This is a genomic window from Pseudomonas bharatica CSV86, from assembly GCF_000319305.2.
Classification (GTDB): domain Bacteria; phylum Pseudomonadota; class Gammaproteobacteria; order Pseudomonadales; family Pseudomonadaceae; genus Aquipseudomonas; species Aquipseudomonas bharatica.
Window position 1 is genome coordinate 1,750,001 of record NZ_AMWJ02000002.1, and the last position, 54,913, is coordinate 1,804,913.

A 54,913-nucleotide genomic window follows, 5' to 3' on the forward strand; every position below is an offset into this window, starting at 1 on the left:
GCCACCACGCCCAGCGGCTGGAAATCGGACCAGGCATCGATGTTGGGACCGACGTTGCGGCTGTACTCGCCTTTCAGCACTTCAGGCGCGGCACAGGCGAACTCGACGTTCTCGATGCCACGCTTGAGCTCACCGGCAGCGTCTTCCAGGGTCTTGCCGTGTTCTTCGCTGATCAGTTGGGAAATGCGCGCCTCGTTCTGCTCCAGCAGTTGCTTGAAACGGAACATCACCTGCGCACGCTTGGCCGGCGGGGTGTTGCGCCAGGCCGGGAACGCGGCCTTGGCTGCATCGATGGCCTGCTGCACGGTAGCGCGACTGGCCAGTGCCACCTTGTGGATCGCCTGGCCGGTAGACGGGTTGAAGACATCGGCGCTGCGCTCGCTCGGGGAAACCAGTTCGCCATTGATCAGGTGTGCAACGGTGCTCATGCAATAACTCCAATAATCAGGTTCGGGCGAGCCAGACGGCCCGCCCCGGAAAGAGAAAGAGATCAGTCGATGGCATTCAGCGCTTCGCCCACCGCGTCGAACAGGCGGTCCAGTTCCTGCGCCCTGGTGTTGAAGGTCGGGCCGAACTGCAGGGTGTCGCCGCCGTAGCGGACATAGAAACCGGCTTGCCACAGCTTCATCGCCGCTTCGTATGGACGGACGATCGCATCACCATCACGCGCGGCAATCTGGATCGCGCCAGCAAGTCCATAGTTGCGGATATCGATGACGTTCCTGGTGCCCTTGATGCCGTGCAGCGCGCTCTCGAAATGCGGCGCCAGTTCCGCGGCGGACTGCACCAGGTTTTCCTTTTGCAACAGATCGAGTGCAGCGATGCCCGCCGCGCAAGCCACCGGGTGCGCCGAGTAGGTGTAGCCGTGGGGAATTCCACCGCGTACTCCGGAGTCGGCTGATTCATGAAGGTCTGGTAGATCTCGCTGCTGGCGATCACCGCGCCCATCGGGATGGCACCGTTGGTGACCTGCTTGGCGATGCACATCAGGTCAGGCGTCACGCCGAAAGCGTCGGCACCGAACATCGCGCCCATGCGGCCGAAACCGGTGATGACCTCGTCGAAGATCAGCAGGATATTGTGCTGGTCGCAGATTTCCCGCAGGCGTTTCAGATAGCCCTTGGGCGGCGGCAGTACGCCGGCGGAACCGGCCAGCGGCTCGACGATCAACGCTGCGATGTTCGAAGCATCGTGCAGTTCGATCAGCTTGAGCATTTCATCGGCCAGGGCGATCCCGCCCTCTTCCGGCATGCCCCTGGTGAACGCATTGCCTGGCAATACGGTATGCGGGATGTGGTCCACGTCCAGCAACTGGCCAAACAGTTTGCGGTTGCCGTTCACGCCGCCCAGGCTGGTACCGGCGATGTTCACCCCATGGTAGCCACGAGCGCGACCGATCAGCTTGGTCTTGGTGGCCTGGCCTTTCAGCCGCCAGTAGGCACGCACCATCTTCACCGCAGTGTCACAGCACTCGGAACCGGAGTTGGTATAGAAGACGTGGTTCAGATTACCCGGGGTCAGTTCGGTGATCTTCTCAGCCAGCTGGAAAGACAGCGGATGACCGAACTGGAACGCCGGCGAATAATCCAGCACGCCCAACTGGCGAGCGACGGCTTCCTGGATTTCCTTGCGGGTATGGCCTGCACCGCAGGTCCACAGGCCGGACAAAGCGTCGAAAACCTTGCGGCCCTTGTCGTCGACCAGGTGATTGCCTTCGGCGGCGACGATCAGGCGCGGATCACGCTGGAAGTTGCGGTTGGCGGTGTAGGGCATCCAGTGCGCATCCAGCTTCAGCTGGCTGGCCAGACCGACAGGAGCGTTTTCAGGCAGATTCATCGACAGGACCTCGCGAGGCAGGTTGAACAGCGTTCGGTGTATTGCCGATAACTTGTCACGCCTATAAAGTCTGGAAAACTCTACTTTTCCAATCTTTGGATTACCGGTCACTAAACTATGAGCCGTCGTCCCGAACCGCTTTCCCAGGTCAGCGATTTCGATATCCGCCTGCTGAAGATTTTCCGCAGCGTGGTCGAGTGTGGCGGCTTCTCGGCAGCGGAAAACGTCCTGGGCATCGGCCGCTCGGCAATCAGCCAGCAGATGGGCGACCTCGAACAACGCCTCGGCCTGCGCCTGTGCCAGCGGGGGCGCGCCGGTTTCTCCCTGACCGAAGAAGGCCGCGAGGTCTACCAGTCGGCCCTGCAGTTGCTCAGCGCGCTGGAAAGCTTCCGCACCGAGGTCAACGGCCTGCACCAGCATCTGCGTGGCGAGCTGAACATCGGCCTGACCGACAACCTGGTGACCATGCCTCACATGCGCATCACTCACGCCCTGGCCCAGCTCAAGGACCGCGGCCCCGATGTGCGCATTCGTATCCGCATGATTCCGCCCAGCCAGGTGGAACAGGGCGTGCTCGACGGTAGCCTGCATGTTGGCGTGGTCCCACAGGCCAGTCCGCTGTCGGGCCTGGAGTACCAACCGCTGTACAGCGAACGCTCGCTGCTCTATTGCGCCGTCGGCCATCCACTGTTCTACGTGGACGACCGGCAACTGGAAGACCAGCGCCTCAATGCCCAGGATGCGATCGCCCCGACCTATCGCCTGCCGGCCGACATCCAGGCCCTGCACCAGGCGCTCAACTGCACGGCCAGTGCCTCGGACCGCGAGGGCATCGCCTTCCTCATCCTCACTGGACGCTACATCGGCTACTTGCCGGATCACTACGCCACCTTCTGGGTCCAGCAGGGACGGTTGCGCGCGCTCAAGCCTGGCGAGCGCTTCTACGACCTGTCGCTGGCCTGGGTCACACGCAAGGGGCGACGTCCCCACCTGGTCCTGGAAAGCTTCCTCGAGAGCCTGGCTGCGACACGTTAGGAGCCAATTGCGATATTCTCGCGTCTTCGCGCTTGCCCACCCGCCGTGCCTGGGGTATCAACGCATGTGCCTTAATTTCCTTGCTTGCCGGAATTGCCCATGACCCTTGAAGTGCCCGCCCACCGCACCCTCGCCGCCAAGCCCGCCGGGCGTATCCGCCAGAAGAACGAGCAGGCCATCATCCAGGCCGCCGAAGATGAATTCGCCCGCCATGGCTTCAAGGGCACCAGCATGAACACCATCGCCCTCAAGGCCGGGCTGCCCAAGGCCAACCTGCATTACTACTTCACCAACAAACTCGGGCTGTATATCGCTGTCCTGAGCAACATCATCGAGTTGTGGGACAGCACCTTCAACGCCCTCAGTGTCGAGGACGACCCAGCCGAGGCGCTCGCCCGCTACATCCGCGCGAAAATGGAATTCTCCCGACGCAACCCGCAGGCTTCGCGGATCTTCGCCATGGAAATCATCAGTGGCGGCAACTGCCTGACCGACTACTTCAGCCAGGACTACCGTGAATGGTTCAAAGGCCGGGCAGCGGTATTGCAGGCCTGGATCGACGCCGGCAAGATGGACAAGGTCGATCCCGTGCACCTGATCTTCCTGTTGTGGAGCAGCACCCAGCACTACGCCGACTTCGCTACGCAGATCTGCCAGGTCACCGGCCGTAGCCGCCTGACCAAGCAGGACATTGAAGAAGCCGGCGACAATCTTATCCACATCATTCTCAAAGGCTGTGGCCTGACCCCGCCGAACTGAATACCCGCTTATGCCTTCTACGCTGCTGGAAACCTGCGAATACCGCGAAGAAATTCGCAAGAGCCGTTTCATTACCCTCGCGGCCCCCATCGACACGCCCGCCGACGCCCAGGCCTTTCTCGAACGACACAGCGACCTGGCCGCAACCCATAACTGCTGGGCCTGGAAAATAGGTGCCCAGTACCGCAGCAGCGACGATGGCGAACCCGGCGGCACGGCCGGCCGGCCGATCCTGGCGGCAATCGAGGCGCAGGATTGCGATCAGGTGGTGGTCCTGGTGATCCGCTGGTACGGCGGCATCCAGTTGGGCACCGGCGGCCTCGCCCGAGCCTACGGCGGGGGGCCAACAAGTGCCTGCAACAGGCGCCGAAACGCCTGTTGATAAGTCGAACCGAACTGAAATGCAGTTGCTCGTTCAGCGAACTGGCTCTGCTCAAGCTACGGATCGCCGAAGCCGACGGCGTGATCCTCGATGAAGCCTTCACCGCGAATGGCGTCGATGTGCAGCTGGCCCTTGGTGCCGAACACATCGACAACGTGCAGCGCCAACTGGCCGATCTCAGCCGGGGACGCATCCTGCTCGAACGCTGCTGAACACTTGCTCACACCTACTGTGGGCCCGCCTGTGGATAACCTCTGGGCAGGCCGCTGCAAGCCTTCTGCCACAAGGCTTGCAGCGCAACGATCATATTTTGATCAACATTTGATGACAGGCGCTTATTCGTTGAACAATCAGCCGCTTAACCTGGCTTATCGCGTTTCGAAGAGCATGAATCTGCACTTATACCCAGCCAAGCGGCTTGCCCACAGATACTGTGGAGCAAGCTGTGGATAAACCGTGCACGCCTGCGCCAGGCGCTTGCCTGGCCGTCATGCGAGAGAATTGATCATTTTTTGTTCGGCCTTGTTCACTGGCAACAGCTGCAGGATGCCCCAGATCACTTCCAGTACCAGGAAGCCCCAAAGCAGTTGCGTGGCCCCGTGCATCAACGCGTACCCCTGCCAGGTGGCGAACAGCAAGCGCCCAACCGCGTCGTAGCGGCCGAATTGCTGTTGTGGATCGCGGATACGCAGGACCGACCAGACGCAAACGATCGACCCCATCAGGTTGCCCATCAGCATGTGCAAGGGCGAGAAATCGGGCAGGTCGCCAGCCAGCCCCAGGAAGGCACTGACCTCGCCCAGCAGCCCGTGCAACAACATGAAGCTCCAGGGGGTGACGAACGCTGCTGCAACCAGCAAGTCATACCAGCCACTGGCCCTGACCAAACCACGATAACCGCTCTGGCTCCACATATACCGCTCCTTGTTGGAAAGTGAGAGCGGCAGGCTAAAGCCTGGAGTATGCTCCAAGGTCAACCCCTCTCCACAGGAATTGATCGTGCGTATCGGAGAACTGGCGCAAACCTGCAGCGTTAGCCGCGACACCCTGCGGTTCTATGAAGAACGCGGCCTCATCCGCTCCAACCGCAGCGCCAACGGCTATCGTGATTACCCGGTGGAAACCGTGCAGTTGGTGCTGCTGATCAAGACCGCGCAAAAACTCGGTTTCAGCCTCGGCGAAATCAGCCACAACGTCGCCGAGCTGTGGCAGGCGCCGGACCCCGAAGCGCTGATAACGCGCTTTATCCACAACAAGCTGGAACTGGTCGAGGCGCGTATCGATGCCCTCGTCGAACTGCGCCAGGCGCTCAGGCAGCGCCTGGAAGAACGCTGCCCCCTCACATTGAAAGGAGCCCTCGCATGACTGTGAAAACCGCCCTGATCATCGGTGCCTCCCGCGGCCTTGGCCTCGGCCTGGTGGAACGCCTGAGCGAAGACGGCTGGCAGGTGATCGCCACCGTGCGCGATATCGCCAACGCCACTGCGCTAAAGACGCTAGCGAACGTCCAGGTGCGTACCCTGGAAATGAACAGCTCCGAGCAACTGGATGCCCTGGCGCAACAGCTTGCAGGCCAGACCTTCGACCTGTTGTTCATCAATGCCGGAGTGAAGGGCCCGGACAACCAGAATGCCGAGGCCGTACAACTGGCCGAAATCGGCGAGCTGTTCATGACCAACAGCGTGGCGCCGATCCGTGTCGCCCAGCGCTTCGCCGGACAGTTGCGCCAGGACGGCGGTGTCATTGCCTTCATGAGTTCGGTGCTGGGCAGCATCGCCATTCCCGATGCTCCGGAACTGGCGCTGTACAAGGCCAGCAAGGCAGCCCTCAATTCCATGATCAACAGTTTCGTGGTCCGCCTCGGCGATACCCGCCTGAGCGTCCTGGCGATGCACCCGGGCTGGGTCAAGACCGACATGGGCGGCGACGGCGCGGATATCGACATTGCCACCAGCACCCGCGGCATGCTCGAGCAGGTCAAGGCGCATAGTGGCAAGCCCGGCGTGCATTACGTCAACTACCGGGGCGAAGCCCTGACCTGGTGATGTTCCCTGCTTGAACGACCGGTGCCGGGGCTGCATGGCGCCTGCATAGTCAACTTGTCGGTCAGGTTTCACCGCACCGGTCTGACAACCTCTGTAGAATGCGCCGATTGCACCTGATGAGACTTTCCCATGTACGACTGGCTTAACGCGCTGCCCAAGGCAGAACTGCACCTTCATCTGGAAGGTTCGCTGGAGCCCGAGCTGCTGTTCGCCCTGGCTGAACGCAACAGGATCGCCCTGCCCTGGAATGATGTCGAAACCCTGCGCGCGGCCTATGCCTTCAATAACCTGCAGGAGTTCCTCGACCTGTATTACCAGGGTGCGGACGTCCTGCGCACCGAGCAGGATTTCTACGACCTGACCTGGGCCTACCTGCAACGCTGCAAGGCGCAGAACGTCGTGCACACTGAACCCTTCTTCGATCCACAGACCCACACCGACCGTGGCATTCCCTTCGAAGTGGTACTCGACGGCATTACCCGCGCCCTGAAGGATGGCCGTGAACAGTTGGGTATCGAAAGCGGCCTGATCCTCAGCTTCCTGCGCCACCTCAGCGAAGAAGAAGCGCACAAGACCCTCGACCAGGCCCTGCCCTTCCGTGACGCCTTCGTCGCAGTCGGCCTCGACAGCTCGGAAATGGGACACCCGCCGAGCAAGTTCCAGCGTGTCTTCGACCGCGCCCGCAGCGAAGGCTTCCTGACCGTCGCCCACGCTGGCGAGGAAGGCCCGCCCGAGTACATCTGGGAAGCCCTCGACCTGCTGAAGATCCAGCGCATCGACCACGGCGTGCGTGCCATCGAGGACGAACGCCTGATGCAGCGCATCATCGACGAGCAGATCCCGCTGACGGTGTGCCCGCTGTCCAACACCAAGCTGTGCGTGTTCGACCACATGAGCCAGCACAACATCCTCGACATGCTCGAGCGCGGCGTGAAGGTCACGGTGAACTCGGACGACCCGGCCTATTTCGGCGGTTATGTCACCGAGAACTTCCACGCCCTGCACACCCACCTGGGCATGACCGAAGACCAGGCCCGCCGTTTGGCACAGAACAGCCTGGACGCCCGTCTGGTCAGGGCCTGAGGCACCTTCACCCCATCCGTAGGGGGAGCGGCATCCGGGCGATCTGCTGGATGCCGCGCAAGCCCGCCGCGGTCACCTGGGCGGCCCGGGTTTCGTCGGTGATTCGCACCCACCCGGATTGCACGAACAGCTTGAGCACACTGCTGCCCAAGGCGCCCCCCAGGTGCGGACGGCGCTCGTCGACTTCGCTGCAGCAACTGCACAAGCTGCACAGGCGGCCATCGCGCTGCGCCAGGGCATCGATGAAAATGCCATGGCTGGCGAACTCCTCGCGTCCGGTCAGGGTGATATCCAGTTGCTGCTCGGTCTGCTGCAGCCATTGCGCGTCCAGCAGGCGCTGGAGCAGGTCGGCCGCCACTTCTCCGCCCAGGTGATCGCGACACAGGCGCGCCTTGCGCATGGCCAGCGGCACGCTTATGGCAGGCTGCCTGGTCAGCGGCGTCTCGTGCTCGCGGATGGTCACACTGGCAAGGGCCTCCACGGCCGTGCCGATTTCCGGGGCCGCCAGGCGGAAGTAGCGCTTGCGCCCGCGGGCCTCGCGCTTGAGCAGCCCGCAGGCCGACAGCCGGGCCAGGTGGGCGCAGGCCGAAGAAGGCGTCAGCCCGGCCAGCATGGCCAACTCCTCCGACGGGCGTGCCATTCCATCGATCAGCGCCCAGAGCATGGCACTGCGTTTCGGGTCGGCCATCAAACTGGCGACCTGGCTGATACTGGCTATCGGTTGCATGTCTCCACTCCCTGCGTAGTTTCATTGATGAATAAAGTTTCCTCATATCCAGGCCGGGCCAAAGTTGGCCGGCAATTCCAGGTATGCGTCGGGTCGAACAGCGCATCCGGCGCTGTTTCAGCCTGGGAAACTTTATCTTGATGGCGGCAATTGCCCGGCCCAGTATAAGCATGCTCCCCGCGATAATCGTCGCCGTTTTGCGAGCGATCGCCCAAGGTTTGCCTGGCCTTACAAAGTTTGAACACTGATTTTCGTGGCTGCCCGGGCCCGGCGAAATCCCGGCAGATGCCCATGAATGACCGGATGCATCGACACTCTAAATATCCGTCTTCAAGTTCGCTCAGGTAATACGCCTACATTGAAAGTAATAATGCCTTTCAAGCAAATGCGCAGTGGATGTAAGACCTTGCCAATAATCAAACACGCCGCGTTTAAAGTTCGTCGAGAACTGTACGACAACGCGCCTTGAGCAAGTCACCCAGGAGTTGTACCGGCTTGCCCAGTTGAGCGCGGTGGGTACACAACAGGTTTAGTGGTGCAGCCTCGCCCCGGTAATGGCCGAGCAGCACCCGCAAGCGCCCGGCACGCACGTCGGCGGCGACATCGAGCCAGGATTTATAGGCGATCCCCGCTCCTGCCACAGCCCAGCGCCTGATGACATCGGCGTCGTCGCAGAAGCGATCGCCACTGACCAGCACATCCTCTTCCCGCCCATCCAGGTAAAAGCGCCAGTGGTCATGCACACCACTGCCCAGGCGGTACAGCAGGCAATTGTGCTCTGTCAGCTGGGCCACGCTACGCGGCTCGCCATGCCGAGCCAGGTAGTCCGGCGACGCACAGACCACCCGACGGTTGTCCGGACACAGCGGTACCGCTACCAGGCTGGAATCCTCGGGCGCACCATAGCGCAGGGCGATATCCACGGGCTGGCGGAACAGATCGGCATTTCGGTCGCCCAGCAGTAGACGCACATTGAGCAGCGGGTGCTCGCGCTGCAGTTCGTCGAGCCAGGGCAGCAGCACATTGCGACCGAAGTCGGACGGCGCCGACAGCTGCAACACGCCACTGATTTCGTCACGCTCCCGGGCCAGCAGGCGCCGCCCCTCATCGAGGCTGGTCAAGGCCGCGCGGGCATGGGCAAGAAAGCCCTCGCCCTCGGCGGTCAGGCGCAGGCTGCGGGTCGAGCGTGCCAGCAGACGCGCGCCGAGCTGCGCCTCCAGGCGCTTGAGCGCCGCACTGGCCACCGCTGGCGAAAGGTCCAGCAGGCGTGCCGCCGCCGACAGGCTGCCGTGCTCCGCTGCACGGACGAAGAGCTGCAGATCATCGAAACGCAACATGTGCACCGCCATGATTTTCAAAATTGTTTTGAAAGTTTCTGCGGTTTTAGCGGCTTTTAACCAGAAACAAAAGGATCAATGATGGCGCTCATCCACTTCTCAATTAGGAATCACCGATGAAAGCCATTGCTTACTACCAGTCGCTGCCGATCGAAGACGCCGCCGCCCTGCAAGATATCGAACTGCCCGCTCCGCAACCGGGCCCACGCGACCTGCTGGTGGAGGTCCGGGCGATCTCGGTCAACCCGGTGGACACCAAGGTCCGCCGCAACGTCCAGCCGGAAAACGGCACGGCCAAGGTGCTGGGCTGGGACGTAGCCGGCGTGGTCAAGGCCGTGGGCAGCGAAGTCAGCCTGTTCCAGCCGGGCGACAAGGTGTATTACGCCGGTTCCATCGCCCGCGCCGGCGGCAACAGCGAGTTGCATGTGGTGGACGAGCGCATCGTCGGCCATATGCCGAAAACCCTGGGCTTCGCCGAGGCCGCGGCACTGCCGCTGACCGCCATCACCGCCTGGGAACTGCTGTTCGAACGCCTGCAGATCGCTGAAGGCAAGGAAGACCTGGGCCAGAGCCTGCTGATCGTCGGCGCCGCCGGCGGCGTCGGCTCGATCCTGACCCAACTGGCCAGCCAGCTCAGCGGTCTGCGCGTGATAGGAACCGCGTCGCGTCCGGAAACCCAGGAGTGGGCCCGCGAGCTGGGCGCCGACCTGGTGGTGGACCACCGCCAGCCGCTGGCCGAGGCCCTGCGCAGCGCAGGGGTGCAGCAAGTCACCCATGTCGCCAGCCTGACCCAGACCGACCAGCACCTCGATCAACTGGTCGAGGCACTCGCTCCGCAAGGCAAGCTGGCCCTGATCGACGATCCGCAACAGCTCGACGTGGCCAAGCTCAAGCGCAAGAGCCTGTCGCTGCATTGGGAGTTCATGTACACCCGTTCGCTGTTCGAAACCCCGGACATGCTGGAGCAGCACAAGCTGCTGGAGCGGGTTGCCGAGCTGATCGATGCGGGCACTCTGAAAACCACCCTGGGCGAGCACTTCGGCACCATCAACGCAGAGAACCTGCGCCGTGCCCACCAGCTGCTGGAAAGCGGGGCGGCCAAGGGCAAGATCGTGCTCGAAGGCTTCTGACTACCCGACGCATGGCATGACCGCTAGTCCGCGATTTGCTCCAGGTCATGCCGCAGCCGGGAAACTCGCGCCTACAATCCAGCGACCTTTGCCAACCGGAGGTGTGCCGCGATGAAAGTAGTGCTCGAGGCAACAGGCAAGAAACCGGACCGCCCCTGGCAGGTCCGGCTTGACCAGCATGTCGTGGGTTTTCGCAGCGAGGCCGAGGCCCGGGCCTTCATCGATACCTTGCAGGCGCGGATCCGCGCACCGCACCCCTTGTTCAGGCAGGCCGGCTGAGCGGGAGGCGACGGGTCAGGGTTGCTGCCGTGACCGCGGCCACCCCGCACAGGGTAATGACGATGGCCATGGGCATCGCGCTGCCGTCGTGCAAAACCCCACCAGGGCCGCTGCGCCCGCAGCGACGCTGAACTGCAGGCATCCCAGCAACGCCGAGGCACTCCCGGCCCTCGCGCCCTGCCCGTTCATGGCGCAGGCCGAAGCATTGGGGATGATGCCGCCGAGGCTGGCAATGCACACGAACAGCGGAATCAGCAGCGGCCACAAGGCTTCGGTATGCAGCGCACTGATGCCCAGCAGCACCAACCCTGCCGCCAGGTACAACCACACCATCCGCGCCAGCAGCAAGGCCGGGCCACGCTTGGCAAGCAGGCGCGCGTTGATCTGCGCTACCAGGATGAAGCCAGCCGCATTGGCGCCGAACAGCCAGCCATAATGTTCGGCCGGCACCCCGTAGAGCTTGATGAAGACGAACGGCGAACCGGCGATATAGGCGAACATCCCGGCCATGGAGATGCCGCCGGTAATGGCATGGCCGAGGAAGCGCGGATCCTTCAGCAGGCGCCAGTATTGGCCCAGTGCACCGGACAGCGGCGGACGCGGCTGGTTGGCCGGCAGGCTTTCCGGCAGACCAAGGGCCACGGCCAGGGTACAGAGGGCGCTGAACAGGGTCAGGGCGATGAAGATCGACTGCCAGCCATACAGGTTGACCAGCAGCCCGCCCAGCATCGGCGCGAGGATCGGTGCCAGGCCCATCACCAGCATCAATTGCGAGAAGACCTTGGCCGAGCCCACCGCATCGCATTTGTCGCTGACGATGGCACGGGACAGGACCATTCCGGCGCAGCCGCCAAGCGCCTGGACGAAGCGGGCAATGACCAGGGCATCGAGGGTGGGAGCGTAGGCGCAAGCCAGGGACGCGGCGGTGAACAGCACTACCCCGCCGAGCAGCGGAATGCGCCGGCCGAAGCGGTCGGCGATTGGCCCGTAGGCGAGCTGGCCGATGGACAGGCCGAGGAAATACGCGGCCAGGGTGCTCTGGATATGTTTTTCGTCGGTGCCGAAGGCCAGCGCCATGGCCGGGAAGCCAGGCAGATAGAAGTCGATCGCCAACGGCCCGAACGCACTGAGGGCGCCGAGGATCAGGATGGTATGCAGGTTCATGGGAATCCGTAGCTAGCTAAGCAAGTTGGCTAGTCTACCGGGGCTCCAAGGGAAAGAGGTGAAAATTCGAAAGGCTGATCGCGCACGTTGTGGGAGCGGGTTCACCGGAGCGCCGAACCGCCGCGATTGCAGTAGTGAATCCACCGACGTCATCGCGGGTGAACCCGCTCCCACAGGGTATGTGATCGCTCCCGGATCAGATCACCCGGGCCTCATACCCCTCGTCGCGGATCAGTTCAAGAATCTGCTCCGCTGGCAATTCACTCTTCACCGAGACCTGCTTCTGTGCCAGATCCACCTTGACCTCCGCTGCCGCGTCCTCGCGCTGCACCGCGTTGGTCACGGCCTTGACGCAGTGACCACAGGTCATTCCTTCCACGTTGAATACTTGCATCGTCGTGACTCCTGGTTGGATTTGTCTGCAGTCTCAAGCTTGCCACCGGGGCAAGGTCAAGTTTGCCGTGATGCTGCCGGGCTGGAAATCCTTGCCCGGGTCGGCCAAGCTGCGTGCTTGTCGATTTATCAGCAGGAGTTTCAGCCATGGGCAAGGCAGCACTCGGCCTTCTCGCTCTGCTCGGATGGTCCAGCCAGGTTCCCCTGGCCAGCGCCGCAGCTCCCACCGATTACAGCGTGATGATCATTTCCCGCGAGCGCCTGGAGGTCGCCACGTCCTGCGAGATCGGGATCTACCTCAACGACCAGCTCACCGGGCGCCTTTTCCAGGAAGAGTCCACCTCCTTCAACCTGCCTCCGGGCGATGTGGATGTGCGCCTGCGCCTGTTGCCGGGCCAGGCCCCGGGTTGCAACAACGGCATCGAGAATCAGAAGGCCCAGCGCTTCACCCTCAAGGCCGGGCAAGTCATCAAGTACCGCATCGCAATGAGCGAAACCGGCCTTTACCTGAAACAGGCCGCCCTGGGCTATTGACCTTGCCAGCATGGCAAGGTTGATGCTGGAGGCCAGTCCACGGAGGAGAGCCCCATGCCCGAGTCAATCACCTTCGACCTGCCGATCGGCGGCATGACCTGCGCCAGTTGCGCCGGTCGGGTCGAACGCGCGCTGAAGAAGGTCCCCGGTGTGCAGTCGGTGAGCGTCAACCTCGCCAACGAACGCGCCCATATCGAAACCGCCCCAGGTCTGGAAGGCACCACGCTGATCGCCGCCGTCGAGCGCGCCGGCTACAGCGCCAGCCTGGCGCAAAGCGAAACAGCTAGCCGTGACGACAGCGAACGACGCCTGCGCAACGAGCGTTGGGCGGTGGCCCTGGCCGTTCTGCTGGCGCTGCCGCTGGTGTTGCCGATGCTCCTGCAGCCCTTCGGTATCAGCTGGATGCTCCCTGCCTGGGCGCAGTTCGCCCTGGCCACGCCGGTGCAGTTCATCCTCGGCGCGCGCTTTTACGTCGCGGCCTGGAAAGCCGTACGCGCCGGGGCCGGCAACATGGACCTGCTGGTCGCACTGGGCACCAGCGCCGGCTATGGCCTGAGCCTGTACGAATGGTCCCGGGCCATGCCGGGATGATGCCGCACCTGTATTTCGAAGCGTCCGCAGTGGTGATCGCCCTGGTCCTGCTGGGCAAGTACCTGGAAAGCCGTGCCAAGCGCCAGACCGCCAGCGCCATCCGCGCCCTCGAAGCGCTGCGCCCCGAACGGGCCGTGCAGGTAGTGGACGGCGTCGAACGCGATGTACCGATCAGCGTCCTGCGCCTGGACGACCTGGTGCTGGTCAAGCCCGGCGAGCGTTTCCCGGTGGACGGGGAAGTGGTCGAAGGCCAGAGCCATGCCGACGAAGCCCTGATCAGCGGCGAAAGTCTGCCAGTGCCGAAACGGCCCGGCGACCGTGTCACCGGCGGTGCGATCAACGGTGAGGGCCGGTTGCTGGTGCGCACCCTGGCACTGGGCACGGAAACCGTGCTCGCCCGGATCATCCGCCTGGTGGAGGACGCCCAGGCGGCCAAGGCGCCGATCCAGAAGCTGGTGGACCGGGTCAGCCAGGTGTTCGTCCCGGCGGTGCTGGTCCTGGCCCTGGTCACCCTGGTCGGCTGGTGGCTGGCCGGTGCCCCGCTGGAGGTGGCGCTGATCAATGCCGTCGCCGTGCTGGTCATCGCCTGCCCCTGCGCCTTGGGCCTGGCTACGCCGACTGCGATCATGGCCGGCACCGGGGTCGCCGCGCGCCACGGCATCCTGATCAAGGACGCCGAAGCCCTGGAACGGGCCCATGCGGTTAACCGCGTGGTATTCGACAAGACCGGCACCCTGACCTCTGGCAGCCCGCGCATCGTCCACCAGCACGCGGTGGACGGTGACGACGCCGGCCTGCTGCAACTGGCCGGGGCCCTGCAACGTGGCAGCGAACACCCGCTGGCGAAAGCCGTGCTGGACGCCTGCGCCGAACGAAACCTGAACGTCCCTGATATCCATGATAGCCAGTCCCTCACCGGTCGCGGTATCGCCGGCACGCTCGACGAACGAGCCCTGGCCCTGGGCAACCGCCGCCTGCTCGACGAAAGCGGCCTGCAACCCGGCGCGCTGGCGGACGACGCCAAGGCCTGGGAAGCCGAAGGCCGCACCCTCTCCTGGCTGATCGAGACCGCCCCGCAGCCCCGCGTACTGGGCCTGTTCGCCTTTGGCGACAGCCTCAAGCCGGGCGCGGAGCAAGCGGTCAGGCAACTGGCGCAAACCAACATCACCAGCCACCTGCTGACCGGCGACAACCGTGGCAGCGCCAGCGTGGTCGCCAGGGCCCTGGGCATCGACGACGTGCACGCCGAGGTGCTGCCAGCGGACAAGGCCGCGCACGTGGCTTCATTGAAAGCGTCCGGTGTGGTGGCCATGGTCGGCGACGGTATCAACGACGCCCCGGCCCTGGCCGCCGCCGATATTGGTATCGCCATGGGCGGCGGTACCGACGTGGCCATGCAGGCGGCCGGCATCACCCTTATGCGCGGCGATCCGCGCCTGGTCCCGGCGGCGCTGGACATCAGCCGCAAAACCTACGCAAAGATCCGCCAGAACCTGTTCTGGGCCTTTATCTACAACCTGATCGGCATCCCCCTGGCCGCCTTCGGCCTGCTCAACCCGGTGCTGGCCGGCGCGGCCATGGCCCTGTCCAGCGTCAGCGTGGTGAGCAACGCCCTGCTGCTGAAAACCTGGAAACCTGAAACACCAGCGGAGGAACACAAGGCATGAACATCGGTCAGGCAGCCAGGCGCACCGGCCTGAGCGCAAAGATGATCCGCTACTACGAATCGATCGGCCTGCTCAAGCCCGCCGCACGCAGCGACAGTGGCTATCGCCTCTACAGCCAGGACGACCTGCACAGCCTGACCTTCATCAAGCGCTCGCGGGACCTGGGGTTCTCGTTGGAGGAAGTGGCTAAGCTGCTGACCCTGTGGCAAGACCGCCAACGCGCCAGCGCCGATGTAAAGGCCCTGGCTAGCGAGCATATCGCCGACCTGAACCGGCGCATCGAGGAACTGGTGAGCCTGCGTGACACCCTGAGCGAACTGGTCGCCCACTGCCACGGCGACGACCGCCCCGACTGCCCGATCCTCAAGGATCTGGCAGCCGGTTGCTGTCACTGAATACTGCACTCCAGTGCGCCGCGGATACTGTCTGGGCTTGCCAGCGATGAGGCCGGCCCGGGCAATGATGTGGTCAGATCGGGCCAAATCGCTGGCAAGCCAGCTCCCACAGGGTCTGCTGTGGCCCGGACCTTCTCTTCCGGCAACTGATCGGCGATGAACACCATCACGCTTTCCCTTGCCTCGCCCTCGGCCCACGCGGGATCCCTGTGGGAGCTGGCTTGCCAGCGATTGCGATAGTGAGCCCACCGCCGTGGTCGCTGGCAAGCCAGCCCACAGGGGGCCGCGTTCATGCTTTAAAGGGTTACTGCGCCCAAGGTGGCGGCGGCTCTTCACCCTTGACCGGGCCGCGCTCGGCGTCCTCGCGGCCGGCGCGGCGGCGGGCGTCCTCGAACTTCGCCGCTTCGATCTCGCGCATCACGCCACCCACGTCGGCAACGTGGTCATCGTCCTTCCAGCTGCCGGTCAGGACGCTGTCCGGCTGCAACTTGCCTTCCTGGTACAGCGCCCACATTTCCCTGGCGTAGCGGGTCTGCTTGAGTTCCGGGGCGAACCGCCCGAAGTAGTGGGCCATGTTCGCCACGTCCCGCTCCAGCATGCTGAAGGCGTGGTTGTTGGCCGCCGCATCCACGGCCTGGGGCAGGTCGATGATCACCGGCCCGTCCGGCCCGAGCAGCACGTTGAATTCGGAAAGGTCGCCATGCACCAACCCGGCGCAGAGCATCAGCACGATCTGGCGAATGATGAAGGCATGATATTCGCGGGCCTGGTCGGCTTCCAGGTGCACATCGTTGAGTCGCGGTGCGGCCTGGCCATCTTCGTCGGTGACCAGTTCCATCAACAGCACGCCGTCGAGGAAATCGTAGGGTTTCGGGACCCTCACCCCGGCACTGGCTAGGCGGAACAGGGCCGCCACTTCGGCGTTCTGCCAGGCTTCCTCGGCTTCCTTGCGCCCGTACTTCGAGCCCTTGGCCATGGCCCTGGCCTGGCGGCTGTTGCGCACCTTGCGTCCTTCCTGGTACTCGGCGGCCTGGCGGAAGCTTCGCTTGTCGGCTTCCTTGTACACCTTGGCGCAGCGCAACTGACGCCCGCAGCGCACCACGTAGACCGCTGCTTCCTTGCCGCTCATCAGCGGGCGCAGCACTTCATCGACCATCCCGTCTTCGATCAGCGGTTCTATCCGTTTGGGAGTCTTCATCGGCTTTTGTTCTTGCTCCTGTCTGCCACTGAATTGGGGTGCCTCTTTAGGCGAGGCGCACACGATATATCAAGCGCCCTGCCGGTATCGGTGCCGAAGCGAAGGCCACATGGTTTCAATTTACGTCAGCTCATTCCCGGAACAGTTCCCCGGGGTCGCGCCGAACAGCCCCTTGAAGGCGGCAATATACGCCGAGGTTGAATCGTAACCGCATCCCAATGCCGCCTGCGTGACACTCTGGCCTTGCTCCAGGGACTCCAGCGACGACAGCAGGCGCATGCGCTGGCGCCAGGCGCGGAAGCTCAGGCCCGTCTCGCGCTGGAACAGGCGCATCAGGGTCTTTTCCGAACGCCCCAGGCGCTGCGCCCAATGCTCCAGGTTGTAACCCTGCTCGGGGTTTTCCAGCAATTGGTTGCATACCTCCAGCAACCCCGGATGCTGCGGCAACGGCAGGGAAAAGCCGACCTCGGGCAAGGTGCGCAACTGATCGAGCAAAACCTGGACCAGATGGGCTTCGTCACTGTCGCCTTGCGCATAGTCCACCGGGTATTGGCAGAACTGCTTGATCAACTCCCGGGCCAGCGGCGTCACCTCCAGCACCCGGCAATGCCCCGGCGCCCAGGCCGAATCGCTGCGGCGCACATACAGGCTGCGCATCTCCGCGCGAGTCGAGGTGATCACCTCGTGCTCGACCCCGGCCGGTATCCACACGCCCCACTGCGGCGGGGCGAAGTAACTGCCCTCGGCGGTGTACACCCCGAGCACGCCACTGATGGCGTAGGAAAACTGCACCCAGTCATGCCGATGCCGTGTCGTCCACGACCCCGCACCGAGGCTCTCGGCCCGCGCGTACAGCGGTCGGGGCAACTCGCTCAGGTCGGGAATCCGACGGGGAGCGCCGTTTTGTCCGTTAGTCGGCATCGCTTGGCCTTATGTCGCAAGACGGAAAATCCCTTGCAGGTTAACGTCACGGCTGATTATTACAAGATGATTCGAAGGTCCGCCTATGCAAGCATTCAAGCACCTCAAGCGCGTGGTCACCGACTGGTTCCTCTGCGGCATGTTCCTCGCCACCTTCCTCGCCTGGCTGTTCCCGCATTTCGGCGCGGCAGGCGGGGCCATGCACGCCGAATATGTGATCAATATCGGCGTGTTCGTGGTGTTCTTCCTGCACGGCATCAACCTGTCCAGCGAGCAGATTCGCCACGGCCTGAAGAACGTGCGCCTGCACGTCATGGTGCAGGTCTTCACCTTCGTGGTCTTTCCGCTGCTGTGGCTGCTGGGCAAAAGCGTCATCGGCAGCCAGCTCCCGGCCTTGCTGATGCTCGGTTTCCTCTACCTGTGCGCCCTGCCTTCGACCATTTCGTCTTCGGTGGCGCTGACCGGCAGCGCCGGTGGCAACGTACCGGCGGCGATCCTCAACGCCAGCCTGTCGAGCGTGCTCGGCATCTTCATCACCCCATGGCTGTGCAGCCTGGTGGTAGGCAGCGGCAGCGACGGCATCGACCTCGGCGCGACCTTGCTCGACCTTTGCGCCCTGCTGCTCGCGCCGCTATTGCTGGGCCAGGTGCTGCGCCCCTGGCTGGGCAGCTTCTTCGCCAGGCACAAGCGCTACACCAACGTGATGGACAAGGTGGTGATCCTGCTGCTGGTGTATGCCGCGTTCTGCAATTCGATGATGTCCGGCATGTGGCAGCAACAGGGGCTGTCGGTGCTGATCACTGCCTTCGTCGGCAGCGCGCTGATCCTCGCCCTGGTGCTCTGGCTGACCACCCGCACCGCACGCGCCCTGCACTTCAACCGGGCCGACGAGATCGCGGCGGTGTTCTGTGCCAGCAAGAAGTCGCTGGCGGCGGGTGCACCGATGGCCGCGCTGATCTTCGGCGCGCACCCGGGCCTGGGCCTGATCCTGCTGCCGATCATGATCTACCACCCGCTGCAGTTGATCGTCTGCTCGATCATGGCCGAGAGCTATTCCAGCCAGGCCAAGGCCGCCGCCGCAAAGAGTCCGGAGCTGGTCAACGCTCGATGATTGCCGTCACGCCCTGACCGCCCGCGGCGCAGATCGAGATCAGCCCGCGACCGCCTTGACTGCCGGCCTGATCGAGCAGCTTGGCCAGGTTGGCCAGGATGCGGCCACCGGTCGCGGCGAAGGGGTGCCCGGCGGCCAGGGAGCTGCCCTTCACGTTCAGCTTCGAGCGGTCGATGGCGCCCAGCGGCTGTTCCAGGCCGAGGCGGTCGCGGCAGTACTCGGGGTCTTCCCAGGCTTTCAGGGTGCACAGCACCTGGGCGGCGAAGGCCTCGTGGATTTCGTAATAGTCGAAGTCCTGCAGGGTCAGGCCATGACGCGCCAGCAAGCGCGGCACGGCGTAGACCGGCGCCATCAGCAAACCTTCGTGGCCTTTGACGAAGTCCACCGCAGCGCTCTCGCCATCCAGCAGGTAGGCCAGTACCGGCAGGCCGCGCGCCCTGGCCCACTCCTCGCTCGCCAGCAGGACCACCGACGCGCCATCGGTCAGCGGCGTCGAGTTGCCAGCGGTCAGGGTGCCGTTGCCGCCGCGCTCGAACGCCGGCTTGAGGGCAGCGAGTTTTTCCAGGGTCAGGTCGGGCCGCAGGTTGTTGTCGCGGGTCAGGCCCTGGAATGGCGTAAGCAGGTCGTCATGCCAGCCCTCGTCGTAGGCTGCGGCCATGTGCTGGTGACTGAGCAGCGCCAGTGCGTCCTGCTCCTCGCGGGGGATGCCCCAGTGCTGCGCCATCAGCTCGCAATGCTGGCCCATGGACAAGCCGGTACGTGGCTCGCCATTGCGCGGGAACTCCGGCTTGAGGTCGGACGGGCGCAGCTTGAGCAGGGCCTTGAGCTTGTCGGCGGTGGTCTTGCCGCGATTGGCGTCCAGCAGCACCCGACGCAGGCCCTCGCCAACCGCGATGGGCGCATCGGACGTGGTATCCACGCCACCTGCGATGCCGCATTCGATCTGCCCGAGGGCGATCTTGTTGGCAACCAGCAACGCCGCTTCCAGCCCCGTTCCGCAGGCCTGCTGGATGTCGTAGGCCGGGGTCTGCGGCGACAGGCGCGAACCGAGCACGCATTCACGGGTCAGGTTCAGGTCCCGCGAATGCTTGAGCACCGCCCCCGCCGCCACCTCGCCCAGGCGCAGGCCATGCAGGCCGAAGCGTTCGATCAGGCCTTCGAGCGCGGCGGTCAGCATGGTCTGGTTGCTGGCCGTGGCATAGGCGCCATTGGAGCGGGCGAAAGGGATTCGATTACCGCCGATGATCGCGACCCGACGCAGACTTCGCATGAAAGACATTCCTTTTATTCCCGAAATAGACGCATAGAGCGTAGGACTTTTTTCCTGGTTCGAACGACCAAAGGCCGATCATGGTCCACACTCTGATGCTTATTTCAGGGAGACGTGCCATGAGCGACCGCTATATCGACTTCGCCAACTCCGATCTGGGCCGGCGTGTGGTGGGGGCTGTCGGGCTGCCGCAACCGGCCCGCCTGGAGCGCTGGCAAGCCGGCCGGCTGCGGCCGGTGGAGGGTACGCTGTTGCTCGGTGGCGGGCCGCTGGCGGTGAAGGTCGCGGAGTTCGGCCAGCGCCTGACCGGCGAAGTGGTCAGCTTCGCCGATGACGCCCTGGGCCTGCCGACGTGGGTCGCGGGGCTCGGTAGCAAGCTCAAGGCGGTGGTCTTCGATGCCAGCCACCTGGGCGACATCGATCAGCTCAAGCAGTTGCGCGAGTTTTTCCAGCCGCTGCTGCGCAGCCTCGACCGCAGCGCCAAGCTGGTGATTCTCGGGCGCGCCCCGGAGCAGCTCGACGACGTACTTGCCCGGGTCGCCCAGCGCGCCCTGGAAGGCTTCGCCCGCTCCCTGGCCAAGGAATTGCGCAGCGGCGGCACCTTGCAGCTGCTGTACGTGGCGAAGAACGCCGAAGACCAGCTCGAAGGCGCGCTGCGTTTCTTCCTGTCGCCGAAAAGCGCTTTCATCAGCGGCCAGGTCCTGCGCCTGGAAGCCTGCGCCAGCCAGGTGCAGGATTGGATCCGCCCGCTGGCCGGACGCAGGGCGCTGGTAACCGGTGCTGCCCGCGGGATCGGCGCCGCCATTGCCGAAACCCTGGCCCGCGATGGCGCCGAGGTGGTGCTGCTCGACGTGCCCCAGGCCGCGGATGATCTCAAGGCCTTGGCCGAGCGCCTGGGCGGACGCGCGCTGGACCTGGATATTTGCGCCAGCGACGCGTCCGCCAGGTTGCTCGAAGGGCTGCCGGACGGCATCGATATCGTCGTGCACAACGCCGGGATCACCCGCGACAAGACCCTCGCCAACATGACCCCGGAATACTGGGATTCGGTCCTGGCGGTGAACCTCAAGGCACCGGCCGTGCTGACCCAGGCGCTGATCGACGGCGGCGCCCTGCGCGATGACGGGCGCATCGTGGTCATGGCGTCCATCAGCGGCATCGCCGGTAACCGTGGACAATCCAACTATGCGGCGAGCAAGGCCGGGCTGATTGGCCTGGCCCAGGCCTGGGCGCCGTTGCTGGCCGAGCGCGGTATCAGCATCAATGCCATCGCACCTGGCTTTATCGAAACCCGCATGACTGCAGCCATCCCCTTCACCCTGCGCGAGGCCGGGCGGCGCATGAGTTCGCTGGGCCAGGGCGGGTTGCCGCAGGATGTCGCCGAAGCGGTTGCCTGGCTGGCACAGCCGGGCAGTGGCGCGGTCAGTGGCCAGGTGCTGCGGGTTTGCGGCCAGGCGGTAATGGGAGCCTGACCATGACCCAGACCTGGCACGACCTCGGCAGCACCGCCAGCCTCTCCGGGCTGTACATGAAAGCGGCGAGCAAACGCAGGATCACCGGCGACAGCCTGCCGCGCTACGGACTGCGCTGCGGGATCAATGTCGATGAGCGCAACCTGGAGGCTTATCGCAGGCTCTGTCTGTTCATCCAGGACGGTCGCCTGCCGCCGACCTATCCCCATGTCATGGCCTTTGCCTTGCAGTTGCAATTGCTCACCGCCAAGGAGTTCCCGGCACCGCTGCTGGGCATGGTTCATCTGGGCAACCGGATTCGCGTGTTGCGGCCACTGGGCGGCATTTCGCGGCTGCGCTTCTCGGTGTCGGTGGATAACCTCCAGCCCCATGAAAAAGGCGCCACCCTCGACCTGCGCACCGATGCCGAGGACGGGCTCGGGCTGATCTGGTCCGAGACCAGTCGCATGCTCTGCCGTGGCATGAAGGTGGCGGGAGAAGTGCCGCTGGAGGCCGCGCCCGAGTCGCTGGAGATGAGCGAGCTGGCCCGCTGGTATGCGGACAGCGACATCGGTCGGCATTACGCCAAGGTATGCGGCGACTACAACCCGATCCACCTGAGTGCGGCCAGCGCCAGGCTGTTCGGCTTCCCCCAGGCCATCGCCCATGGCATGTGGAGCAAGGCCATGGCCATGGCCCATCTGCGCGGGCACCTGCCGCGCAGCGGCTATGAGGTGGCGGTGGAATTCCACAAGCCGGTGCGGTTACCGAGCGAGGTGATCCTCGATGGCAGCGAGGCCGCGGCGAACGGGCAGTTTCGCTTGAGCGGACATAGTGGGCTGGTGCACATGACCGGCACTTGGCAACCAATCTGAGGCCGTCATCCAGGCAACACAAAACCTGTGGGAGCTGGCTTGCCAGCGATTTGGCCCGACCTGACAACATCAATTGCCCAGGCCGCCCTCATCGCTGGCAAGCCAGCTCCCACAGGGTCCTTCGCCAGCCATACGATCCCCTTGCCAGCCCGAACTTTCCCCCTGAAGCTATACCGCCTCAGGAGACCCGAAACCAATGAACGACCGTCATTTCGATGCCCTTGCGACCCGCTTCGCCGAGAAGATCTACGGCGGTGCCAAGGGTGCGATTCGCCTGGCGGTGCTCCAGGCCGACCTTGCCGAGTGCCTGCCGGAGCGCCCGCTGCGCATCCTCGATATCGGTGCCGGCCTGGGCCATATGGCGCTGTGGCTCGCCGAACGAGGCCATCACCTGACCCTCGCCGAACCCGCCGCGCCGATGCTCGATGGCGCACGCGAGCGCTTCGCCGCTGCCAGCCAGCCGGCCACCTTCATCCAGGCGCCCTGGCAGGACCTGCTCGGCGAACTGACCGAACCCTACGATCTGGTGCTGTGCCATGCGGTGCTGGAGTGGCTGGCCGAACCCGAGGCGATCCTGCCGGTGCTGCACCAGTTGACCCGCAGCGACGGCCTGCTGTCCCTGGCCTTCTACAACCGCGATGCACTGGTCTATCGCAACCTGCTCAAGGGCCATTTCCGCAAGATGCGGCGCAATACCCTGGCCGGCGAGAAACAGAGCCTGACCCCGCAAAAACCCGTCGATCCCCGCGAACTCAGGACCTGGCTCGAAGGTCTATGGCAGGTAGAGGCCGAGAGTGGCGTGCGGGTGTTCCACGACTACATGCCGACCGAGTTCCAGGCCCGCGCCGAGTTGATCGACCTGCTGGAAATGGAACTGGCCCACCGGCGCCATCCAGCCTTCGCCGGCCTTGGCCGCTACCTGCACTGGATCTGCCGTCCCCTTTAGGGAGAGCCCCAATGCGATACCCCGTCGTTCTCGCCCTGACCTGCCTGACCCTGACCGCCTGCCAGGGCAGCAATCCCTATGTCGCCAGCTCAAATCCCCTACCCCCGGCGCCGCCACAGGCGGCGAACACCTTCGATCGCAGCGCCTACCCTGCCCCCGCCCGGGATTACGGGCGCTACCGCAACTGGAGCTGGCGCGACGGCCGGTTACCGGCGGGCAGCGCGTCGATCGACCCGGCGCAGTTGGCCGAGGCGGTGAGCAATGCGCTCGACCAGCGCGGCCTGCGTCCGGCCCGCAATGGCCTTGGCGATCTGCTGGTCAGCGCCGACATGCACCTGGAAAGACGCCTGCGCCAATACCGCGACGATGATTACTGTCCATATGGGCCATACGGTCCCTATGGTGGCTACGGCGGCATGGGCTATGGCCGCGGCCCTTACGGTAGCGGCTACGGCATCTACGGCAGCGTGCCTGTAGTGCGCACCTATGAAGTCGAGGTCATGGTGGTGCGTGTCGACCTGTTCGATGCCGGCAGCGGCCAGCCGGTCTGGAGCGCCAGTGCCGAGACCGCCAGCCAGGGCTCCCTGGCCGAGCGTGCCGATGCCCTGCGCGAGGCCGTCTATAAAGCCATGAGCGGCTATCCTCCCAGCTAGGCCTTTGGAGAATCATCATGTTTCGACGTCTCGCTTTGCTGTCCCTTATGGCGCTGCTCGCTGCCTGCCAGAGCAACAACGTGTCCCAGGACTTCGACGCCAGCCGCGATTTCGCCGGCTACCGCAGTTGGAGCTGGCAGGAGCCTGCGCTGCAATATCGCCCGGACGATCCACGGATCAAGAGCGACCTGACCGAACAGCGCATCCGCCAGGCGGTCAGCGGCGAACTCGACCAGCGTGGCCTGCGTCCGGCCCCGGCCGGTAGCCGCGGCGACCTCAAGGTGCAGACCTACCTGATCGTGGAAAACCGTCACCAGCAAATCACTACCCAGTACGGCGGAGGCTGGGGTGGTTATTACGGCGGCTACTGGGGCGGCCCGGCCTTCAACGAAACCCGCACCGTGGAGTACAAGGTGGCGACCATCCAGATCGACCTGTTCGACGGTCGCGACGGCAAGCTGGTCTGGCGCGGCAGTGCCGAGCAGGTGATGAACCACTACCCGCCAACGCCGCAAGAACGCAATTCGGCGATCCAGAAGACGGTGGCGCAGGTGCTGGCCAACTATCCGCCGCATTGACCCGGCACCGCGGGGTCAGGGGCTAGAGGCGACTGGCCATATCCTTGGCTACACTCCTTGAACGCACGCGACGTGCACGGCATGTGCCGGCAAAGGAGTGCTCGTGTCTCCCCGATTCGCGAAACGCCAGCGCGGCGCCATCGGCCTGGCGGCTGTCCTGACCCTGGCCATGGCCCTGGTCTTCGGCCTGGTGGCCGTGGACGGCGGGCGCTTGTACATGGAGCAGCGCAAGTTGCAGCGCGTGGTCGATATGGCCGCCCTGGAAGCGGCCGGCCAGAGCGCGACCTGCAACGGCGTCGGGCCCCAGGCCGCAACCCTCGCCAACGTCAGCGCCAGCCGCAACGGTTTCAGCGTCGGCAATGGCCGGACCCTGGTCACCACCTGCGGCAGCGTCACCACAGGCGCCGCCAGCCGGCGCAGTTTCAGCGCCAATCCAGCCATCGCCGAGGCCATCAAGGTGGACGCCACGAACAACGTCGCCACCAGCATCGCCTCCGGCATTCGCAGCCTGGTCGCCGGCCAGGCGATCCCCGCCACCACCCAACTCCACGCCTACGCCGTGGCCGCCGCACCGCTGCCGCCACGGGCCATGCTGCGCCTGCGCTCGACCCTGGCGACGGTGGACTCGAGCAAATCGGCGCTGCTCAATGCCCTGGTCGATCCGCTGGGCGGCCGGGTAAGCCTGAACGCCGTGGGCTGGCAGGGCATCGCCAATACCGACGTCAAGCTCCTGGACTTCCTCGATCAACTGGCGATCGACGTAAACGTCGGCGCCGGCCGTTACGACGAGCTGCTCAGCAAGAACCTGCACGCCACCGATCTGATCCGCGCCACCGCCACGGTACTGTCGCGCAGCGGCGCAGCGGCGGATGTGGTCACCAACCTGGGCAGGGTGGTGGTCGGGGCCGACAACAGCACGCTGATCAAGCTCGGCGATATTCTCGACCTGCAGAACGGCACCGCCACCGCCGGCCTCGATGCAACGCTCAAGGCCATCGACCTGGTCCAGGCAGCCGTGATGCTGGCGGCGAAGAACAGCGCGGCCGTGGTGCAGATACCGCTGAGCCTGCTCGGCCTGGTAAACGGCACGATCCGGGTGAAGGTGATCGAGCCGGAGCAGCTTTCCGCCATCGGCAATCCGGCCACGGACGTGATCGAGGTGCATACGGCGCAGGTGCGCGTCCTGGCGTCGCTCGACCTGCCCGTGCTCGGCACCATCGCCGGGCTGGCCAACGCCGTGCTCAACCTGGCAACGCCGCTCACCAACATCATCAATCCGCTGCTCGGCCTGAACCTGCAAGGCACCCTGCAATCGGTGGGCTGCCTGATCCTGGTGCCCTGCAAGGTCAGCGATATCCAGTTGGTGCCCGACGCACCGCCGCACTTGGATATCGGCCTGGAGGTGGCTTCGGCGACCAGCCAAGTCACCGGCTACAGCTGCGCCCCGAACAAGACGCTCACCGCCGCCACCCAGACCGCCGCCGCCCGGGTGGCGATCGGTAAGTTCGCCACGCCGAACGATTTCTTCGTCACCGGCAACGCGGCGGTGCAGGCCATCCCGTTGATCGACTTCGGTACCAATGTCTGCACCAAGCTGACGCTGCTGACCCTGGGCTGCGGAAACCGGGTGCCGTTCGCCGGCGGCGGTGTCGGCATCAAGGTGAACAGCAGCGTGGTCGGTTCACCGGCCAACAGCGCGTCGCAGTTCTGGAGCGGAGCCACCGCGCCGCCCAACCTCAACCAGCCGGCGGTCTACCAGAGCACACCGGGCGCCTCGAATGCCGTTACCAGCCTCGGCGCCACCTTCAGCGGCATTCAGCTCCTGGCCTACCAGCCACAGGGAGGAAACCCGCTGGGCCAGGTGGTCACCGCCGCCACCAGCACCCTGAGCAATGTGGTGAGCATCCTCGTGCCGCAGATCACCACCCTGCTCGGACGCATCACCGATCCGCTGATCAATGCGCTGCTCAAGGTGCTGGGCATCGATCTGATGGTCACCGACGTCGGCGCCAACCTCGATTGCAGCAACAACCGGGCTCAGTTGGTGCTGTGAAGCGGCAAGGCGATCACGAAGCGCGCGCCATGGGCACCGTTATCGACACTCAGGCTGCCGCCCATGCTCTCGACGATGCGGTAGCTCACCGATAACCCCAGGCCGGTGCCGACCCCGACGGGCTTGGTGGTAAAGAACGGTTCGAAAATGCGCTCCAGCAGACGCGGCTCGATACCGCCACCGCTGTCTTCGACGAACAGGCGCAGCCACTGCCCGTCGCGCTCGCCCAGCAGCGAAATCCATGCCTGCGCGGGTTTCTTCTCCAGCAGCACATCGCGCGCATTGACCATCAGATTGATCAGCACCTGTTCGAGCTGGTCCTGATGGCCGTGCACCTGGCCCTCCAGAGGATCGCCAAGACGCACGTCGATGCCCTTGCCGGCCAGGCCGTCGGCCAGCAACGAGAGCGCCCCTTCCACCGCCAGCCAGGGCTCGAACAGTGACTGCTCGATCTCCGAACGCCGGCCGAACACGCGCATGTGATCGACCACCCTGGAGGCCCGTACCACCTGGGCGTCGATGCGCTTGAGTTTTTCCTGCAGGTACTCGACGTCCAGGTCGCCGTTTTCCATGCGCTTGAGCGCATTGACCACGGCCATGCGCATGACATTGAGCGGCTGATTGATCTCATGGGCCAGGCCTGTGGACATCTCGCCCAGGGTCGCCATCTTGGCGCTCTGCAATACCAGTTGCCGGGCACGCCGGACCTCGGTGTTGTCGCGGCCCACCGCCTGGATCTCCAGCAGTCGCCCCTGCTCGTCGAACAGGCCGCGGTCGGACCAGATCCACCAGGCATGCTGGCGCCCCGGCAGTTGCAGGCAGACCTCGTCGCTGCTCACCGGCGCCTGCGGGCTGAGCGCAGCGATACGCTGCACGAACAGCTCGCGCTGCTGTGCCGACATCCAGTCGCCGAGATTCATCCCCGGCAGCCGGGCCGGGGTGCATTCCAGGTAATCGGCCAGCGGCTGGTTGCCGTATAGCAGTTCCAGGTCGGGTCGATAGCGGCAGATCATCGCCGGCGAGTCCTCCACCAGCACCCGGTAGCGCTCCTCGCTCTGGCGTATGCGCTCCTGGGCCAGGGTAGCCTCGGTGACATCCAGCCACAGGCCCACCGCCTCTACCGGCAGGCCCAGGTCATTGCGTAGCAGGCGCGCCTCGTCGAGCACCCAATGCCAGCCACCGTCGCGGTCGCGCAGACGGTAACGGCTGCGCACCTGCCCCTCGCGCAGCAGGGTGCGGGTGCGCTCCAGCCACAGTGGCTGGTCGTCCGGGTGCACCCATTGCGCCGGCTGCAGGCGCTCGTCCGGCGCAGTGCGCCATCCGAGCAAGGGTTGCAGGCTGGCGCTGAAGAATTCCGCGAGCAGGGCCCCGTCTTCGTAGCGCTGGATATAGATCACCGCCGGCGAACTGGCGATCAGGTTTTCCAGGCGCGCCTGGGCGGCGCTGGCCTGCTGCTCCTGCTGCTTGATGTCGCTGATGTCGAGCATGAAGCCGTGCAGGCGCCGGTTATCACCCTGGCCGGTGATCTCGCCGCACAGGCGGTACCAGCGCCCCGTTTCGCCGAGCAGGCGCAGGCACAGTTGCAGGCTGTCGCCCTGGCGTTGCAGGGCGCTGAAGGCCAGCAGCGTCGCTTCACGGTCGGCAGGATGGACCAGGGCCAGCCAGTCGGCCAGGCTGATCCTTAACGGCACGCCAAAACCGGCTGCCAGGCCCGGCGCCAGGTGCAGGGTCGAGTCCTGCGGCGTCCATTCCCACCAGCCGGCGCCGAGCAGGCCCTGGACGGTGTCCAGGCGCTGCTGGCTGGCGTGCAGGCGATCACCGGCAAGGCGTGCCAGCAGCGGTTCGAGCAGCGCGTCGGCAAGCAGCAACGCATCGTCGTCCAGGCGCTGGCCACCGGCGTCCTCGCAGAGCAGCCAGGCGCGCACTTGATGTTGTTGGGTATGGGGCATCAGGTAGAACGGCAGTTGCAGCGCCTGCAATGCCGGCTGGCCGGCACTGTGGGAGAGATGTGCAGCAGGAAGCGCGTCGAGCAGCGGGCTCAGGCGCGATTCATTCAAAGGCAATCCGCCTCCGCTGTGGACGAACGACGTCCAGCCGTTGCCGCTCGGCAGCAGGATCACCGCCCAACTCGCCCGCCAGTGCCAGGCCAGGCGTTGCAACTGCTCAGCGGCCTCTTCGGTCAGCCGTTGCAGGCTGCAATCACGCAGGGCCGCAGCGATCGCCCCGGCCAGCAGTTGCTGCTGACGCGCTTCGGCGCCCTGGCGCTGTTGCTGGATCAGGTCGCCGATATCGAACAGTTGCAGCAACCAGCCATCGGCCTGGGCCAGCAGCCAGCCGCGGGTGTGCAGGCTATGCCCGGCAGCGGTGCGCAAGTCCAGGTCCAGCGGGTGCGCCTGCCAATCCGCCGGTTCGCCCTCAAGGGCCAGCAGGCTCTGCGGCTGCACGTAATCACGCAAATGGGCCGGCGACTGTGCGGGCAGTGCCAGGGCCGTGCGCAACGGGCCGCCCTGGCGCAATACCCGGCCTTGGACGTCCAGCCAGAGTTGCAGGCCGACGGCCGGTGGGCTCAAGGCCTGCGACCAGTCCCCGGTATCGCCGGCGCGGGTCCGCCAACGGTCGAACAGCCCCGGGCCGCCGTTCAAAGCTGCAAGCTCGCTTGCGAGGTCAGGGTCGCCGGCAAGCGCGGCACCTCGCCGATACCCGGCAACACCAGGATCGGCAAGGTCGAGGCCAGCTTGGCCTTGCTGTAGTGCACGCTGACCGTCAGCAAGCGGCTGCCGCTAAGAGTCACCGTGGCGTCCGTGGCGAACTGGAAGCCCAGCGAACCCGGCAACCACGCCAGTTGCTGTTCCAGGGTCTGTTTGGCCAGTGCGTTGACGTCGGTGGCATAGGTGGCGCTGGCCGGGTCCAGGGCCACGCACCGGCGTACCGCCTCGCTGCTGGCCTGGTTGAACGACTGCACCATCAGCATCGGCAGGCTGTAGCTGAGCAACCCATAGAACACTGCGAAAAACATCAGAAACACGATGGCGAACTCGATGGCCACCGCACCTTTTTGCCGTCCAGCGAGGCTTGCTTTCATGATCGCGTCTACCCTGACAGAGACACCTCTACTGACAAATATAGAATCAATCAGACCAAGGGATGGCGATTCGCCAATGCAAAGTCTCGTCCTGCTGTTGTGGCTTGCCCTCTGTGCCGAACAGGATGTCCGTGAACGGCAGATCGCCAACACCCTGACCCTCGGCGCCGCCACCTTCGCCCTCGTCTACCTGTTCTTCACCGGCCATACCTGGATCGGCGCCGAACCCGCCGATGCCGCCCTGGCCCTGGCCCTGGTGATGGTGTTAACCCTTCCGGGCTATATCCTTGGTCGGCTCGGGGCCGGCGATGTGAAGCTGCTCGGGGCCCTGGCCCTGGCAACCGACCAGTGGTATCTGCTGGGTACGTTCATCGGTGCCGGCGTCACGGTGCTTGCTTGGCTGCTGGGGCGACGCTGGGTGTGGTCCCTGCTCAATCAAAAGCTTAAGAAGCGCCTGCGTGAACTCCAGGAGGAGATGTCAAAAAAACAGCCCTTCGCGCCGTTCCTGTTTACTGGCTTTTTGCTCGCACTTTTATGGATCCATTAGTCGCCTGGGCCCTCTAACCCGGTGTCACTCCTTGTAAATAATCGAAAGGAGCGACTACTTTCTAGTTAGTGCCCCACCGTGACCAGGACCGCTCCTTGGCAGCATTCAGGGAGGGCACTTCAGCATGGAGTCGCGATGCAAATGCCAGCCAGCCAAGTGAAAGTCCTGGTCGTCGATGACCAGCGCGAGATCGTCGAAGAACTCTGCGAATTCCTAGAAAGCAACGGTTACCGTTGCGTGGCCTGTACCTCAAGCACCAATGCCATCGAACGCTTCGTCGCTGATCCGACGATAGGCCTGGTGGTGTGTGATCTGAACATGCCCGAGTACGACGGCATCGAACTGGTCAAGGTACTGAAGAAGAAGGCGGGACAGGAGCGGATCTTCGAGGCAATAATGCTCACCGGTCGTGCTGAAAAGCAGGACGTGATCAAGGCCCTGCGCCAGGGGTTCGCCGACTGGTATCAGAAGCCGGTGGACGTGCACGAGTTGCTGGAAGGGATCAAGCGGCAGGAAGCCGAGTTGCTGGCCAGGCAAAAGGATTACCACCAGTTGGGGCACTTGAACCAGAAGCTGAAGACCCTGTCCGAGTCCATCGAAGGCCTGTACCAGGACCTCGACAAGGCCCGCCCGCATGCCCAGGCAGATGCAGCAAGCAACGAGGAAGGCGATGCCGACAGCGACGCCATCCCCACCATCTTCGCCCCGCTATCGCCGCGCCAGCTCGACGTGGCCCGGCTGGTCGGCAAGGGCAAGACCAACTACCAGATCGCCTGCGAGCTGGGCATCACGGAGAACACGGTGAAGCTGTATGTCTCCCAGGTACTGCGCCTGACCCATATGCACAACCGCACCCAACTGGCATTGGCACTGGCGCCGAGCGGGTCGGCGTTGCGGCAGAGGGTTACCGAGCACTGAGTGCTGTGATGTGCTTGATGGCCTCATCGCTGGCAAGCCAGCTCCCACAGGTTCAGCACAGGCTTTGAGACTTGTGCAATACCTGTGGGAGCTGGCTTGCCAGCGATGAGGCCATCGAAGCAATGCAAGGCTAGTTGCTTCCTCCGCCTTTCGCCCCGCCACTGTCCATCTTCTCCCACTTGAAGACCTCCGGAATCTCGTACTTATACACCTTCAACCAGCGCGCCATGGTCTCGTCGTATTCCCGCGCCGTCTGCTCCTGCGGCTTGTCAGAAGCGTGCAGCCCGCGTGGTTGCAGTTGCAGCCAGGTTTCGGTGGTGAGCTGCGGTTTCGACGACGGCCCGGGCGGCATGGCACTGGCGAGCAACGGCAGGCTGGCAAGCAAGGTCAGGGTAAGAATACGAGTCTTCATGACGGACTCCGGGGCGGCTGCGCGCCGCCAGGTTTGAGTTGCTCGGCACGGGCCTGGGCCTCGCTGAACTGCGCGGCGCTCAGCCCCAGGCGACTGACCAGGTCGGCGGCCTGCTGCCACTTGTCCTGGTAAAGCAACAGGGTGACCAGGTTGACCGCCGCGAGACGGTCGTCCTTGAGCTCGATCGCGGTGAGGAATTCGAAACGCGCCTTGTCCAGCTCACCCTGTTCGAGATAGATCACCCCGAGGTCGTTGCGGATCTTTTCGTCGGTTGGTGCCAGGCGCGCGGCGCGCACCAGGTGCTGGCGGGCCTGGACCTTGTCGCCACGGTCCGCTGCCAGTTGCCCCAGGCCATGCTCCGCTTCGGCGCCCATGCAGGTGCCCAGCAAGCCGCGATACAGCGGTTCGGCCTCGCTGCTTCCCAGCAGCCGCAAGACCTTGGCCTTGCGCACCCGCACCTGGATCAGGTTGTCCTGCATTTCCTCGAGATGGGCCAGGCTGGCATGGGGACGGCCGTCGGCAAGCAGTTCATCGGCCATGTTCAACCCCAGCTCCTGCGACGAATCGGGGCGGGGGCAGGCGCCAGGCGTGGCCTGCGCCAGCCAGGGCACGCCAGCCTGCCCGGCACAACCGCTCAACAACAGCACGCCGACGATCAATCCCGCTATTTTCATGCAGCTCTCCCGGTTCAGGAACTGAAGGCCCGGGCCAGGGCGGTAAGCCCGGGGCCGGCCAGAACGATCAACAAGGCAGGAAACAGGAACACCATCATGACGATGGACATCTTCCCCGACATTCTCGAAATCCTTTCCTGCAGCCGGGTCAGGCGCCGGTCGTCGAGCAACTGCTTGAGCGCCAGCAGCGACTTCATCGCCCCGCCGCCCTGCACCAGCAGTTGCTGGAGGATCACGCAGGTGTCGCTGAACTCGTCCACCGACAGCAGCCTGGCCGTCTGCTCCAGCTCCGGCGCCAGGGCCAGGCCGGAGTCGACCCTGACCAGTATCAGCCGCAGCTCTTCGCTGAGTACCGGCAGCAGTTGCCGGCCTTCGGTACTGAGGATGCGCAGGCTCTGTTCCACGGCAAGGCCCGAGTCGAAGAGGATGCGCAGCAGCGGGATGAAGCTGGAGACTTCCTCGGCAATCTGCCGCTGCCGTACCGCCGCCGCCCAGGCGAGGATGCGCTTGGGCAACAGGTAGCCGATGCCCAGGCCGAAGATCGGCAACAGCCAGGGTGTGTGGCTGGCCGGATAGGCAAGCTGCTGCACCAGCACGGCCGCCAAGGCTGCCACCAGCGGTACGCCGACCTGCAGCGCAGCGTACAGCGAACGCTGGCGCGAGCGCCGCCAGCCGATACGGTCGAGCAACATGCGCGTTTCGCCATCCAGGCTCAGCGAACGCTGGGCCAGGGCGCTGCTGCCCAGGCGCTGCAGCCAGCCGTCCTCACGGGCTTGCTCGGCCTGCTTGCCTTGCAGGCGCAGGGCGATCGCACGCTCGCGGCGATGCTGCCGGGCCAGGGTCGTCAGCAGCAGCACAAAGGTGAGGAAGAACAGCACGGCACTGATCAGCAAGGCCATTTCAGATACTCCGCAACATGCGCCACAGCGCGACGCAGCCCAGCACCTGCAGGATGAACGCCGCCAGCAGCATCATCTGCCCACTGTGGTTATTCCACATCGACAGCAGGTAGCCGGGGTTGGCCACCATGAAGTAGCCGACCATGCAGATCGGCAGCAAGGCCAGGACCATCGCGGTCATCCGCGTCTCGCCGGTCATCGCGCGCAACTGGCGGGCGCCCTGCTCGCGTTCGCGGATCAGCTTGATCAGGTTTTCCAGCAACTCGCTGGCATTGCCGCCATAGCGGTGGTTGATGCGCAAGCCGAGGGCGAAGACGCGGAATTCGTCCTGGGCATACAGCTCGGCCAGGTCGTGCAGCGCCTCATCGAGGCTGGCGCCCATCTGCACGTTGCGCTGCACCCGCTGCATCGCGCTTTTCAGGGGGTCGTCGGAAATCTCCACGGCCCCCAGCACTGCGTCGTTCAAGGTGCGTCCGGCCTTGAGGCTGCGTACCGCGTGGTCCAGCAGGGTCGGCAATTGCTCGATCATCCGCCGCAGCCGCCGGTGATAGCGCCAGCTCATGTACAGGCGCCACAGCAGCGGGCCAAGCACCAGCATGATCGCCGCCCCCGGCCAGCCCGCCAGACCGCCCGCCAGGACGATCAGCAGCAGCCAGGCCGCACCCCAGAGCATGAAGCGGTCACCGCGCTGGTCGAAGCCGGCGCGCAACAACAGCAGTTCCAGCGAGCTGCGGGCCGGTTCCTGCAGCGTCGCCGGCTCGGGCAACTGGCCCAGGCGCTGCAAGGTCCGTTCGGCCGCGGCCTTGCGGGCACCGTGATAGAACAGCCCGACCGACGCCGCGAGCAACGCCAGGCCGAACAGGCCGAGCACTACCGCGATCATGGCGCCGGCTCCAGGTTGTCCCGGCGCAGCTTGTCACCGGCCGGGTTGACCGCCTCACGCACGAAGCCACCACCGCCACGGCGGTCGAAGCGGAACAGGGTATTGGTGACATACACGTCGTCGCGCAGGCCGACGACCTCCAGTACCTCGCTGATGCAACGACGCCCGTCGGGTAGCCGGGTCAACTGGATTACCACGTCGAGGGCGGCGCAGATCATCTGCCGCAGGGTCTTTTCCGCGACCTGGCGCCCGGTCAGGCCGACCAGGGTTTCCAGGCGCAGCAGCGCGTCCTGCGCAGTGTTGGCGTGCACGGTGCTCATGGAGCCGTCATGGCCGGTGTTCATGGCGGTCAGTACGTCGATCACCTCGACGCCGCGAATCTCGCCCAGAAGAATGCGGTCCGGGCGCATGCGCAAGGCATTGCGGATCAGTTCGCTGGCCTTGATTTCGCCATGCCCCTCGGCATTCGGCGGACGGGTTTCCAGGCGTACCACATGGGGATGATCCAGCTGCAGTTCGGCCACGTCCTCGATGGTCACCAGGCGCTCGCGAGGGCTGATCAACTGGCTGAGGATGTTCAGCAAGGTGGTCTTGCCGGTGCCGGTGCCGCCGCTGACAAGAATGTTGCAGCGCTGGGCCACTGCATTTTCGAAGAACGTGAGGATCGCCGGGTCGATGGCGCGGGTCGCCAGCAAGTCGGCGCTCTTGAGCATGTCCTTGCGGAACTTGCGGATCGACAGGCAAGGCCCGTCCAGGGCCACCGGCGGAATGATCGCGTTGACCCGGCTGCCATCGGGCATGCGCGCGTCGACCATCGGCGATGATTCATCGAGACGCCGGCCCAGCGGCGCGAGGATGCGCTGCATGACCCGCTCGACATGGTGCGCATCGATGAAACGCAGGTCGGTTTGGTGCAGCACCCCGGCCCGCTCGACGAACACGCGGAACGGGCCATTGACCAGGATCTCGGTGACGCTGCTGTCGCGCAGCAGCACCTCCAGCGGGCCGAAGCCGGTGAGTTCGTCCACCAGTTCCTCGGCCATGCGCTCCATTTCATAGCGCGACAGTGCCAGGTGCAGCCGCGCGATGTACTCGCCGACCTGCTCGACCACGAACTGCGCCAGGGCCGGCCGCGAACCTTCCAGCAGGTTGCGCCCGGAATCCTCGATGGCATCGATGATGTAACGGTGCAAGGCGCGCTTGAGCGCCTGCGGATCGGAGCCAAGGTTATGCCGCGGGCCGCCGAACAGTTCATCGCTGCTCATGCTTGTGTCCCCAGAGCCGGCTCAGCCAGCCATCGGGCTTGGGCTTGACGTTCTCGGAGCGTCGCGCCAGGCGCTCGCCCAGGGTCTTGAGGCCCTGGGTCAGGTGGTCCCGCGGGGCCAGCTCGAACAGGCTCAGGCCCTGGTTGCGCGCGTTCAGGCGCACTTCCGCACTGGCCGGCAACTCGCTCAGCACCGGCAGGGCAAAGCGCTTGCCCAGGGCCTCGGCATCCGGGATCACGCTGCGCAGGTAGCGGTCCACCAGCAGCTTGGCGTGCTCCAGGTTCATGCCCTTTTCCCGCCAGGTATTCAGGACTTCCAGGTTGCGCCGGCATTCCAGTACGTTCTGGTCGGTGTACCAGATCAGCTTGTCGCAGTGGCTGACAAAGGTGCGCAGCGCCTCGCAATCCGCCTGCCCGGTGAGGTTGACGATGATGTGCTGGAAATGCTGGCGCAGGGCACTGAGCAACATGTACAGCTCGGCAGCGCTGGTGCGCTCCAGCGGCTCATCGCCCGGGGCATAGGCAAGCAAGCGCAGGCCATTGCTGTCGCGGGCGAAGGCGCTGTCGATCAAGGTGCTGTCGAGTCGGCGCAGGTGGCGCAGGGCATCACCGAAATGAAACGACGCCTCGACGCCGAGCAGCGCCAGGCTGTCGCCGCGGGGCAGGCCAAGGTCGAGCAGCAAGGTCTGCTGGCCGCTCTTCTGCACCACCTGCCCCAGGTGCACGGTCAGCAGCGCGCCGTCGGAACCGCACTGGGTGCCGTACAGCACCGTGAGGCCGCCAAGGTGCGGGTTGGTGGTTACCGGCGGCAGGCGCTTGCTCAAGCGCCGGACCAGCCCGGCCACCTCGCTGGCACGCGAGCCGTAGGCGACGAAGTCGCGCGCCCCGGCACGCATGGCATTGAGCACCAGTTGGTTATCCATGCCGTCGCCGAGGGCCACGATGGCCAGCATCGGCTTGGCCTCCAGCACCCCTTCGATCAGCGCACACTGGTTGACCACATGCTCGCGATCGAGGCCGATGAACAGCAGGTTGGCGAAGGTCACGTCAACCAGCGCCAGCAACTCGTCGAGGCTACCGTTGCCGGCCCCGACCACTTGTCCAAGGGGCGTCAGGGCCGACTGCAGCCATTGCAGATCGCCCTCGTTGCGGGTCAGCGCCAGGAAGGTCTGGCTCAGGCTCTCGCTCATCGGGATAACCCACTCTTGCGATCGAAGTCGCCGTTTTCCAGGAAGAACAGTCGGCCCCAGCTCGGATCATAGGTACGCAAGCGCTCGCCCGGCAGCTCGGGCAACTGCGCGTTCGCCGCCAGGGGCTGGACCAGGTGCGGGGTAACCACCATCAGCAGTTCGGTCTCCTCGCGCTGCACCGAAGACTGGCGGAACAGCGCACCCAGCACGGGGATGTCGCCAAGACCGGGAAACTTGTCCACGGCGGAACGGTTGCTGGTGTTGATCAGGCCGCTGATAACGAAGCTTTCGCCGTCGGCCAGGGAAATGCTGGTGTCGGTACGCCGGACCTTCAGCGCCGGCACGGTGATGCCGGCGATCTGCACGGCGTTGCTGAAGTCCAGTTCGCTGACCTCCGGTGCCACCTTGAGGCTGATGCGATCGCGGCTGACCACGGTCGGCGACAGCGCCAGGCGGATCCCGAATTCCTTGTACTCGATCGACAGGCTGTCGCTGCCGCTGCTGGGCACCGGGATGGGGATCTCGCCACCGGCAAGGAAGCTGGCGGTCATGCCACTGAGCACCGTCAGGCTGGGGCGCGCCAGGGTATAGGCGAAGCCGGTGTTCTCCAGGGCGTTGATAGCCGCGAGGAAGCGGCTGCTGCCCCCACCCCAGACAATATTGGGGTATCCGGAATTTCTGGTTGATAAAATGCCAAAGATGTAAAGAAGAAAATCTTTCTCAGCGGATTATCTGATTGATCCTCTTCAGCCTACTCTACTGCCAATTTTCTGTTTCCACCTTCGCCTGAGTCTTCATAGCGATGCTGACTAGGGAGGACAGCGAGAGCTGGGCAAGCGTCAAAGCGGTTCTGGTTCATGCGCAATCCGGACACCTGCACAACATTCCTCTTGTAAGAAACCGATCAAATTCTCTAGGTGCCCATACTCGGGTATACAGACAATCGTGCGGCTATGTTTCTCCTGCCGGATCAGCCCTACCTTGGCCATGCGCGCAAGGTGATGTGATAGCGTCGAAGCAGGAATACCCAGCCCCTTCTGGATATCTCCGACCGAAGCCCCATCATGGCCAGCTTTGACCAGAAAGCGGAACACGGACAGTCGGTGACTATTCCCTAGCTCAGCTAAGCTGGCTGCAACCTTTTCGTGATCCATAGCACGCCCCAATAATTCGATGTTTCTAGAATTATAGTTGACAGGTCGGATAAACGCAAGTAGGCTGCGTACATCATTTCGACAATACTAGAAATATAGGAGTAATATTGAATGTCATCTCAACTCCAAGACGCTCTAGGCATGTTCGCCTTTCTCGCTATCGAGCTATCGGTTTTATTCATTGGCATTAGCTTGCTGGTCGGAGTTCTTCAACGTCACATCCCACCATCCAAGGTGGAAGCGTTACTGACTTCCAGTGGGAAGCGAGGCTATTTTCTTGCTGCTGGTTTAGGAGCTATAACGCCCTTCTGTAGTTGCTCGACTATCCCCATGTTGAAAGGGTTGATTCGGGCACGGGCCGGTTTTGGGCCGATGATGGTGTTTCTTTTCTCATCTCCGTTGCTGAATCCTATCGTCGTCGGCCTGCTGGTTGCCACGTTTGGATGGACACTTACTGCTATCTATGTGCTCGCCGCTTTGGTGGTCGCGGTAGGTGCCGGATGGCTGCTTCACACGCTTGGCTTCGAGCGTTATGTGCGCCGGACGGCGACACAAGAGAGCAGTGGATGTAGTTCATCAGCAAGCCCGTGCAGTGCTACATCGACCGCATCGAGTTGCGGCACCAACAGCTGCGACACCACTCCGAAGACGGCTTCTTGCGGGGCTGATAGGAAGACAACAGTCTCTACGTCTAGCGAATGCTGTGACAGTCAACCCACTGTCACGGTTAAGAAAGAAGGGAAGTACAGTGGTGTGTGGCGGGAAGCTTGGTCGGACTTTATCGATGTGTTGCCTTACCTGCTCATCGGTATTGCGATTGGCAGCGTGATCTATGGTTTCATGCCCACTGACTTATTGGAGCAGTATGCAGGCCCAGATAATCCCTTTGCCATTCCAGTTGCCGCTGTCATCGGCGTGCCGTTGTATATTCGCGCTGAAGCCGTCATACCTCTGGCAGCGGCTCTGATGGCCAAAGGCGTGGGTGCCGGGACGGTGCTAGCGTTGATCATCGGCAGTGCCGGAGCCAGCCTGACTGAGCTCATTCTGTTGCGCTCTTTGTTCACGCTGAAGCTTTTAGCGGCGTTTTTAGCAGTCATTTTTGCTATGGCGATGATTGCCGGTTACGCCACCTACCTGTTTTTCTGATCAAGGCGGGAGATGATTAATTCGTTAAGCCTTCCTGGGTACCAGTTGGTGGATTCTGATGAGCAGAATGAAGACATACATTTTCGGCTTGAAGCACCTACACCAGTAGCCTGCGAGGGGTGCGGCGTGCAGGGTGAGTTCGTGCGGTTCGGCAAGCGTGACGTTCCCTATCGTGATCTGCCCATCCACGGCAAGCGGGTCACTCTCTGGGTGGTCCGCCGCCGATACACCTGCCGGGCCTGCAAGACAACATTCAGGCCCCAGCTACCGGAGATGGTGGACGGATTCCGTATGACACTGCGGCTGCATGAGTACGTGGAGAAGGAATCCTTCAACCACCCCTACACCTTTGTGGCGGCACAGACCGGCCTGGACGAGAAGACGGTGCGCGACATCTTCAACGCCCGCGCCGAGTTCCTGGGGCGCTGGCACCGCTTCGAGACGCCCCGCATCCTGGGCATTGACGAGCTATACCTGAACAAGCGCTACCGCTGCATTCTGACCAACATTGAGGAGCGAACCCTGCTCGACCTGCTGGCCACCCGCCGCCAGGACGTGGTGACCAACTACCTGATGAAGCTGAAAGACCGGCAGAAGGTCGAGATCGTCAGCATGGACATGTGGAACCCCTACCGGGCAGCGGTCAAGGCTGTGCTGCCCCAGGCCCGTATCGTGGTCGATAAGTTCCATGTGGTGCGCATGGCCAACGATGCCCTAGAGAGAGTGCGCAAGGGCCTCAGAAAGGAGCTGAAACCGTCCCAGAGCCGGACTCTCAAGGGAGACCGGAAAATCCTGCTGAAACGCGCTCACGAAGTCTCAGACCGGGAGCGCCTCATCATGGAGACCTGGACAGGCGCGTTCCCGCAACTGCTGGCCGCCTACGAGCACAAGGAGCGCTTCTACGGCATCTGGGACGCCACCACACGGCTCCAGGCAGAAGCCGCCCTGGACGAGTGGATAGCCACCATCCCGAAGGGCCAAAAGGAAGTCTGGAGCGATCTGGTCAGGGCAGTGGGAAACTGGCGCGAAGAGACCATGACCTACTTCGAGACGGACATGCCCGTCACCAACGCTTACACGGAGTCCATCAACCGACTGGCCAAGGACAAGAACCGTGAAGGGCGCGGTTACTCCTTCGAGGTGATGCGGGCACGAATGCTCTACACCACGAAGCACAAGAAGAAGGCACCGACTGCGAAGGTCTCTCCTTTCTACAAGAAAACCATCGGTTACGGACTGCCGGACTTCGCAGAGGAACTCAACTACGGAGTCGATCTATCAACCATCTGATAATGGTATCAGGTTGGTGGGGTAAAGGTGCCCCATCAACCATTAAATCCGTATACCCATTATTTGTTTTGCAAGCAAATGTTGCCAAAGCAAGAACACGGAGGTCCAAAAATGATCGTCTGCATTAACCGCCTCAAGCAGTTCGGCATCTTCAACGACTTTAATGGAACGAAGATCCAGAAGTTCGGCCGGTACAACTTGGTCTATGGCTGGAACGGAACAGGCAAGTCAACCCTGTCGAACCTTTTCTCTTGCTTTGAGCTGCGCTCGATGGTTCCTCGCTTCAGTGCGGGCCAGTTTTCAGTAGCTTTGGAGGATGGCTCAACTATCACGGAAGCTACACTCCATTCATGCCAACTGAATATTCATGTCTTCAATCAACGCTTTGTGCATGAGAACATTGATTGGGACAAATCTGTAAAAAGCATCCTTCTGATTGCGAAAGAGAAGATTGATGACTTACAGAAGCTGGAGAAGTTAAAGGGAGAGCTTCAGTCGAAAAGGAAGGCTCACGACGAGAAGCAAGGCGAGGTAAAGAAGCAGCGCGAAGCGTTGGACAAGTTTCTGACCAATGCTGCCAAAAAGATGAAGCTAGGGCTTCAGGCGATTGATACAAGCGATAGCTATTACCTCAATTACGATCGCCGAAAGCTGTCCAATTTCATTCAGAGCAACGGTGAAGCCATCATCAAAGCCGATTCAGTTCTTTCAGATGATAAAGTTATCGACCTTACGAATGCCGCGAAACCAGATCAGCTTCCAAGCATCAATTTCGTCTCAACATCCATTGAGCCGGATTACTTCAAGAAGGCATCAGGTCGAATCAGGGATTTGATTGGGACTACGGCGGTCAATCAAGCTATCCAGCGGTTGACTGATAACCCGGACATCCGTGAATGGGTTCAAACAGGCTTGGAAATCCATAAAAACCACGAGTCGCAATCGTGCGAGTTCTGCGGCTCTACTTTTACCCAGCTTCGTGCCGAGGCACTTGCTGCCCACTTCAGCAAAGAGTTCACGGATTTTCAGCGCCGACTTCAGAACGCGGCGACTTGGATTGAGTCTCAAGGCGCTCCAGCCAATCAGTTGCCCGCAGCGACCGAGTTTTATAAAGAATTATCGGCCGAGGCGGATAAGCTCCAAAAGGACTACGCAACCGCTGCTGAGAAGATTGATAAGCAAATGGACGGATGGCGCGAAGCCCTGAAGGCCAAGATCACAGACCCTGGAAAGACGGACATTCAAATCTCGGACGTGGTCGAAGATGACGTCAAAAACTTCAATGAGATTCTGAAGTCGATCGTCGCGCTCGTCGGAAAGCACAACAATAAGACTTCTAACTTCAAATCTGAGACCTCAAAAAGCAAAGTGGCACTGGAGCTGCACTTTGCTGCGGCTGAGGTGCAAGAATTTGACTATGCTGGAAGTGAGAAGAAATGCAATGACCTTGAATCAGAAGCAAAAAACGACCACAAGGAAATTGAGAAAATTAGTCAAGAGGTCGGTGCTATAGAGGCGCTGCTCTCGAATGAAACGGTCGGAGCGAAGGAGTTCAATGACATCTTGCATCGCTTCATTGGCCGCTCTGAACTTTGTCTCAGCTTCAATCAGAAGAAGAAGGGTTATGAGATCATCAGAAACGGGGTGGGTGAGCATGATGGGAACTTGAGCGAAGGTGAGAAGACTGCGATTGCATTTGTGTACTTCATCACGAAGCTCAAAGAGAACGGAAACAACATCAAAGACACGATTGTCGTCGTTGATGATCCAGTCTCAAGCTTTGATTCAAACCACTTGTTCCATGCCTATTCATTCCTGAGAACTCAATGTACTGAAGCCAAACAACTTTTTGTGCTGACCCACAATTTCACCTACTTCAAGCTAGTGAGAGATTGGTTCACTGGAGCGAACAGAAACAGGATCAACAAGGGAAAAACGGAGAACTGCTTCTTCTATCGGCTGGATGCTCCACCTGGCTCACCCCGCCATTCATTGCTTGTTGACGCTGATGACTCTCTGAAAAATTACGGTTCTGAGTATCACTACATATTCAAAAAACTTTATGAGTACAGAGCCCATACGACTCTTAACAGAGATGAAGCATTCTTGACTGCGAACCTTGCTCGCAAGCTCGTTGAGTCGTTCTTTACCTTCAAATATCCAAAGCGGAGAAGCGACATCAGTCAGTTGATGGATGTTGGTCTGAAAGACTGCATCATCACAACACCGGAGCTGAAGGAGAAGATCTATCGTTTTATCAACAAGTATTCGCATAGCGACGTAATCGAGATAACCGAGGAGTCCGCAGAAAACTTGGCAGGCGAAAGTCATAGCGTCATCGGGCACATTTTTCAGTGGTTGGAGGAAGTGGACAAGAAGCACTACGACGAGATGATTCAGGTTGCGACTGCCTGAGCATCAAGCCGGCGAGGGCGAGAGTTGTGCTACCAGGCGCAGCAAAAAGGGGCCGAAGCCCCTTCGTCAGATCAGGCCACGTTCGGCAAACGATGTGGTGTCGGTGCCCGCGACGATGACGTGATCCAGCACGCGCACGTCCACCAGCCCCAGCGCCTCCTTGAGCCGCTGGGTCAGTGCTCGGTCGGCCCCGCTCGGCTCGGGATTGCCGCTCGGGTGGTTGTGCGACACGATGACCGCCGCCGCATTGAGCCGCAGCGCCTCTTTGACCCGCTCGCGCGGATACACCGATGCGCCGTCGATGGTGCCTCGGAACATTTCGGCGTACTCGATCAGCCGATGCTGCGTGTCCATGAACAGCACCGCGAACACCTCATGCTCGAAGCCGGCCAGCTTGGCGCGCAGGTACTCCTTGACCGCCGCCGGCGACGTGAACGACGTACCACGCTGCATCTTGCGCTCGATGGCTTGGCGCGCGGCCTCCAGAATCTGCTCGGCAGTCGCCAGCAGGTAGCGGCCCTGTGCGTCACGCACCATCAGCGAGGAATCGAACGAGGAAAAGGACAGTTGCGACATGATCGTGCTCCGGTTGCTCGGGCGGAATTGCCCGGAACCGTGGCGAGCACGGCGCAGCGCAAGCAGTCAGGGGTCAAGGACGGCCGCCAGGCCGCAAGCGTGCAAGCACGCGCAGCCCTTAATGGCGAGAACGCCGTGATACGGTGAAGGGAACAGCAAGACCGCCCACACCCTCCCAATGCACACACTCGCCTTTGTGCAAGCGGAGCGCGCAGGCCTGTCAGGGCCGAAGGCGTCAGCAACTGTCTTGAATGTCAAGCATGAAGGCTCGACAGGAGCCGATGTCCACGTTCTGTCTTGACATTCGATCTCAAACAGAACATCATTAGTTACATGAAACGCGACAGCCGCCTGTCTTCCGTCCTGCATGCACTGCTGCACATGGCCGAGCAGGATGGCCCCGTCACTTCTGAAACCCTGGCTCAATGCTTGGGTACCAACCCCGTCGTCGTCCGGCGCACCATGGGGTATTTGCGAGAAGCGGGCATCGTCACTTCAGATCGAGGCCACGCGGGTGGATGGCGCATCCATGCCGATCTTGGCGCCGTCACCCTACGCCAGTTGCACGAGGCGCTAGGCGAGCCGGCCATGTTTGCCATAGGCAATCGCAACCAAACACCGGAGTGCCTGGTCGAGCAATCGGTGAATGCCGCGCTCGAAGGCACGTTTGCCGAGGCGGAGGCGCTGCTGCTGAAGCGGTTCTCGGAAATCACCCTTGCCGATCTGGCCGCCGACTTCGCGCGCCGGCATGCGGCAGCACGACGCAAGAGGAGTTGACCATGCACCACGACGTCATCGTCATCGGCGGGAGCTATGCGGGAATGGCCGCCACCCTGCAATTGGTGCGTGCGCGCCGGTCTGTGCTGGTGATCGATGCGGGCGAGCGGCGCAACCGCTTCGCCAGCCATTCGCACGGGTTTCTCGGCCAGGATGGCGTTCCTCCCGGCGAGATCGCGGCGAACGCGCGCCGCCAGCTCGAAGCCTATCCGACGCTCTCCTGGCTTGAGGGCCGGGCCGAAGCCGTTACAGGGCAGGTGGACGAATTCACTGTCACGACGTCCGATGGCCTATCGCACCAAGGCCGCCGCATCCTGGTGGCCACCGGCGTGGCCGACCAGCTACCTGCCGTCGAGGGCCTCGCCGAGCGCTGGGGCAAGGCGGTCTTCCATTGCCCGTACTGCCATGGCTACGAGCTTGGCCAGGGCCGCATTGGCGTCGTCGCCACCGGCCCGATGTCCGTCCACCAGGCTGAACTGCTGACTGATTGGGGCGATGTGACCTTGCTGGTCAACGGCGCTGTGGAACTGAGTCAGGAAGCCAGGTCCACCCTGGAGCGACGGGCCGTGACGATCGAGGAAGCGCCCATTGGCAGGATCGAAGGAACGGCAGACGTGGTGACGGCCGACGGGCGGTTGCTGCGCTTTGCGGGTCTGTTCACCGCGACGCGCACCTCTCCCTCCAGTTCTCTGGCCGAAGCGATAGGCTGCGTACTGGAAGAGACGCCCATGGGAGTTCAGGTGCGCACCGATTCCGAGAACAAGACTTCAGTCACTGGGATATTTGCCTGCGGCGATGTGGCGCGGGCGCCTCATTCGGTGTCGCTGGCCGTGGGCAGCGGCGCCATGGCAGGCGCCCAGGTCCACCGTTCGTTGCTTTGGCCCGAGACCATCGCCCCCGTGCAAACGGAAGGCGGCAGCCGATGACCCCGTTTTCCGACCCGGCGGCCGTATCGAGCTATGCAGAGAGGACCGCGAGGATAGTGCCCGGCCTTCGGGATTTGCACAGGATGGCGGGTGTGCTGCTGGCCGAACGTGCGCCTGCCGACGCACGCATCCTGGTGCTCGGCGCCGGCGGCGGGCTCGAGCTGAAGGCCTTCGCCGAGATGCAGTCCGCCTGGCACTTCGACGGCGTGGACCCTTCTGCCGAGATGCTCGACCTGGCCCGCACGACCCTCGGGCCTATGACGCCTCTCGTGCGCCTGCACGAAGGCTATATCGACAGTGCGCCGATCGGGCCTTTCGATGGCGCGACCTGTCTTCTGACGCTTCACTTTCTGCCGCCGGCCGAACGCCTCGGAACCTTGAAGGAAATCCACTTGCGGCTCAAGCCCGGGTGCCCCCTTGTCGTTGCGCATCACAGCTTTCCCAGCGAGGATCCCGTCAGGGACAGATGGCTCGCGCGCAATGCAGCGTTCGCGGCTGCTTCCGGCGTGCCTATGGCACAGGCCGAAGGCAGCATCGCAGCGATCAAGGAGCGGCTACCCGTACTTTCACCCCAGCAGGATGCCGATCTGCTTCGCGAGGCCGGATTCACTGATATCGAACTGTTCTATTGCGCATTCACCTTCAAGGGCTGGGTCGCCCGCAGACCATGAGGGATCAGGCCAACAGGCCGCATGGTGGCACGATGTCAGCCTCCGCATCGTTCTGGGCAGTTGCCGCCTTTTCTTTCCATGGCCTGCCGGTTCTTACCATGGCATTCAGAATGATCAGTAGCTTGCGCATGCAAGCCACGATGGCGACCTTTTTGGGCTTGCCTGCTGCTACCAGCCGCTCATAGCAGGTTCGGATCACAGGGTTGTGCCGCATAGCCACGATTGCCGCCATGTAGAGAGCGCTGCGCACTGTTGCCCGATCACCGCAAATCATGCGCTTGCCGCGCGACTGGCCCGAGTCCCGGTTCATTGGCGCTACGCCCACCAGGGAGGATATCTGCTTGGCCTTGAGCTGCCCCAATTCTGGAAGCTCGGAAATCAGCGCAGCCGTAGTCGCCGGCCCAACGCCCTTGACGCTCTGCAAGAGCTTCGTCAGACTGGCTTGATGCTTGGAAAGGTGTGCTGCGATCCTCACGTCGATGTCCTGAACCTGGCGCTTCAGGATGTTCATCAGCTCGATGATCCCAGGCTGCACATCCGCGTGAGAGGCGTACTTGCGCTGACGTTCACTGACTTGCAAGCGCACAAGCTGCCTCCGGCGAGTCACCAGCGCATGCAGGCACTGCTGCGTCTCATCTGCCATCGGTTTGGTGAAACGATCCCGGTCTGGGCGTTTGTAGATCACTTCGGCCAACTCTGCCAGCATCAGCGCGTCGACGCGATCCGTCTTTGCCAGTCTGCCCATCGCCTTCGCGAAATCTCGCGCCTGCCTGGGATTGACTACCGCCACCCGGAATCCTGCGGCTTGCAGAACACAGGCGCAGGCAAATTGGTAGCGGCCAGTGGCCTCCATGACAATGAGCGAAATAGGTTGTCTCCTCAGTGCTGCCACCAGGGCTTGGTGGCCCCGTTCGTCGTTGCTGAAAGCTGCGGCTACGCCATCCCTCCCGATGACCACATCGAGTGTGTTCTTCGAGACGTCGATACCGACGACTGTTCCATTGGCCATGATCTCTATGTCCCATCCTTGCAAATGCGAATGTGGTTCCTGCAACTGTTCGGGCTTGCGGAGACCAGTCGCAGACATGCGCTCAGGACTGACGCACGGGCTTGGAAGCACCGAGGGATAACGAGCTACATGCTGCGGCCAATCACCGGTGCCAAATGGCACCGGGCGTGAACGGCATTCCGATCACGTGGAATGGAAGATACAAGGGGTCAAAGCCGGATGGCCGCGATTCGGCACGAAGCGCGGAACGCACGAATGCTGCTATCAGGATTTTTCGCCAGGCTGCCGCTGCTCGATCTGCAACCGCGCCCGCTCGGTCGCCTGCTGCAACTTTTCCCCAAGCACCGCACGCGGCGGCAAGCTGGTCAGGTACTCGGCAACGTGGATGCCCGACTTGTCCAGCTCCAGCAATTCGATCTGCTCGCGCTTCTTGCCGGTGCAAAGAATGATCCCCAGCGGCGGGGCTTCCTCTGGCTCCCTCTCGTGCTTGTCCAGCCAGCGTAAGTAAAGCTCCATCTGCCCTTTGTACGCCGCCTTGAACTCGCCGATCTTCAATTCGACGGCCACCAGCCGACGCAGTTTGCGGTTGTAGAAGAGCAGGTCTAGGTGGAAATCCTCGTCGTCAATCGGGATGCGCTTCTGCCGGGCGACGAAGGAAAAACCCGCACCCAGCTCCAGCAGGAAGGATTCCATTTCGCGGATGACGGCCGCCTCAAGGTCGCTTTCCTGCCAGCTATCCCGCAGGCCCAGGAAATCGAGGATGTACGGGTCGCGCATGACCAGCGCCGGCGTCATGCGCTGCGCATCGCGTAGGATCGCCAGCTCCTGCGCGATGGTTTCCTCCGGCTTTTGGGACAGCGCCGTGCGCTCGTACAGCATCGAGTCGATGCGCCCGCGCAGCGTCCGCACGCTCCAGCGTTCGGCACTCGCCATCTGCGCGTAGTAGTCCCGCTGGAGCGGGTCTTTCAGCGGCAGCAGCGCCAGGAAATGCGACCAGCTCAATTGTCGTGACAGCGTCACGACAATTGGTTCGTCCGGGTAGGTGGCGGCGAATTGCACCATCCGGCGCAGGTTCTTGTCCGCGAAGCTGCGCCCATAGTCGCGGACAAGCTGCTCGGCCAGGGTCGACAGGATTTCCTCGCCGTACCCGGCCCGCTGCCCGGCCAGCACCGCCGTATGGATGCGCTGGCCGATGCGCCAGAACAGCAAGGTCAGTTCAGCATTGACCGCCGAGGCGGCGCGCTGGCGCGACGCCTCGATCAGTGCCCGAATATCGCCCAGCAGCGCCTTTGGCGCTGCGGGTGACGCGATGGATGCCTTGCGCCTGGTCATGCAGTTGCCTCCGCAGGGAGCCGCTTGGCGCCGGTGATCGTCTTGCGCCGGTTCGCCACCAGTTCGGCCGCCTTGCGCACCGGATCATCCTCGGTGTGGACGTAGCGCATGAACATCGCCACGGTCTTGTGCGCGGTCAGCGCCATGCCGACCTTGACCGGGATGCCCGAGTTGGCAATGTCAGTGGCAGAGCGGTGGCGGATGCCGTGCGTACCTACATGCGCCGCGCCCGCTGCCTTGAGCGCACGGCTCCAGCCGTTGTAATACTCGCCCGTGGTCAAGTGCTGGCCGGGACGGTTCGGGGATGGCAGCACATACGGGCAATCGTCCCGGCGCGGTGCTGTCGAAAGCAGCCGATAGGCTTCTTCGCTCATGGGCTTGGACATGCCGCCGGTCTTGCTGTCGGGCCAGACGACGCGCCGGTTCTCGAAGTCCACCCAATCCCATTGGAGCGTGACGATTTCACCACGACGACCGGCGAACTCGAATTGCAGCCGGATCGCCAGCGGGATGACGTAGCTTTCCATCCCCTCGGCCTCCAGATGCTCAAGATGGCGGAACAGTTTGCCCATGTCCTCGTCGCTGATGAGGTGGGTGGCCTTGCCGTTGGGGAACATCGGGACATGCCGGCACGGATTGGTGCCGTCGGGCCGGTAGCCCCACACCTCGGCCAGATTGAACATGCGGCGCATGACGCTGAACGTGCGGTTCGCGTCGGCCGGCTTGTGCGTCATCTTCTTCATCATCCCGGCCACGTCCGGGCGCTTCACGTCCTGAACCTTCATCCGCCCGATCATCGGGACGATGTTGCGGTCGATGACGCTCTGATAGCCTTCCTGGGTGCTGGGCTTGTTGCGCAGCTTGGAGTAGTCCTCCATGAACTTCGTGCAAAGTTCCTTGACCGTGGGCGCTTTGCGCGCCTGCGCTTTGTCTGCGGCTGGGTCGCCGCCCCGGCGGACCTGGGCCAGCCATTCCTGAGCCAGCGAGCGGGCCTGTTCGACGGTCAGTTCCCCGTACTGACCCAAGGCTGGCTTGCGGCGCTCGCCGGCGTTCGTCCGGTACTGGAGCATGAACACCTTGCGGCCCGATGGGGTAACCTTGCACAAGAAGCCGGGCACCAGGGTATCCCTGAGTTCGACAGCCTGCGCTTGGGGTTGTGCCGCATCGACTGCGGACTTGGTGAGCTTGATCTTTGCCATGATGACTCCTCGGAAAGACCCGATTCCCAAGAGCCTCATAGGGGCCACCAGCAGGGAAGTTGGGTCAGGTTTCGGAAAGCACCGGCATATGTTGGACTCGCCTAAGTTATTGATAAACCTGCTGTATCGGGCTTTGGCGTAGTCCGGCGAAGTTCGGTGCTGGAGTCATGGTGAAATAAAAAAACCCGCTTTCGCGGGTTTCTTTAGAAATATGGTGCCCAGAAGAAGACTCGAACTTCCACGACCGTAAGGTCACCAGCACCTGAAGCTGGCGTGTCTACCAATTTCACCATCTGGGCAAAGGTTGAAGCATTTGTAACAAATTCGGTGTAGCGTGTCGCGTAAATTCCAGCCTTGTGACTCGTTGGCTGAAATTTGAAATTGGTGCCCAGAAGAAGACTCGAACTTCCACGACCGTAAGGTCACCAGCACCTGAAGCTGGCGTGTCTACCAATTTCACCATCTGGGCATTTCGCTGATTGCGCTTCGACGTAGTGTTTTACATCGTGCGGCTTCTCAACTATAACGACGGTGTCCGTCGCTGTGGTGCGCACTATACGGATGGCCCCCGGGGCTGTAAACCCCCGTTCGAAAAAAATCTTAAAAAATTCAAGCCGTTGATCGACCGAAGCCCAGAACCCGTTTACAGGCCGTCCCGGGTGGGGCTGTCCAAGGTTGAAATTTCCGGTTTCAATACGGCTATGCCAAACTAACCCTTATATAGACAAGGTGAACCCCTCCTAATGGCCGATTGGCAGTCCCTCGATCCCGAGGCCGCTCGTGAAGCGGAAAAATACGAAAACCCCATCCCTAGCCGTGAGCTGATCCTCCAGCACCTCGCCGAACGAGGCTCGCCGGCTGCGCGCGAGCAACTGGTTGAGGAGTTCGGTTTGCACACCGAGGATCAGATCGAGGCCCTGCGCCGCCGCCTGCGGGCAATGGAGCGCGATGGTCAGCTGATCTACACCCGGCGCGGCACCTATGCCCCGGTAGACAAGCTGGACCTCATCCTCGGCCGTGTCTCGGGCCACCGCGACGGTTTCGGCTTCCTGATCCCCGACGATGGCACGGAAGACCTGTTCCTCAGCCCGTTGCAGATGCGCCTGGTGTTCGACGGCGACCGCGCCCTGGCCCGGGTTTCCGGTGTCGACCGCCGTGGCCGTCGGGAAGGCGTGCTGGTAGAGATCATTTCCCGCGCCCACGAGAGCATCGTCGGCCGCTACTTCGAGGAAGGCGGCATCGGCTTCGTCACCGCCGACAACCCGAAGATCCAGCAGGAAGTGCTGGTCACGCCTGGCCGCAACGCAGGGGCCAAGATCGGCCAGTTCGTCGAGGTGAAGATCACCCACTGGCCAACCCCGCGCTTCCAGCCGCAGGGCGATGTAATCGAAGTGATCGGCAACTACATGGCGCCGGGCATGGAAATCGACGTGGCCCTGCGCAGCTACGACATTCCGCATGTATGGCCCGAAGCTGTCATCAAGGAAGCCCGCAAGCTCAAGCCGGACGTGGAAGAGAAGGACAAGGAAAAGCGCATCGACCTGCGCCACCTGCCGTTCGTCACCATCGACGGCGAAGACGCCCGCGACTTCGACGATGCCGTGTATTGCGAAAGCCTTGGCAAGCTGCGCCTGTTCTCCGGTGGCTGGCGCCTGTACGTGGCGATCGCCGACGTATCGAGCTACGTCCGTCTTGGTTCGGCGCTCGACGCCGAAGCCCAGGTCCGCGGCAACTCGGTGTACTTCCCCGAGCGGGTGATCCCGATGCTGCCGGAGGAACTGTCCAACGGCCTGTGCTCGCTGAACCCGCACGTCGATCGCCTGGCCATGGTCTGCGAAATGACCATCAACAAGTCCGGGCAGATGGTCGATTACCAGTTCTATGAAGCGGTGATCCACTCCCACGCGCGCCTGACCTACAACAAGGTCAGCAGCATGCTGGAGCATGCCCGCACCCGCGAAGGCCGTGCCCTGCGCGAGGAATACAGCGAAGTGCTGCCGCATCTCAAGCAGCTCTATGCGCTGTACAAGGTGCTGCTCGATGCCCGCCACACCCGCGGCGCGATCGACTTCGAGACCCAGGAAACCCGCATCATCTTCGGCGCCGAGCGCAAGATCGCGGAGATCCGCCCGACCGTGCGCAACGACGCGCACAAGCTGATCGAGGAATGCATGCTGGCGGCCAACGTGGCCACCGCCGAATTCCTCAAGAAGCATGAGGTTCCGGCCCTGTACCGGGTTCACGACGGTCCGCCGCCGGAGCGCCTGGAAAAACTGCGCGCCTTCCTTGGTGAACTGGGCTTGTCGCTGCATAAAGGCAAGGACCCGTCGCCGAAGGACTACCAGGCCCTGCTGGCGAGCATCGCCGGGCGCCCGGACTTCCACCTGATCCAGACCGTGATGCTGCGCTCCTTGAGCCAGGCGGTGTACAGCGCCGAGAACAACGGCCACTTTGGCCTGAACTACGAGGCCTACACCCACTTCACTTCGCCGATCCGTCGTTATCCGGACCTGTTGGTACACCGCGCCATCCGCAGCGTGATCCGTTCCCGCGTGGAAACCCCGCACGTCAAGCGCGCCGGGGCGATGAGCATTCCCAAGGCACGGATCTACCCGTACGACGAGAACACCCTGGAGCAACTGGGCGAACAGTGCTCGATGAGCGAACGGCGCGCCGACGAGGCGACCCGCGACGTGGTCAACTGGCTCAAGTGCGAATACATGAAGGACCGCGTCGGCGAATCCTTCCCGGGTGTGATCACCGCTGTGACCGGCTTCGGCCTGTTCGTCGAGCTGACCGACATCTATGTCGAGGGCATGGTCCACGTCAGTGCGCTGCCGGGCGACTACTACCACTTCGACCCGGTACACCACCGCCTGACCGGCGAGCGCACCGGCCGCAGCTTCCGTCTCGGCGACACCGTCGAAGTGCGGGTGATGCGCGTCGACCTGGAGCAGCGCAAGATCGACTTCGAAATGTCGGAGAACGCCCTGAAGGCGCCGATCGGGCGCAAACAGCGTTCGGCCGAGCCGGCAGCGGCGACCGGGGCGAAGATCGGCGTAGGCCCGAATGCCAAGGGCAAAGCGGCAGACCCTGCACCTGCTCCGGCCAAGGCAGAGCGTCCTGCCCGTCGCAGCAAGAAGGACGAAACCTCCGAAGCCTATTTCTCCTCCCATGCCGCGACGAACAACGCCGAAGTGCGCAAGAGCCGGGAAATGAAGAAGGCCCTGCTTTCCGAGGCGCGGCACGCCCATGCCAGTGGCAAGCCGGCGGGCAAGTCCGCGGGCAAATCGGAGAAACCGAGCAAACACCGCAAGGGGCCGCCAAAGTCCGGTTCCACTTCGCGTAAACCGAAAGGCAAGTCATGAGTCAGTTGGAAAAGATCTACGGCGTGCATGCCGTGGAAGCCCTGTTGCGCTTTCACCCCAAGCGGGTGAAGCAGATCTGGCTGTCGGAAGGTCGTAGCGAGCCGCGGGTCCAGGCGCTGTTGGCGCTGGCCGCGGAGTACCGGGTCAGCGTCGGCCAGGCCGAGCGCCGCGAAATGGACGCCTGGGTCGAAGGCGTGCACCAGGGCGTGGTCGCCGAGGTCAGCCCGAGCCAGGTCTGGGGCGAGGCAATGCTCGAGGAACTGCTGGAGCGGACCGAGAAGGTTCCGCTGCTGCTGGTTCTCGATGGCGTCACCGACCCGCACAACCTCGGGGCCTGCCTGCGTACTGCCGATGCTGCCGGCGCGCTGGCGGTGATCGTGCCCAAGGACAAGTCGGCGACCCTGACCGCTGCGGTGCGCAAGGTGGCCTGCGGTGCTGCCGAGGTGATTCCGCTGGTGGCCGTGACCAACCTGGCGCGGACCCTGGAAAAGCTGCAGCAGCGTGGCCTGTGGGTGGTCGGCACGGCCGGCGAAGCCGAGCAGGAGCTGTACCAGCAGGACATGACCGGGCCGACCGTGCTGGTGATGGGCGCCGAAGGCAAGGGCATGCGCCGCCTGACCCGCGAACACTGCGATTTCCTGGTGAAATTGCCGATGGCGGGGAGCGTCAGCAGCCTGAACGTCTCGGTGGCAACCGGCGTTTGCCTGTTCGAGGTGGTGCGGCAGCGTTCCGTCAGCAAGTAAATGGTGGACCCAATCGCTGGCAAGCCAGCTCCCACACCGCTGACCCTGTGGGAGCTGGCTTGCCAGCGATGCTTTTAGGGGCACTGCTCAATATTTCACCAATTACCTTGCTTGTCCCACCGCGCTTCTCTACAATTGCGCGCCTTGTCCCGGGCATGCGTGCCCGATCCAGGACAGGACATACAAGAGTCATTCACTCCTTGTCTGACCGCATTGTCGGCAGACTACAACCCGTAAGGAGCATTCATGCGTCATTACGAAATCATCTTCCTGGTTCACCCGGACCAGAGCGAGCAAGTCGGCGGCATGGTTGAGCGTTACACCAAGCTGATCGAAGAAGACGGCGGCAAGATCCACCGTCTGGAAGACTGGGGCCGTCGTCAACTGGCCTACGCAATCAACAATGTTCACAAGGCTCACTACGTGATGCTGAACGTTGAGTGCACCGGCAAGGCCCTGGCCGAGCTGGAAGACAACTTCCGTTACAACGATGCCGTGATCCGTAACCTGGTCATCCGTCGCGACGAAGCCGTCACTGGCCAGTCCGAGATGCTCAAGGCTGAAGAAAACCGCAGCGAGCGCCGTGAGCGTCGTGACCGTCCTGAGCATGCTGACAGCGCCGAAGGCGACGACAGCAATGACAGCGACAACAGCGATAACGCTGACGAGTAATCCACGGATCTTTTGAGGAGCCTATTACATGGCACGTTTCTTCCGTCGTCGTAAATTCTGCCGCTTCACTGCTGAAGACGTGAAAGAGATCGATTACAAAGATCTCAACACCCTGAAAGCTTACGTATCCGAAACCGGCAAGATCGTTCCAAGCCGTATCACTGGTACCAAAGCTCGTTATCAGCGTCAGCTGGCTACCGCTATCAAGCGCGCCCGCTTCCTGGCCCTGCTGCCCTACACCGACAGCCACGGCCGCTGAGACCGGGTCGTCGACAAGTAGCAAAGGATAAAATGCATGCGGGCCCTGGCTGATTTCATCATGCGCGGTCGCGTGCAGGCCACTCTGGTAGTGGTGGGTTGTGCGGCATTGCCGCTGCTGTTCTGGTTGAGTGCCGCCGCCGGGAGCCTGGTGTTCCTGCGGCGCGGTTTCAAGGACGCCTCCGGCGTTCTTGCCTGGGCTGTACTGCCGGCTTTGGCCTGGTGGTACTTCGGCGAGCCGCGCACCTTGATGGTGTTGCTGGGGACGCTGGGTCTGGCAGCGCTGTTGCGCGCCGGGCAGTCCTGGAACCGGGTGCTGTTGTCCAGCATCGCCCTGGGCCTGGTGTATGGCGCCGTTCTGGGTTCGGTGTTCCGCGAACCGATCGACACCCTCGCGCAAGAGATCGCCAAGATCCTTCCGCAGATGCTCGACGGGATCTACCAACAATTGTCGGTAGAAGAGCGGGGCCGGCTGGAAGGGCTGATCTCACCGGTGCTTACCGGCCTGATTGCGGCCTTGCTGCAGGCGGTCAGTGTGTTGTCCCTGATGTTGGGGCGCTACTGGCAGGCAGCCTTGTATAACCCGGGAGGCTTCGGCAACGAGTTTCGTGCCGTAAGACTGCCGTTGGCGGCGGCGCTGGTGCTGCTGGTGTTGATGCTGGTGGGTCCGAATTTCGGTACCGAGCTGGGCATGCTGACACCGCTGTGCACCGTGCCGCTGGTCTTCGCTGGACTGGCCGTGATCCATGGCCTGGTGGCGCAGAAGCGACTGGCGAAGTTCTGGCTGGTCGGGTTGTACGTAACGCTGCTGCTGTTCATGCAGCTGATTTATCCGTTGCTCGTGGTACTGGCCATTGTCGACAGCCTGATTGATTTTCGCGGACGCGGGGCGTCCAAGGACGCCGGTAACGGCTCCGCGAACGGTGAAGGTTAAAAGTTAAGAGGTTTATACCAAATGGAACTGATCCTGCTGGAAAAAGTCGCCAACCTGGGCAACCTGGGCGACAAAGTTAAAGTCAAGGCTGGTTACGGTCGTAACTTCCTGCTGCCATTCGGCAAGGCCACCGTTGCCAACGCCGCCAACCTGGCTGCGTT

At 62.9% G+C, this 54,913-nt stretch carries 51 protein-coding genes, 2 tRNA genes and 6 pseudogenes (2 of these 59 cut by a window edge); 32 read left to right on the plus strand and 27 right to left on the minus strand.

What is annotated here, in order from left to right:
* Positions 1–428 carry the beginning of a CoA-acylating methylmalonate-semialdehyde dehydrogenase gene (locus CSV86_RS21885; protein WP_009400834.1) on the minus strand. Its footprint begins 1,066 nt before the window's first position, so only the first 428 of its 1,494 coding nucleotides appear in the window; it begins with the start codon at positions 426–428; its stop codon lies beyond the left edge, outside the window.
* Between the two features lie 62 nt (positions 429–490).
* Positions 491–1,836, minus strand: a pseudogene (gene aptA, locus CSV86_RS21890) (omega-aminotransferase AptA).
* A gap of 117 nt (positions 1,837–1,953) precedes the next feature.
* On the opposite strand from aptA, the gene CSV86_RS21895 reads away from it, so the two are divergent.
* From CSV86_RS21895 to CSV86_RS21905, 3 genes and pseudogenes are all read left to right on the plus strand, one after another.
* Positions 1,954–2,871 carry a LysR family transcriptional regulator gene (locus CSV86_RS21895; RefSeq protein WP_009400832.1) on the plus strand — a complete coding sequence of 306 codons (918 nt, stop codon included), beginning with the start codon at positions 1,954–1,956 and terminating at the stop codon, positions 2,869–2,871.
* A 99-nt stretch (positions 2,872–2,970) separates the two neighbouring features.
* A complete protein-coding gene (locus tag CSV86_RS21900) occupies positions 2,971–3,630 on the plus strand; it encodes a TetR/AcrR family transcriptional regulator (RefSeq protein ID WP_009400831.1) in 660 nt (219 codons plus the stop codon).
* Between the two features lie 10 nt (positions 3,631–3,640).
* Positions 3,641–4,224 (plus strand): annotated as a pseudogene (locus CSV86_RS21905) (IMPACT family protein).
* Between the two features lie 276 nt (positions 4,225–4,500).
* On the opposite strand, the gene CSV86_RS21910 reads toward CSV86_RS21905, so the two are convergent.
* On the minus strand, positions 4,501–4,926 hold the full coding sequence (locus CSV86_RS21910; protein ID WP_009400829.1) for a hypothetical protein: 426 nt from the start codon (positions 4,924–4,926) through the stop codon (positions 4,501–4,503).
* 85 nt (positions 4,927–5,011) lie between these two features.
* Here CSV86_RS21910 and CSV86_RS21915 point away from each other — a divergent pair, with 85 nt between their 5' ends.
* From CSV86_RS21915 to CSV86_RS21925, 3 genes are all read left to right on the plus strand, one after another.
* Positions 5,012–5,377 carry a MerR family transcriptional regulator gene (locus CSV86_RS21915; protein WP_009400828.1) on the plus strand — a complete coding sequence of 122 codons (366 nt, stop codon included), beginning with the start codon at positions 5,012–5,014 and terminating at the stop codon, positions 5,375–5,377.
* A complete protein-coding gene (locus tag CSV86_RS21920; RefSeq protein ID WP_009400827.1) occupies positions 5,374–6,057 on the plus strand; it encodes an SDR family oxidoreductase in 684 nt (227 codons plus the stop codon). Before CSV86_RS21915 ends, CSV86_RS21920 begins: the two co-directional genes overlap by 4 nt.
* Positions 6,058–6,186: 129 nt before the next feature.
* Positions 6,187–7,140: an adenosine deaminase gene (locus CSV86_RS21925; RefSeq protein WP_009400826.1), complete on the plus strand. Its 954-nt coding sequence runs from the start codon at positions 6,187–6,189 to the stop codon at positions 7,138–7,140.
* A gap of 7 nt (positions 7,141–7,147) precedes the next feature.
* On the opposite strand, the gene CSV86_RS21930 is transcribed toward CSV86_RS21925, so the two are convergent.
* Entirely contained in the window at positions 7,148–7,867 is a 720-nt protein-coding gene (locus CSV86_RS21930) for an ArsR/SmtB family transcription factor (RefSeq protein WP_009400825.1), read from the minus strand.
* A 431-nt stretch (positions 7,868–8,298) separates the two neighbouring features.
* On the minus strand, positions 8,299–9,204 hold the full coding sequence (gene vimR / locus CSV86_RS21935) for a transcription regulator VimR (RefSeq protein ID WP_009400824.1): 906 nt from the start codon (positions 9,202–9,204) through the stop codon (positions 8,299–8,301).
* 116 nt (positions 9,205–9,320) lie between these two features.
* Here vimR and CSV86_RS21940 point away from each other — a divergent pair, with 116 nt between their 5' ends.
* Entirely contained in the window at positions 9,321–10,334 is a 1,014-nt protein-coding gene (locus CSV86_RS21940; protein WP_009400823.1) for a zinc-binding alcohol dehydrogenase family protein, read from the plus strand.
* A gap of 111 nt (positions 10,335–10,445) precedes the next feature.
* Positions 10,446–10,613 carry a hypothetical protein gene (locus CSV86_RS21945; protein ID WP_009400822.1) on the plus strand — a complete coding sequence of 56 codons (168 nt, stop codon included), beginning with the start codon at positions 10,446–10,448 and terminating at the stop codon, positions 10,611–10,613.
* On the opposite strand, the pseudogene CSV86_RS21950 reads toward CSV86_RS21945, so the two are convergent.
* Positions 10,597–11,777: pseudogene (locus CSV86_RS21950) on the minus strand (multidrug effflux MFS transporter). The gene CSV86_RS21945 and the pseudogene CSV86_RS21950 sit on opposite strands and share 17 nt — an antisense overlap.
* 196 nt (positions 11,778–11,973) lie before the next feature.
* The gene (locus CSV86_RS21955; protein ID WP_009400819.1) at positions 11,974–12,171 is read right to left on the minus strand and encodes a heavy-metal-associated domain-containing protein; all 198 of its coding nucleotides are present in this window, start codon (positions 12,169–12,171) and stop codon (positions 11,974–11,976) included.
* A 146-nt stretch (positions 12,172–12,317) separates the two neighbouring features.
* On the opposite strand from CSV86_RS21955, the gene CSV86_RS21960 reads away from it, so the two are divergent.
* The 3 genes and pseudogenes from CSV86_RS21960 (at position 12,318) to cueR (ending at position 15,357) form a co-directional block, all read left to right on the plus strand.
* The gene (locus CSV86_RS21960; protein ID WP_009400817.1) at positions 12,318–12,704 is read left to right on the plus strand and encodes a hypothetical protein; all 387 of its coding nucleotides are present in this window, start codon (positions 12,318–12,320) and stop codon (positions 12,702–12,704) included.
* Positions 12,705–12,758: 54 nt separating this feature from the next.
* A pseudogene (locus CSV86_RS21965) lies at positions 12,759–14,962 on the plus strand (heavy metal translocating P-type ATPase).
* Complete coding sequence (gene cueR / locus CSV86_RS21970) at positions 14,959–15,357, plus strand: Cu(I)-responsive transcriptional regulator (protein ID WP_009400815.1); 399 nt, start codon at positions 14,959–14,961, stop codon at positions 15,355–15,357. The pseudogene CSV86_RS21965 and the gene cueR overlap by 4 nt, the downstream one beginning before the upstream one ends.
* A gap of 101 nt (positions 15,358–15,458) precedes the next feature.
* On the opposite strand, the pseudogene CSV86_RS33060 reads toward cueR, so the two are convergent.
* The 3 genes and pseudogenes from CSV86_RS33060 to CSV86_RS21980 form a co-directional block, all read right to left on the minus strand.
* Positions 15,459–15,563 (minus strand): annotated as a pseudogene (locus CSV86_RS33060) (GTP-binding protein); the annotation flags it as partial.
* Between the two features lie 98 nt (positions 15,564–15,661).
* Positions 15,662–16,555: a PA4780 family RIO1-like protein kinase gene (locus CSV86_RS21975; RefSeq protein ID WP_009400814.1), complete on the minus strand. Its 894-nt coding sequence runs from the start codon at positions 16,553–16,555 to the stop codon at positions 15,662–15,664.
* Positions 16,556–16,675: 120 nt separating this feature from the next.
* A complete protein-coding gene (locus CSV86_RS21980; protein ID WP_170394995.1) occupies positions 16,676–17,476 on the minus strand; it encodes an AraC family transcriptional regulator in 801 nt (266 codons plus the stop codon).
* A gap of 85 nt (positions 17,477–17,561) precedes the next feature.
* Between CSV86_RS21980 and CSV86_RS21985 the strand changes: the two genes are divergently transcribed.
* Entirely contained in the window at positions 17,562–18,587 is a 1,026-nt protein-coding gene (locus tag CSV86_RS21985) for a bile acid:sodium symporter family protein (RefSeq protein ID WP_009400812.1), read from the plus strand.
* Here CSV86_RS21985 and CSV86_RS21990 read toward each other — a convergent pair.
* Positions 18,574–19,857, minus strand: coding sequence for an acetyl-CoA C-acetyltransferase (locus CSV86_RS21990; protein ID WP_009400811.1), 1,284 nt, complete (start codon positions 19,855–19,857; stop codon positions 18,574–18,576). The genes CSV86_RS21985 and CSV86_RS21990 overlap by 14 nt on opposite strands.
* A gap of 119 nt (positions 19,858–19,976) precedes the next feature.
* On the opposite strand from CSV86_RS21990, the gene CSV86_RS21995 reads away from it, so the two are divergent.
* The 6 genes from CSV86_RS21995 to CSV86_RS22020 all read left to right on the plus strand — a co-directional run bounded on the left by CSV86_RS21995 (position 19,977) and on the right by CSV86_RS22020 (position 26,413).
* On the plus strand, positions 19,977–21,329 hold the full coding sequence (locus CSV86_RS21995) for a 3-oxoacyl-ACP reductase (protein WP_009400810.1): 1,353 nt from the start codon (positions 19,977–19,979) through the stop codon (positions 21,327–21,329).
* Between the two features lie 2 nt (positions 21,330–21,331).
* A complete protein-coding gene (locus CSV86_RS22000) occupies positions 21,332–22,183 on the plus strand; it encodes a MaoC family dehydratase (protein ID WP_009400809.1) in 852 nt (283 codons plus the stop codon).
* Between the two features lie 196 nt (positions 22,184–22,379).
* The gene (locus CSV86_RS22005; protein WP_009400808.1) at positions 22,380–23,129 is read left to right on the plus strand and encodes a methyltransferase; all 750 of its coding nucleotides are present in this window, start codon (positions 22,380–22,382) and stop codon (positions 23,127–23,129) included.
* Positions 23,130–23,140: 11 nt separating this feature from the next.
* Positions 23,141–23,782 (plus strand): DUF4136 domain-containing protein, encoded by a 642-nt coding sequence (locus CSV86_RS22010; protein ID WP_009400807.1) that lies wholly within the window; start codon positions 23,141–23,143, stop codon positions 23,780–23,782.
* Between the two features lie 17 nt (positions 23,783–23,799).
* Positions 23,800–24,360, plus strand: a complete 561-nt coding sequence (locus CSV86_RS22015; RefSeq protein WP_009400805.1) for a DUF4136 domain-containing protein — start codon at positions 23,800–23,802, stop codon at positions 24,358–24,360.
* 103 nt (positions 24,361–24,463) lie between these two features.
* Positions 24,464–26,413 (plus strand): pilus assembly protein TadG-related protein, encoded by a 1,950-nt coding sequence (locus CSV86_RS22020; protein WP_009400803.1) that lies wholly within the window; start codon positions 24,464–24,466, stop codon positions 26,411–26,413.
* Here CSV86_RS22020 and CSV86_RS22025 read toward each other — a convergent pair.
* Together CSV86_RS22025 and CSV86_RS22030 are read right to left on the minus strand one after the other, a co-directional pair.
* On the minus strand, positions 26,398–29,055 hold the full coding sequence (locus CSV86_RS22025) for a PAS domain-containing sensor histidine kinase (protein ID WP_009400801.1): 2,658 nt from the start codon (positions 29,053–29,055) through the stop codon (positions 26,398–26,400). The genes CSV86_RS22020 and CSV86_RS22025 overlap by 16 nt on opposite strands.
* Positions 29,052–29,495, minus strand: coding sequence for a TadE/TadG family type IV pilus assembly protein (locus CSV86_RS22030; protein ID WP_037060614.1), 444 nt, complete (start codon positions 29,493–29,495; stop codon positions 29,052–29,054). Before CSV86_RS22030 ends, CSV86_RS22025 begins: the two co-directional genes overlap by 4 nt.
* Positions 29,496–29,571: 76 nt before the next feature.
* Here CSV86_RS22030 and CSV86_RS22035 point away from each other — a divergent pair, with 76 nt between their 5' ends.
* Positions 29,572–30,042: an A24 family peptidase gene (locus tag CSV86_RS22035; protein WP_009400797.1), complete on the plus strand. Its 471-nt coding sequence runs from the start codon at positions 29,572–29,574 to the stop codon at positions 30,040–30,042.
* Between the two features lie 135 nt (positions 30,043–30,177).
* Complete coding sequence (locus CSV86_RS22040; RefSeq protein WP_009400795.1) at positions 30,178–30,960, plus strand: response regulator transcription factor; 783 nt, start codon at positions 30,178–30,180, stop codon at positions 30,958–30,960.
* A gap of 130 nt (positions 30,961–31,090) precedes the next feature.
* On the opposite strand, the gene CSV86_RS22045 is transcribed toward CSV86_RS22040, so the two are convergent.
* The 8 genes and pseudogenes from CSV86_RS22045 to CSV86_RS22080 all read right to left on the minus strand — a co-directional run bounded on the left by CSV86_RS22045 (position 31,091) and on the right by CSV86_RS22080 (position 37,436).
* Complete coding sequence (locus tag CSV86_RS22045; protein ID WP_009400793.1) at positions 31,091–31,372, minus strand: DUF3613 domain-containing protein; 282 nt, start codon at positions 31,370–31,372, stop codon at positions 31,091–31,093.
* Positions 31,369–32,046, minus strand: coding sequence for a tetratricopeptide repeat protein (locus CSV86_RS22050; protein ID WP_037060611.1), 678 nt, complete (start codon positions 32,044–32,046; stop codon positions 31,369–31,371). Before CSV86_RS22050 ends, CSV86_RS22045 begins: the two co-directional genes overlap by 4 nt.
* Positions 32,047–32,060: 14 nt before the next feature.
* The gene (locus CSV86_RS22055) at positions 32,061–32,945 is read right to left on the minus strand and encodes a type II secretion system F family protein (RefSeq protein ID WP_009400789.1); all 885 of its coding nucleotides are present in this window, start codon (positions 32,943–32,945) and stop codon (positions 32,061–32,063) included.
* Between the two features lies 1 nt (position 32,946).
* Positions 32,947–33,828: a type II secretion system F family protein gene (locus CSV86_RS22060; RefSeq protein WP_009400787.1), complete on the minus strand. Its 882-nt coding sequence runs from the start codon at positions 33,826–33,828 to the stop codon at positions 32,947–32,949.
* Complete coding sequence (locus tag CSV86_RS22065; protein WP_009400785.1) at positions 33,825–35,093, minus strand: TadA family conjugal transfer-associated ATPase; 1,269 nt, start codon at positions 35,091–35,093, stop codon at positions 33,825–33,827. Before CSV86_RS22065 ends, CSV86_RS22060 begins: the two co-directional genes overlap by 4 nt.
* On the minus strand, positions 35,080–36,282 hold the full coding sequence (locus CSV86_RS22070; protein WP_009400781.1) for a CpaE/TadZ family protein: 1,203 nt from the start codon (positions 36,280–36,282) through the stop codon (positions 35,080–35,082). Before CSV86_RS22070 ends, CSV86_RS22065 begins: the two co-directional genes overlap by 14 nt.
* Positions 36,279–36,944, minus strand: a pseudogene (locus CSV86_RS22075) (type II and III secretion system protein family protein); the annotation flags it as partial. The pseudogene CSV86_RS22075 and the gene CSV86_RS22070, both read right to left, overlap by 4 nt.
* 177 nt (positions 36,945–37,121) lie before the next feature.
* Positions 37,122–37,436: an ArsR/SmtB family transcription factor gene (locus CSV86_RS22080; protein ID WP_000349485.1), complete on the minus strand. Its 315-nt coding sequence runs from the start codon at positions 37,434–37,436 to the stop codon at positions 37,122–37,124.
* A gap of 141 nt (positions 37,437–37,577) precedes the next feature.
* Between CSV86_RS22080 and CSV86_RS22085 the strand changes: the two genes are divergently transcribed.
* From CSV86_RS22085 to CSV86_RS22095, 3 genes are all read left to right on the plus strand, one after another.
* The gene (locus tag CSV86_RS22085; protein WP_040363373.1) at positions 37,578–38,582 is read left to right on the plus strand and encodes a permease; all 1,005 of its coding nucleotides are present in this window, start codon (positions 37,578–37,580) and stop codon (positions 38,580–38,582) included.
* Positions 38,583–38,594: 12 nt separating this feature from the next.
* Positions 38,595–39,872: an ISL3 family transposase gene (locus tag CSV86_RS22090; protein ID WP_000610830.1), complete on the plus strand. Its 1,278-nt coding sequence runs from the start codon at positions 38,595–38,597 to the stop codon at positions 39,870–39,872.
* Positions 39,873–39,983: 111 nt separating this feature from the next.
* Positions 39,984–42,287 carry an ATP-binding protein gene (locus CSV86_RS22095; RefSeq protein ID WP_004350872.1) on the plus strand — a complete coding sequence of 768 codons (2,304 nt, stop codon included), beginning with the start codon at positions 39,984–39,986 and terminating at the stop codon, positions 42,285–42,287.
* A 66-nt stretch (positions 42,288–42,353) separates the two neighbouring features.
* Here CSV86_RS22095 and radC read toward each other — a convergent pair whose 3' ends face one another.
* Entirely contained in the window at positions 42,354–42,863 is a 510-nt protein-coding gene (gene radC, locus CSV86_RS22100) for a RadC family protein (RefSeq protein WP_004350876.1), read from the minus strand.
* 333 nt (positions 42,864–43,196) lie between these two features.
* Here radC and CSV86_RS22105 point away from each other — a divergent pair, with 333 nt between their 5' ends.
* From CSV86_RS22105 to CSV86_RS22115, 3 genes are read left to right on the plus strand one after another with little or no spacing between them, the layout of a single operon-like run.
* The gene (locus CSV86_RS22105; RefSeq protein ID WP_004350878.1) at positions 43,197–43,640 is read left to right on the plus strand and encodes an Rrf2 family transcriptional regulator; all 444 of its coding nucleotides are present in this window, start codon (positions 43,197–43,199) and stop codon (positions 43,638–43,640) included.
* A gap of 2 nt (positions 43,641–43,642) precedes the next feature.
* A complete protein-coding gene (locus CSV86_RS22110) occupies positions 43,643–44,566 on the plus strand; it encodes an NAD(P)/FAD-dependent oxidoreductase (RefSeq protein WP_004350881.1) in 924 nt (307 codons plus the stop codon).
* Entirely contained in the window at positions 44,563–45,237 is a 675-nt protein-coding gene (locus tag CSV86_RS22115) for a class I SAM-dependent methyltransferase (RefSeq protein ID WP_009403894.1), read from the plus strand. Before CSV86_RS22110 ends, CSV86_RS22115 begins: the two co-directional genes overlap by 4 nt.
* A gap of 4 nt (positions 45,238–45,241) precedes the next feature.
* On the opposite strand, the gene CSV86_RS22120 is transcribed toward CSV86_RS22115, so the two are convergent.
* The 5 genes from CSV86_RS22120 to CSV86_RS22140 form a co-directional block, all read right to left on the minus strand.
* A complete protein-coding gene (locus CSV86_RS22120) occupies positions 45,242–46,246 on the minus strand; it encodes an IS110 family transposase (RefSeq protein WP_023110678.1) in 1,005 nt (334 codons plus the stop codon).
* Positions 46,247–46,510: 264 nt separating this feature from the next.
* Positions 46,511–47,578 (minus strand): PDDEXK nuclease domain-containing protein, encoded by a 1,068-nt coding sequence (locus tag CSV86_RS22125; RefSeq protein WP_004350887.1) that lies wholly within the window; start codon positions 47,576–47,578, stop codon positions 46,511–46,513.
* Positions 47,575–48,777: a tyrosine-type recombinase/integrase gene (locus tag CSV86_RS22130; protein ID WP_004350888.1), complete on the minus strand. Its 1,203-nt coding sequence runs from the start codon at positions 48,775–48,777 to the stop codon at positions 47,575–47,577. Before CSV86_RS22130 ends, CSV86_RS22125 begins: the two co-directional genes overlap by 4 nt.
* Before the next feature lie 212 nt (positions 48,778–48,989).
* Positions 48,990–49,076 (minus strand) — tRNA-Leu (locus tag CSV86_RS22135).
* Between the two features lie 83 nt (positions 49,077–49,159).
* Positions 49,160–49,246, minus strand: a tRNA-Leu gene (locus CSV86_RS22140).
* A 274-nt stretch (positions 49,247–49,520) separates the two neighbouring features.
* Between CSV86_RS22140 and rnr the strand changes: the two genes are divergently transcribed.
* The 6 genes from rnr to rplI all read left to right on the plus strand — a co-directional run.
* Positions 49,521–52,145 (plus strand): ribonuclease R, encoded by a 2,625-nt coding sequence (gene rnr / locus CSV86_RS22145; protein ID WP_009403892.1) that lies wholly within the window; start codon positions 49,521–49,523, stop codon positions 52,143–52,145.
* Positions 52,142–52,888, plus strand: coding sequence for a 23S rRNA (guanosine(2251)-2'-O)-methyltransferase RlmB (rlmB, locus tag CSV86_RS22150; RefSeq protein ID WP_009403891.1), 747 nt, complete (start codon positions 52,142–52,144; stop codon positions 52,886–52,888). The genes rnr and rlmB overlap by 4 nt, the downstream gene beginning before the upstream one ends.
* 246 nt (positions 52,889–53,134) lie before the next feature.
* Complete coding sequence (gene rpsF / locus CSV86_RS22155; protein WP_009403888.1) at positions 53,135–53,560, plus strand: 30S ribosomal protein S6; 426 nt, start codon at positions 53,135–53,137, stop codon at positions 53,558–53,560.
* A gap of 28 nt (positions 53,561–53,588) precedes the next feature.
* A complete protein-coding gene (rpsR, locus tag CSV86_RS22160) occupies positions 53,589–53,819 on the plus strand; it encodes a 30S ribosomal protein S18 (protein ID WP_009403887.1) in 231 nt (76 codons plus the stop codon).
* A gap of 36 nt (positions 53,820–53,855) precedes the next feature.
* Positions 53,856–54,752, plus strand: a complete 897-nt coding sequence (locus CSV86_RS22165; protein ID WP_009403886.1) for a YybS family protein — start codon at positions 53,856–53,858, stop codon at positions 54,750–54,752.
* A 21-nt stretch (positions 54,753–54,773) separates the two neighbouring features.
* Positions 54,774–54,913, plus strand: partial view of a 50S ribosomal protein L9 gene (rplI, locus tag CSV86_RS22170; protein WP_003249568.1) — the start only. Its footprint extends 307 nt past the window's final position; 140 of the gene's 447 nt are visible here — the first part of the coding sequence; its start codon is at positions 54,774–54,776; its stop codon lies off the right edge, out of view.

What these genes read in the sequence shown, in the direction of transcription:
- CSV86_RS21895 (WP_009400832.1), top strand. Translation starts at nt 1,954, where the DNA reads ATGAGCCGTCGTCCCGAACCGCTTTCCCAGGTCAGCGATTTCGATATC.
- CSV86_RS21900 (WP_009400831.1), top strand. Translation starts at nt 2,971, where the DNA reads ATGACCCTTGAAGTGCCCGCCCACCGCACCCTCGCCGCCAAGCCCGCC.
- CSV86_RS21910 (WP_009400829.1), bottom strand. Translation starts at nt 4,926, where the DNA reads ATGTGGAGCCAGAGCGGTTATCGTGGTTTGGTCAGGGCCAGTGGCTGG.
- CSV86_RS21920 (WP_009400827.1), top strand. Translation starts at nt 5,374, where the DNA reads ATGACTGTGAAAACCGCCCTGATCATCGGTGCCTCCCGCGGCCTTGGC.
- CSV86_RS21925 (WP_009400826.1), top strand. Translation starts at nt 6,187, where the DNA reads ATGTACGACTGGCTTAACGCGCTGCCCAAGGCAGAACTGCACCTTCAT.
- CSV86_RS21930 (WP_009400825.1), bottom strand. Translation starts at nt 7,867, where the DNA reads ATGCAACCGATAGCCAGTATCAGCCAGGTCGCCAGTTTGATGGCCGAC.
- vimR (WP_009400824.1), bottom strand. Translation starts at nt 9,204, where the DNA reads ATGTTGCGTTTCGATGATCTGCAGCTCTTCGTCCGTGCAGCGGAGCAC.
- CSV86_RS21940 (WP_009400823.1), top strand. Translation starts at nt 9,321, where the DNA reads ATGAAAGCCATTGCTTACTACCAGTCGCTGCCGATCGAAGACGCCGCC.
- CSV86_RS21945 (WP_009400822.1), top strand. Translation starts at nt 10,446, where the DNA reads ATGAAAGTAGTGCTCGAGGCAACAGGCAAGAAACCGGACCGCCCCTGG.
- CSV86_RS21955 (WP_009400819.1), bottom strand. Translation starts at nt 12,171, where the DNA reads ATGCAAGTATTCAACGTGGAAGGAATGACCTGTGGTCACTGCGTCAAG.
- CSV86_RS21960 (WP_009400817.1), top strand. Translation starts at nt 12,318, where the DNA reads ATGGGCAAGGCAGCACTCGGCCTTCTCGCTCTGCTCGGATGGTCCAGC.
- cueR (WP_009400815.1), top strand. Translation starts at nt 14,959, where the DNA reads ATGAACATCGGTCAGGCAGCCAGGCGCACCGGCCTGAGCGCAAAGATG.
- CSV86_RS21975 (WP_009400814.1), bottom strand. Translation starts at nt 16,555, where the DNA reads ATGAAGACTCCCAAACGGATAGAACCGCTGATCGAAGACGGGATGGTC.
- CSV86_RS21980 (WP_170394995.1), bottom strand. Translation starts at nt 17,476, where the DNA reads ATGCCGACTAACGGACAAAACGGCGCTCCCCGTCGGATTCCCGACCTG.
- CSV86_RS21985 (WP_009400812.1), top strand. Translation starts at nt 17,562, where the DNA reads ATGCAAGCATTCAAGCACCTCAAGCGCGTGGTCACCGACTGGTTCCTC.
- CSV86_RS21990 (WP_009400811.1), bottom strand. Translation starts at nt 19,857, where the DNA reads ATGCGAAGTCTGCGTCGGGTCGCGATCATCGGCGGTAATCGAATCCCT.
- CSV86_RS21995 (WP_009400810.1), top strand. Translation starts at nt 19,977, where the DNA reads ATGAGCGACCGCTATATCGACTTCGCCAACTCCGATCTGGGCCGGCGT.
- CSV86_RS22000 (WP_009400809.1), top strand. Translation starts at nt 21,332, where the DNA reads ATGACCCAGACCTGGCACGACCTCGGCAGCACCGCCAGCCTCTCCGGG.
- CSV86_RS22005 (WP_009400808.1), top strand. Translation starts at nt 22,380, where the DNA reads ATGAACGACCGTCATTTCGATGCCCTTGCGACCCGCTTCGCCGAGAAG.
- CSV86_RS22010 (WP_009400807.1), top strand. Translation starts at nt 23,141, where the DNA reads ATGCGATACCCCGTCGTTCTCGCCCTGACCTGCCTGACCCTGACCGCC.
- CSV86_RS22015 (WP_009400805.1), top strand. Translation starts at nt 23,800, where the DNA reads ATGTTTCGACGTCTCGCTTTGCTGTCCCTTATGGCGCTGCTCGCTGCC.
- CSV86_RS22030 (WP_037060614.1), bottom strand. Translation starts at nt 29,495, where the DNA reads ATGAAAGCAAGCCTCGCTGGACGGCAAAAAGGTGCGGTGGCCATCGAG.
- CSV86_RS22035 (WP_009400797.1), top strand. Translation starts at nt 29,572, where the DNA reads ATGCAAAGTCTCGTCCTGCTGTTGTGGCTTGCCCTCTGTGCCGAACAG.
- CSV86_RS22040 (WP_009400795.1), top strand. Translation starts at nt 30,178, where the DNA reads ATGCAAATGCCAGCCAGCCAAGTGAAAGTCCTGGTCGTCGATGACCAG.
- CSV86_RS22045 (WP_009400793.1), bottom strand. Translation starts at nt 31,372, where the DNA reads ATGAAGACTCGTATTCTTACCCTGACCTTGCTTGCCAGCCTGCCGTTG.
- CSV86_RS22050 (WP_037060611.1), bottom strand. Translation starts at nt 32,046, where the DNA reads ATGAAAATAGCGGGATTGATCGTCGGCGTGCTGTTGTTGAGCGGTTGT.
- CSV86_RS22055 (WP_009400789.1), bottom strand. Translation starts at nt 32,945, where the DNA reads ATGGCCTTGCTGATCAGTGCCGTGCTGTTCTTCCTCACCTTTGTGCTG.
- CSV86_RS22060 (WP_009400787.1), bottom strand. Translation starts at nt 33,828, where the DNA reads ATGATCGCGGTAGTGCTCGGCCTGTTCGGCCTGGCGTTGCTCGCGGCG.
- CSV86_RS22065 (WP_009400785.1), bottom strand. Translation starts at nt 35,093, where the DNA reads ATGAGCAGCGATGAACTGTTCGGCGGCCCGCGGCATAACCTTGGCTCC.
- CSV86_RS22070 (WP_009400781.1), bottom strand. Translation starts at nt 36,282, where the DNA reads ATGAGCGAGAGCCTGAGCCAGACCTTCCTGGCGCTGACCCGCAACGAG.
- CSV86_RS22080 (WP_000349485.1), bottom strand. Translation starts at nt 37,436, where the DNA reads ATGGATCACGAAAAGGTTGCAGCCAGCTTAGCTGAGCTAGGGAATAGT.
- CSV86_RS22085 (WP_040363373.1), top strand. Translation starts at nt 37,578, where the DNA reads ATGTTCGCCTTTCTCGCTATCGAGCTATCGGTTTTATTCATTGGCATT.
- CSV86_RS22090 (WP_000610830.1), top strand. Translation starts at nt 38,595, where the DNA reads ATGATTAATTCGTTAAGCCTTCCTGGGTACCAGTTGGTGGATTCTGAT.
- CSV86_RS22095 (WP_004350872.1), top strand. Translation starts at nt 39,984, where the DNA reads ATGATCGTCTGCATTAACCGCCTCAAGCAGTTCGGCATCTTCAACGAC.
- radC (WP_004350876.1), bottom strand. Translation starts at nt 42,863, where the DNA reads ATGTCGCAACTGTCCTTTTCCTCGTTCGATTCCTCGCTGATGGTGCGT.
- CSV86_RS22105 (WP_004350878.1), top strand. Translation starts at nt 43,197, where the DNA reads ATGAAACGCGACAGCCGCCTGTCTTCCGTCCTGCATGCACTGCTGCAC.
- CSV86_RS22110 (WP_004350881.1), top strand. Translation starts at nt 43,643, where the DNA reads ATGCACCACGACGTCATCGTCATCGGCGGGAGCTATGCGGGAATGGCC.
- CSV86_RS22115 (WP_009403894.1), top strand. Translation starts at nt 44,563, where the DNA reads ATGACCCCGTTTTCCGACCCGGCGGCCGTATCGAGCTATGCAGAGAGG.
- CSV86_RS22120 (WP_023110678.1), bottom strand. Translation starts at nt 46,246, where the DNA reads ATGGCCAATGGAACAGTCGTCGGTATCGACGTCTCGAAGAACACACTC.
- CSV86_RS22125 (WP_004350887.1), bottom strand. Translation starts at nt 47,578, where the DNA reads ATGACCAGGCGCAAGGCATCCATCGCGTCACCCGCAGCGCCAAAGGCG.
- CSV86_RS22130 (WP_004350888.1), bottom strand. Translation starts at nt 48,777, where the DNA reads ATGGCAAAGATCAAGCTCACCAAGTCCGCAGTCGATGCGGCACAACCC.
- rnr (WP_009403892.1), top strand. Translation starts at nt 49,521, where the DNA reads ATGGCCGATTGGCAGTCCCTCGATCCCGAGGCCGCTCGTGAAGCGGAA.
- rlmB (WP_009403891.1), top strand. Translation starts at nt 52,142, where the DNA reads ATGAGTCAGTTGGAAAAGATCTACGGCGTGCATGCCGTGGAAGCCCTG.
- rpsF (WP_009403888.1), top strand. Translation starts at nt 53,135, where the DNA reads ATGCGTCATTACGAAATCATCTTCCTGGTTCACCCGGACCAGAGCGAG.
- rpsR (WP_009403887.1), top strand. Translation starts at nt 53,589, where the DNA reads ATGGCACGTTTCTTCCGTCGTCGTAAATTCTGCCGCTTCACTGCTGAA.
- CSV86_RS22165 (WP_009403886.1), top strand. Translation starts at nt 53,856, where the DNA reads ATGCGGGCCCTGGCTGATTTCATCATGCGCGGTCGCGTGCAGGCCACT.